Here is a 57,671-nt window from a genome sequence, read left to right as displayed (position 1 = left end):
ACCCACTACCCCAATTGGCTCATGGAAATGGTAAGCAACCGTATCATTATCAATTTGACTTAGCGCGCCTTCTTGTGCACGTAATGCACCAGCAAAATAACGGAAATGATCAATGGCTAAAGGGATATCTGCATTTAACGTTTCCCGTACTGCCTTACCGTTATCCCATGTTTCGGCAACAGCTAACTTTTCTAAGTTTTGTTCAATACGGTCCGCAATTTTAAGTAAAATGTTAGCACGCTCTGTAGCGGATGTTTGTCCCCATGCATCTTTTGCGGCATGTGCTGCATCAAGTGCAAGTTCAATATCCTCAGCAGAGGAACGTGCTGCTTGTGTAAAAACTTGTCCAGTAACAGGAGTGACATTATCGAAGTATTGACCTTTCACTGGGGGTGTCCATTCTCCACCAATGTAATTATCGTATCTTTCTTTGAATTGAACTACCGATCCTTCAGTGTTTGGAAATGCATAAACCATTTTACTTCTCCCCTTTACACAAAATAATAGAAAATATCTAGAAAAATCGTAATTATATATCGAAATAACGATATTTTCATAGAAACCTTCTTACCCACTATATTGTCAGAAATGCATGATTATTTCAACTTTTTAAATTAAAATTTTGTAATATTTATTTTTAGTAGAAAAGCTTCTAGAATTCACGCTATAAACAACGATAGGGTATACTTAAGCTACGATAAAATGTTTAGGAGAACTATATGAGAATTAACAAATATTTAAGTGAAGCGGGCATCGTGTCTCGTCGTGGTGCTGATAAATGGGTCGAAGAAGGTAAAGTAACAATTAATGGCGTACTTGCTACTGTGGGCAGCCAAGTAGAAGCGGGCGATATTGTTTGTGTGGATGGCAAAGAGGTAAAAAAAGAAGAGCAACTAGTTTATATTGCCTTAAACAAACCAGTTGGTATTACAAGTACAACAGAGCGTCATATCAAAGGAAATGTCGTTGATTTTATCAATCATCCTCTACGCATTTTCCATATTGGTCGACTGGATAAGGAATCTGAAGGATTATTATTATTGACCAATGATGGCGATATTGTAAATAAAATTCTACGTGCAGAAAACCACCATGAAAAAGAATACATCGTACAAGTTGATAAGCCGATAACAGAACAATTTATTAAAAAGATGGCTGCTGGCGTTGATATTTTAGATACAACGACATTACCTTGCTACGTTGAAAAAATTTCAGATAAAGTGTTTAAAATTATTTTAGAGCAAGGCTTAAATCGCCAAATACGCCGTATGTGTTCAGCATTAGGGTATTCCGTTAAACGATTACAGCGCATACGCATTATGAATATTAAGCTTGGCAATTTAAAGGTTGGTCAATGGCGCGATTTAACTGATAAAGAGCGAGCAGAATTATTTAAACTACTTAATTACACAGTAAAATAAAGCAATTGGGAGGATTGGAAAGATGCTTTCTATTCAAAGTACTGAACAACTTACGGGTGTACGAATAAGCGGTGACTTTTGGGATTTAGATGCCCTTATTCAAGCGATTTATCAAGTAACTGGAGATGAAAACAAATACTATGATTACCAAGGTGCGCGACTTCGCATTCTTGGTATTTGCCGTAATCTCCATCAAGCAATGCAAGGTGAGCATCAGCTTGAATTTGTCAGTAATGGACTGAACAAAAGTATACTTTCTCGACATGAAACGATTTTTCCAACTAAAAATGTCTACTACGGGACAGAGGTACTGTGGCCGGAGCTTCTTTTTACAGCGATTGCTTTAAATGATTTCATTCGCTTACATCAGGAATTGATTGATTCTTCCGATTGGAATGGTGATGTGGCAACGATTCGTAAATTCCAAGCAGCGGTTGCTGACTGTCTGGAGCAAGAGCTTACGGAAGATGAATTTTTAGTATTTTTAAGGATGATTCATTCTAAGAGCCCTTTAACCTTCCGCTATGCTACGCAGTATGTAGATGTACTAAATTTAGAATACATAGATTTAAATACGCAAACACGCAAAGCGCATTTAGCCTCCTTTGCACTTCGTTTAATGTTAGAGGATGAAGAATACGTTGCACTTAAATCGCAATTAATCGAAGTTGCCAGTACGACAAAAAAAGCACTACATGAAATTCCAATCAATGCAAGTTACCCTGAAGAAATTTTATGGTAATCTAGGACAAAAGAGAAAAGGTGTTAGATTGATGGCAGTCAATCTAACACCTTTTTTGCTCGCCGTTGTTGTTGGCTTCGACGGTACTTCCGCGGTCACACACGTAAGCCGCAACCCTCGCTAACGCGCGGAATGCCAGCGTCTTAACGATGTGTGCTGTCCTGCAGGAGTCACCTCCTCCGCTACCAACAACTAGTGAACCCTTCTAATGTTTTATTTATTGCAAAAGCAAGAATAGATAAGTTCTTCATAAAGCAAAAATGTATGAACACCTTTCCTCTGTTCCTTAAATTTTTTTAGTTATGTCCCAGCCACTAATTACTGTACAGTCGCTTTCTGCGGTATACCTAGTGCTCTTTGCTAAACTCTTTGTGACTATTTAATCGTCTCGTAAGCCATTTTACGAATAATCGCTTCATGTTGCGGATAATCAGCTAAAAGCTCATCTTGTGTAAATAGCTCAAAGTCCTCAAAATCAAAACCTGGTGCTACCATGCAGCCTACTAAACTAAATGTATTGGCATCCTCAACAGACGAACCGAAAATCGTATTTTTCGGCACCGCCACCTGTGGCACCTCACCCGCTTCTATATTTAAGCCTAATTTTTTTGCCTCATATGTACCATCAGGGAAAATCATATGAACCGTTAATGGGCTACCTGCATGATAATACCAAAGCTCATCTGACTTTAACCGATGTAAATGAGAGATATCTTGCGAACGTAATAAAAAATAAATGCTTGTATAAATCGGTCGTTCTACATCTCTTACAGCTATTTCCTCTGTCGATTTAAACGTAGAAATATAGTATCCGCCCTCAGGATGTTGTGCCAATGCTAATTTTTCTATAAAATATTGTGCTGAATAGTGCATGCTAACCTCACTCCTTTTTCCCACCTTACCAAAAAAGAAAGGTTTCGCGCTACTTCCATCTATTATCGTCGTTCTACAACATGAAAAAGGGTATCTCGAATCAATTCCGAGACACCCCTTCCAATTACATACCACCTAAATATGCCGCTTTTACTTGTTCACTTTCTTGTAGCTCTTTCGCTGTACCTGATAATACAATGCGTCCTGTTTCAAGTACATATGCGCGGTCAGCTACCGATAATGCCATATTGGCATTCTGCTCTACCAGCAATACCGTTGTACCTTCTTTATTCACTTGTTCAATAATATTGAAGATATTTTTTACCATAAGTGGTGCAAGCCCCATTGAAGGCTCATCCATTAACAACAACTTTGGTTTTGCCATTAATGCACGACCCATCGCCAACATTTGTTGCTCACCACCAGATAATGTGCCAGATTGCTGTTTACGACGCTCCAGTAGACGCGGGAATAACTCAAAGACATGATCCATATCTTTCTTTATGCCAGCCTTATCGTTACGCAAGTATGCGCCAAGCTCAAGGTTTTCCTCTACTGACATATTAGCGAATACACGGCGACCTTCAGGCACGTGTGAAATACCTGATTTTACAATGGTTTGCGCAGCTTTACCTGCAATCGAGAAACCCTCATATTCAAGGATGCCCCCTTTAGGTTTTAATAAGCCTGACAAGGTTTTTAACAATGTACTTTTACCAGCACCATTGGCACCGATTAATGTGACAATTTCCCCTTCGTTAACTTCTAAAGAGACGCCTTTTAATGCTTGAATATTTCCATAGAATACATCAATATTTTGTACTTTTAGCATTAGCTGATAACCTCCTCACCAAGGTACGCTTCAATGACCTTTGGATTGTTACGAATTTCTTCTGGTGTCCCATCAGCGATTAGTTGCCCGTGGTCGAGGACGTAAATTCGTTCACATATCCCCATTACTAAGCTCATATCGTGCTCAATTAGTAGAATCGTTAATCCAAACTCTTTACGAATAAACGCAATTAGTTCCATTAAGTCATGTGTTTCTTGTGGATTCATCCCTGCCGCTGGTTCATCGAGTAACAATAGCTTTGGATTTGCCGCTAATGCACGTGCAATCTCCAGACGACGTTGCATACCATACGGAAGGTTTTTTGCTAACTCATTCTTATAAATATCTAAGCCAAATATTTTTAAGAATTCCGTTGATTGCTGTTCCATTGCCGCTTCACCTTTAAAGTGACTTGGCAAACGGAAAATAGATGACCACATCGAATGTTTTGCTAGAGAATGGTTCGCTACTTTTACATTATCTAATACAGATAGTTCTTTAAAAAGACGAATATTTTGGAACGTACGGCTAATACCTTTTTGCGTTACTTGATAGGGTGCAAGACCATTTAACTTTAATCCGTTAAATGTAATCGTTCCTTCAGTCGGCGTATACACACCTGTTAGCATGTTAAAACTTGTTGTTTTACCTGCACCATTTGGCCCGATAAGCCCTACTAATTCACCTTGATTTAGGTACATATTAACGCCCTGTACCGCCTTTAAACCACCGAATTGAATACCCATGTTCTCTACTTTGATAAGAAGGTTTCCAGTCATTATTTTGTACCTCCTTTTTTACCAAACTTAAATAAGTGCGTAATTTCCTTTGTCCCCATTAAACCGGTTGGACGGTATAGCATAACAATGATTAATACTAAGCTGTAAATAATCATTCGTGTTTCTGGGAAGTTCGCTAAGTATGTTGAAATCAACGTTAAAAATACTGCTGCAATAACAGAACCTGATAGACTTCCTAAGCCCCCAAGAACAACGTAAATTAATATATCAAATGATTTTAAGAAACCGAACGTAGTCGGTTGAATAATGTAGAAGTTATGTGCAAAAATAGCCCCTGCAAGACCGGCAAAGAAAGAGCCAATCGCGAATGCTACAACTTTATAGTAAGTTGTATTAATACCCATGGCATCCGCAGCGATTTCATCTTCACGAATCGAAATACAAGCACGTCCATGGCGAGAATTTGTAAAGTTAGAAATAACTAAAATCGTCAATACCACTCCTACGAATGCATATGTCCAATTCGATAAATATTTCACTTGCATCCCCGCTGCCCCACCGACGTAATCCGTATTTAAAAAGACAATACGAATAATCTCAGCAAAGCCAAGTGTTGCAATGGCTAAATAATCCCCTTTTAAACGTAGTGTTGGAATACCTACGATTAAACCAGCTACTGCTGCTGCAAGCGCCCCTAGGAAAATAGCTAACGGGAACGGCAGCATTAGCTTTGTAGTAATAATAGCTGAAATATAAGCACCAACTGCAAGGAAACCGGCATGTCCAATAGAGAATTGCCCCGTAACCCCGATAACGATGTGCAAGCTGACAGCTAGCATGATGTTAATGCACATGGTGATTAACATATTTTTATAGTACAAGTCAATTACTTCTGTTGTAATTAGTGCCTGAACAACCACATAGATGACTAGCGCTAATACTGCATAGCCCCAGAAAACTTTAGACTTCTTCATCATTACCGCTCACCTACACTTTCTCGCGGGCGTTTTTACCGAAGATACCCGATGGTCTGAAAATCAAGATTAAAATTAAAATGACAAATGCTGCTGCATCGCGCCATAAAGAGAATCCAAGTGCACTTACAAATGATTCCACGACACCTAGTAGCATACCGCCAACCATTGCCCCTGGAATAATACCAATACCACCAAGAACCGCGGCGATGAACGCTTTAACCCCTGGAATAACACCCATTAACGGGTCAATTTTCGTATAATACACACCGAAGATTACACCCGCAGCTCCAGCTAATGCCGAACCTATAGCAAATGTTGCTGAAATGGTATTATCTACGTTAATTCCCATTAGGCGTGCCGCATCTGCATCATGTGAAACTGCGCGCATTGCCTTGCCAATTTTTGTTTTATGTACGATGAATTGTAAAAGAATCATCAGTACGATAGAGACAGATAAAATTAAAATAGATGTACTACTAATTTGAACCCCGAAGACATCAAATGTTGTATTTTTAATGACTTCAGGATATGCTGCAGGCTGTGCCCCTCTGAAGAAAATTGTCGTATATTCGATTAATAGCGACACCCCGATTGCTGTAATTAAAGCAGCAATACGCGTCGCATTTCGTAACCGTTTATATGCTATACGTTCTATTAACACACCAAAAATTGCGCAAACTGCCATCGCTAATAATAATGCTGGTAAGAAGCCCAGCTCCCATTTAGCAATTGCGTAAAAGCCAATAAATGCCCCAATCATGAAAACATCACCGTGGGCGAAGTTAATGAGCTTAATAATACCGTATACCATCGTATACCCTAACGCTATTAACGCGTAGATACTACCTAGTGAAATACCATTCACAAGCTGTTGTATCCATTCCATGAGCGTTCACTCCTTTATTATTTTTTAAAAGCATGCAAAAATGGGACCTATTTCTACATAGTGAAAGTGAATGCAGAAAAACTCGTGTCCCTCATAAAAAGTATTTCCGATTCCTTATGCTAGAATCTATGCTTTTTTTATTAGTCTAGTTGTCTATGAAAAAATAAAAGAGAAGGCAGGTTGCCCGCCTCCCCCTTGCTTAAAAATTAAGGATTTACTTTAGAGTTGAACACTTGTTTACCGTCTTTAAATTCAAGAACTGTTGCTGTTTTAATTGGGTTATGGTTTTCGTCAACTGAGAAAGTACCTGTTACTAAAGAAAGATCCTTTGTTTCAGCTAATGCCTTTTTAATTGCTTCACCGTCAGTAGACCCTGCACGTTTAATTGCATCTGCAATGTAATAAACCGTATCATAGCCAAGTGCGTTAAATGCATCTGGTGCTTTATCGCCATTGGCAGCTTTAAATGCTTTTACAAAGTCTTGAATTTTTTGATCTGGGTCTTCTGCAGAATAGTGGTTTGTGATGTACGTATTATTCAGTGCATCTGCGCCCGCTAACTCAACTAAAGTTGGAGAATCCCAACCATCTGCTCCCATAAGTGGCACTGTAATGCCCATTTCACGCGCTTGTTTAACAATTAGACCCACTTCTTCATAATATCCAGGGATAAAGATGAAGTCAGGATTTGATGATTTGATGTTTGTTAATTGCGTACGGAAATCTGTATCTTTCGCAACATAAGCTTCTTCTTTCACAACTTTTCCGCCATTTTCAGCAATCGTATCTTTAAATGACTTTGCTAATCCTTTTGCATAGTCAGAAGCGTTATCAGCAAAAATGGCTACGTTTTTCGCTTTCAGCTCACCCGTTGCAAAGTTTGCTGCGACAATCCCTTGGAATGGGTCAATAAAGCATGTACGGAACGCATATTCATTAACGCTACCGTCATCATTTACTGTTACGTTTGGTGCTGTAGCAGCTGCACCAACTAAAGGAATTTTGTTATCATTCGCAATTTGAACTGTTGCAATGGTGTTACCAGAAGTTGCTGGAGACATCATCGCTACTACTTTATCTTGCGTCGCTAGTTTAATAGCCGCTGCTGTTGCCTCTGAGTTTTCTGATTTGTTATCTACTTTAATAAGCTCAATTTTCTTGCCATCAATACCGCCTGCATCGTTAATTTCTTTAACAGCTAACTCTGCACCTAATCCGATTGAAGAACCGTAAGAAGCTACGTTACCTGAAAGTTCCAAGTTTGCACCGATTTTAATTGTATCGCCATCTTTTGAGCCGCCTGATGATGAGCCGCCTCCCGAACTTGTATCACTATCTCCAGCACCGCAACCTGCCAGTACGCCTGCAAGAAGTGAAGAAGCGACTAGAAGTGAGCCGAACTTTTTAAGCTTGTTGTTCTCTTTCATAATTTAATTCCCCCTGAAAATTCTCAAATGTTAGATATTTCTGATAATTATAAACAATCTACGGCTAATCCTCAATAGCAAAAATAATTATTTATAACTATCTAATTTTGAAGCTAGATAATATTCAATTAAGCCTTTTACATTGTAAAACATTCTTTATATTTAGTCTAGAGTGATTTTTCAGTATAATTAGTTATTTGTGAATTATCTATCAATTGTTGGTATAAATTAGCAGAAACCTCTTATCCTATTTTTTTCGACGTTAGAAAAATAATGTCCATTTTGCAAAAATTGCTTTCCTTTTATAGTTTAACTGCTTATCTTTTTTTCAAAAGAACCCCTACCAATACTCCATACAAAATATGGCCTGCAAGCCACCAACTAAATGCGTAGAAATCTGTAAAGTTAGGTGTTCGTGTTGAGAAGGTTGTTGTAGGAAACAACATACATCCTATAATCATTTGAAGTACGATACTATTTCTGATTAACGTACCATTATTCCACTTATACTTATTACGAAGGGTATATAATATGGCTGTTATGAACCACGAAATCACGAGATGAAAGGAAAATTCAATCACCTCTGGAAATCGATAATTTTTTAAAATCGGTATATAATCGACATTTAATAGTAATGTATAAACGCGGCTTCCTGTTAGATTTTCAACAACTTTAAAGAAAATACCAAATAAGCAACCCGCAACTAAGGATGCTATCATTACTTGACGATTGAATAGTGTTTTCATAATGTCCTCCTTGCTTTAATCCAACGACTTATTGTACTAACGTATATTTTTAAACTATAAAAGGATGATTCAAAATGAATAAAAAAATAATTGTACTATTTCGTAATGATTTACGACTAGATGATCACCCCGCGCTCTGGCATGCAGCTAAATCAGGGGTCATTTTACCGGTTTATATTCATAATGAGCAATTTTCAATGTGCAATACCGCTCAAAGTTTTTGGACGTACTATTCACTTCAGAATCTACAAGCGACACTTGATGACTATGACATGCAACTGATTTTACGAAAGGGTGAAGTCATTTCAGAAGTACTACAGTTAGCTGTAGATACTGAAGCGAACGCTGTATATTTTAACGAGCGTTTTCTTCCAACTGAACGAAATGAAGATGAGCAGCTAACCAATATATTACAGGCTAATAATATTGAAGTAAAAGCATTCTATGGTGATTCATTATTCAACTTATCGAACATTCAAAATCAACAAAACAAGCCTTATGCCATTTTTACATCATTTTATAAGCGTTGTTTGCAGGAGCCCGTACGTAAACCGCTTGGTCAACCTACTAATATTAGAGCTTTTCCAACGAAGGTATCATCTCTAGCCTTAGAGCAATTGCAATTACTGCATGGTAATTGGTATCACAAGTTTCACCATTATTGGAACCCTGGGATAGATGGGGCAATGGAGCAGTGGGAACTTTTCGTAGAACAAGGGTTATTTGACTACCAAGATAAGCGAGATTACCCTGCCAAAGAAACCATTTCTAAAATGTCACCATTTCTTGCAGTGGGTAACATTAGCATTCGCTTTCTTTGGGCAACATGCCAAGAGCTAATAGATGATGAGGACAACACAATATTTAGTCAGCAGATAGAAAGCTTTTTAAGACAACTTATATGGCGAGAGTTTTCGATTTATCAACTATTGAACTATCCTACATTTTCTACCGATTCATTACGCAGTAATTTTCAACATTTTGAGTGGGAGCCTCATTCCATTCGTCTTGAAGCATGGAAAACTGGACAAACTGGGTATCCTCTTGTTGATGCAGGGATGCGTGAGCTTTGGGAAACCGGCTATATGCATAACCGTGTAAGAATGGTTGTTGCATCTTTTCTAGTGAAACACTTATTACAACCTTGGCAAGAAGGTTATGCATGGTTTGAGCATACGCTTGTCGACTTTAATGCAGCAAATAATGCTATGGGTTGGCAATGGGTAAGCGGTACGGGTATCGACTCTGCTCCTTATTTTCGTATCTTCAACCCTTCGTTACAAGGAGAGAAATTTGATGCAGATGGTGCTTATATAAAAAAATGGGTGCCTGAATTAGCACTTCTCCCTGCAAAGTATATACACGCGCCACAAATAGCACCAACGGCCATCTTGGAACAAGCCGGAATCACATTAGGTGATACCTATCCATTGCCAATCGTAGATCATAAAACAGCACGAGCCCGTGCATTAGAACGATACAACGCTATAAAAAAAGCTTAGAGCTACCCGTGCTCTAAGCATCGAATTAGATTGAATAAAAATAAACAATAAACATATTTTTACTATACTAGGAGCAAACTTTGCTACCAGTGGGCTGTTCCAGTTGATTGGAGTGGAAAACGCGACATTCCTGTAGGAATAACACGAGCGAAAAAAAGCGTCCGCCACAAAAATTAGTTGGAGCCGTGCCTGTGGAAAGGGCGCTTCTTGCACGGAAATTACTTTATTGCAAACACGCAAAGGCGTTCATTTATATTTGTTTCATGTTCTAGATGCACCTCATGTATCAATTCAAAAGGGGTACCGTGATGTAAAAACTGCAAATAATCGTATGGTGGATAGTATAAAATAATATGGATTTCGCGCATCTGTTGCTCATAAGACTTCCATATATTATGAATAACCGTACGGAATATATTAATGGAAAATGGATTAAAAAAGAAAAAAACATTATCATGTGGCTGTATGTTATAGTTTTCCGCAATTGTATGAACAAAAGAAATGTTCGCTTGTGAGCCCTTTTTTCGAAAATAACTTTCCTTGTTATGCTCTGCCTCTCTATAAAAACCTGCGTCCATTTCAACTCCAATTGTCGGAATGTGAAATTTATGATGAATATAAATAGGAACCCTGCCTTTCCCACAGCCCATATCAATAAAAACTGGATTTTTCGGCATCTCATATTGGGAAAATAATTGTTCTAAGCCAGTATAGGGCGTTGGCTCGTAGCGATGGTAGTGAGCCAGTTTAGTAAATCCATATTGTTCACCGACCGTATTAATATGCAAAAATTTATCAAATTGTTGTTCATTCATCAGTTAGATACTCCTCGAAAAAAAGAATGCTTTATTTTAGCATGTAAAAAAGCAAACACGATATCCAAAAAATTTGGATATCGTGTTTTTTATCGCTTCATCTTCTACCACTAATATTTTTATCATCACTTTCTCACCTCGCCACTTGCTTGTTGATTTTTTATAATAGCATCTATTTATGTCAACAAAATGTCAGCACACGCTACAAAAGAACCCTATGTATGTATATTTGAAAACAAGATGGTAACGATAGTTATAGAATGCCTACAACTACTGGTTGAGATATAATAAAGAATAGAAGTCAATATCGTCATTTGAAATATCGTTTTCCTTTGCAATTTTGTTGACAATGACTTCCTAGGACACTTATCATTGATTGCGAATGATAATCATTGATAATTCATTCGATTTTGCTTTAATTTATCTTCAATAAAATGATTAGGGGGTATTAGTATGATTATTGTTACCAATCGTATTCAAGTAAAGCCTGGCTTTGCTGCGAAAATGGCTCCAAACTTTACGAAGCCAGGTCCACTGCAACAGTTTGAGGGCTTTCACAAAGTAGAAGTATTAATTTCTACAGACGATCCTACATATGACGAAATGAGCGTTAATATGTACTGGGAATCGAAAGAGCATTTCCAAGCGTGGCGTAATAGCGATGCTTTTGCGGCGGCGCATCACCGTCCTGAGCCTGGCTCTGAAGGCGCAAAACCTGAGAACAGCCCAATTATCGGCAGTAAAATTGTCGTTGCTGAGCTAGCTTCTTCTATCGAAGCACAACGTTAATAACAAATTGTAAACCTATTTAAATTATCTTCTGATTCTATCTAAAAAACCATGCATATTTCTAGAAAATATGCATGGTTTTTTCTTGGTGTCAGGCACTCAAACAATTCTCAAACAATTCTTAGTCATTGAAATACTACTACTAAGAAATAACCGACTATTGATAAACATACCGAACCAATCAGTCCTGCGATAAAGGCTTTAATGCCTAATTGCTTAAATGTTTTCATTTCTACATTCAATCCTAAGCCTGCCATCGCCATAGCAATTAAAATATATGCGCAATTTACGACTGTTTGTGCAAATGCTGGTGGTACTATTCCTAACGAATTAATAGCGCTCATAACTAAAAAACCTAGAATAAACCAAGGAATTATAGATAACGAAAATGCTTTGTTTCCTTGTTCTTTGTTTCTTCTTTGATACATAATTCCAATTACAATCGCTACTGGTACGAGCAAAGCGACACGCGTTAATTTTACAATGACCGCCATATCTACAGCCTCATCGCCACCCGTGGCCGCTGCTGCAATAACGTGAGCTATTTCATGCAATGTACCTCCTGCAAAAATGCCATATTGTGTCGGTGTTAAGCCAATAAGTGAATACACCACTGTATAAATAAGTGTAAATACTGTGCCAAGCAAGGCGACAATCGCTGCACCTACAGCAGTTTCCTTTTCATTCGCCTTAATTTGAGGGGCAATCGCCACAACAGCCGCAGCTCCACAAATAGCTGTTCCACAAGCCGTTAAAATGCCGAGCTTTTTATCGACATGAAATACCTTCGTTAACCAGTAAACAACAAAGAGAGCAAATACTAAATTGAGAAAGGCAATCAAAAAGACGCTCGCTCCTGCATGATAAATATCAGCTAAATTCAAGCGCATACCCAGCAAAATAATACCTAATCGCAATAGTTTTTTACTCGAAAAAGATACACCTGTTTGCCAGACATCAGGTACAGTAAATATTGCTCGCCATACCATCCCAAGTATGATTGCTATTACAAGCTGGCCCAATATTGAGAAAAAAGGAAATGTCGAAATATACTTAGCCACTAAGGCAAGACCTAATGTCAAGATAATCCCCTTCATAAATGGTGGCGCTAGTAAATTCTTTATCCCCTGTTGTTGATTCATGCTGTCCACTTCTTTCATTCTTGATGATTATACTTTATAAAAAAGTTAATCATCAGTAAAATACATATATATAATTACAATTATTAATTTTTCTAATAATAAGGGGTGATACGATGCAATACGATGCGTTAAAAACGTTCGTTACATTAGTTGAAGTCAATAACTTTACGAAGGCCTCAGAAATTCTCCATATTTCCCAACCTAGTGTCAGTCTGCATATTAAAAACCTTGAACAAGCGTTGCAAACTACTTTATTTATCCGCTCGCCAAAGTCTGTGCAAATAACACCCACTGGTGAGATTTTATATAAGCGTGCCAAACAAATTATGGCTATTGCTGAGGCAGCAAAGGAAGATATATTAGCTTATCATCATTCGATTCAAGGCACGCTCGTAATAGGGGCTAGCTTTACAATTGGAGAAAATATATTGCCTGTCATGTTATCGAAACTTCAGCACAAATTCCCTCAATTAGAGCTACAAGTTATTATTGGCAATACCGATGAAATTATTCGATTTACTAAACTATTACAAGTAGATATAGGGCTTATTGAAGGTCAGGCACATGACAACGAGCTTATTATTCATCCTTTTATGGAAGATGAGTTATTTATAGTTAGCGCAAACGACCACCCTCTTGTTCAACAATCTGCTATCACGATCCCACAATTACAACGGCAAAATTGGGTTGCACGTGAAGTTGGTTCAGGTACACGTAATTATTTAGATCATCTATTTAGAACAAACGGACTTCAAGTGCAATCACTCTTAACCATTAGTAGCAACCAAGGTGTGAAAGAAAGTGTGATTGAAGGACTAGGCCTATCTTTACTATCTGGCAGTGTAATTGAGCGCGACCTTCGAAATGGTGATCTTGCTATTTTGCCACTTGCTGAACAACGATTTATCCGGACATTTTCCTATCTACACTCTCCTACAATGAAAAACAAACGAAATGTTGATGCACTGATTGAATTGATTACAAAGAAAAGCGAAGCATAAAAAAAGGCTTAGCAGGCTATCATCTAGTCGCTAAGCTTATTTTAAAGTTCGGGGGTTTATCTGCTTCCGAGCTTGTTTACGTTCAATAATCTCGATAAATTTTGTAGCAGCACGGGACAATGGAACACTTTTTAAATAACACATCCCAATACTACGATTTGGAATGCTTTCTACAAGTGGCAATTCATAAAGTAGCCCTCGCTGTAAATAATCCTTTGAAAATTCCTTTGTTACACACGCGATTCCTAAATTACTACGTGCGAATTCAAGCACTAAATCATGTGAACCGAGCTCAAACTCCGGTGCAATTTGTATACCTTTTGACATTAAATAAGTTTCAACATAGTTTCTCGAGTTCGATTTCTTCTCAAGAAAAATAAGGGGGAACTTTAATAAATCCGCAAAACTTAAGCTCTTTGACTTGAGCGTTTTATATTTCTCTCCACAGACGAAAATATCTTGAACTTCCGTGCACGCGGTTAATTGTAAACTGACATCTTCTATCGGGAAATTGCAAAGCCCGACATCAGCCTCACCCGATTTTATAAAGTTACATATTTCCGAAGTAGTGCCATTTAACATTTGCAATTTTATATTTGGATACATCGTATGAAAAGATTCAAGATATGGCATTAAAAAGAAGCGGGAAATTGTATCTCCTACCCCTATTTTCAATTGGCCTGTCGTTAAATTTTTAAATTCTAGCAGCTTTTCTTCCCCTGCATCTAAAAGACCTAATGCCGAGTTAGTATATTCAAATAGCAACTTTCCTTCTGTCGTTAATGTGACGCCCTTTGGTGTTCGGTTGAAGAGTCTAGTGCCTAGCTCCCTTTCGAGCTGCATCATGGCTTGGCTAACGGCGGGTTGTGTCATAAATAAATCTTTAGCCGCCCTAGAAAAGCTACTATTTTTTGCAACTACACTAAAAACACGATATAAATCTAATTTCCCTATCATATAAGCTCTCCTTATAGCTATTATTTAAACTATTAATTTTACTTATATCATTAACTGAGCGTATAGTAAAATCATATTGGTTTTATTCATCTCATTAAAAATTAACATATAGCTATTTAATAAGGAGAGATTATTTTGGAACGTGTAGTTGGAACAGTGGTAAGAGGTCTTCGTGGTCCGATTATTAACGAAGGCGATAACATCGAACAAATCGTTGTCGATACAGTACTAAACGCTGCTAAAGTGGAAGGCTATTCAATTGAGGATCAAGATATTGTGACAGTAACAGAATCTGTTGTAGCCCGTGCACAAGGTAACTATGCATCAATCGATGACATTGCAACGGATGTAGCTGCTAAGTTTGGTGATGATACAGTTGGTGTGATCTTCCCAATTTTAAGCCGTAATCGCTTTGCAAACTGCTTACGTGGTATTGCGAAAGGGGTAAAAAAAGTCGTTTTAATGCTAAGCTACCCATCGGATGAAGTTGGCAACCACTTAGTTGATATCGACGAACTAGATGTTAAAGGTATTAATCCTTGGACTGATACCTTAACAGAAGCTGAGTTCCGCGAGCATTTCGGCTATAAAAAACACACATTTACAGGTGTAGATTATATTGAATACTACAAAGAATTAATCGAAGCTGAAGGTGCAGCTTGTGAAGTCATCTTCTCAAACAATCCAAAAACAATTTTAGCCTATACAAAAAGTGTACTAACTTGCGATATTCACACTCGCTTCCGTACAAAACGTATTTTAACAACGAATGGTGCTGAAAAGGTATTTTCGTTAGATAATATTTTAGCTGAATCTATTAATGGTTCTGGCTTTAATGCAGAATACGGTCTACTTGGCTCAAACAAAGCAACTGAGGAAAGTGTAAAACTATTCCCACATACTTGCCAACCAATCGTTGATGGCATCCAAGCAAAAATCAAAGAAGCTACTGGTAAAACAGTAGAGGTAATGGTTTATGGAGATGGTGCATTCAAAGATCCAGTGGGTAAAATTTGGGAGCTTGCTGACCCTGTTGTTTCACCTGCCTACACTGCAGGCTTAGACGGTACACCGAATGAAGTAAAATTAAAATACTTAGCAGATAATGATTTTGCTGATCTTCGCGGAGAAGAATTAAAAACAGCTATCTCTGAATATATTCAAAATAAAGACGAAGATTTAACTGGTCAAATGGCCGCTCAAGGTACAACACCTCGGAAATTAACAGACTTAATCGGTTCTCTTTCTGACCTAACTTCAGGCTCAGGCGATAAAGGAACACCAATGATTTATATTCAAGGTTATTTTGATAACTATACAAAATAATACGCGATAACAACGATAAACACCCGCCTGCATAAGGTGGGTGTTTATTGTTGTAGATAGTTACTGCCGTTGATTTCCGCGGGCGTCTCCATACGTCACTCCAATTAACTACTAGATACTTTACACCAATACACTCAAACACCCACCCACACTGGTGATGATTTTAAGGGCATAATGTCCGTGCGATTTTTTCAAAATAGCGAACACCATAAATCAAGGCATCCTCATCAATTTTAAAGCGAGGGTGATGCAAAGGATAGGCTTCACCAAAATCCTCATTATGCACCCCTATATACTGCATTGAAGAAGGAACAATCTCTGAAAAATCGGCAAAATCTTCTGTTCCAAACATTGGTGCAGGTAATTCCTGTACACCTTCTGCCCCTACAATATCCCCCGCTATTTGACGCGATAAAGCTGTAAGCTCCTTGTCATTGGTTACAGAAGGACAACCAAGTTCCCATTTAATATCTACTCTAGCCCCATGCATGGACGCTATACCATTGACAATCTTCTCTAAATGGTGACGAGCCTCCACACGTACTGTCGCATCAAGCGAACGAATTGTACCACCAAGCTCAGCCGTATCCGCAATAATATTTAAAGCTGTACCACAATGAAATTTAGCTACCGTTAAAACCGGAGCATGAATGCTTGGTACTTTACGCGACACAATAGTTTGCAATGCCACAACCATTTCTGACCCAATCAATAACGGATCAATTGCAACCTCTGGCGTCGAAGCATGTCCACCTCGACCGTAAATCTTAATCTCAAAATCATCTGCAGCTGCCGTAAACTTTCCATCCTTCATGGCAAATTGACCGACTTGATAATCCGGGCTTACATGTAATGCAAATGCATAATCTACATTATCCGCAACACCTAATGACACAAGTTGAGCAGCTCCCCCTGGCGTTACCTCCTCAGCATGCTGGAAAATAAAACGGATTTCACCATTGAAATCTGTACCCCGTTCAGCTAATACTTTCGCAGCACCTAATAACATCGCTGGGTGTGCATCATGCCCACAAGCATGCATCACCCCTGGATTTTTTGATTTAAATGGCAAATCGGTCTCTTCTTCAATTGGCAATGCATCAATATCTGCACGCAATAAAATCGTATGACCCTGCCCCTCCGTCTTCGTCCCTTTTAAACATGCATAAACACTCGTTTCTGTTAACCGTTTTACTTCTAAATGTGGAAATGTTATTAATTGCTCATAGATAAACTGTGCTGTTTGATGCTCTTGATGTGATAATTCAGGATACATATGTAAATGCTGTCTCCAAGCAATGACCTGTTGATGTAAATCTTTTGTTTTTATCATTTGTAAATCCTCCTATCATTCTCTAAATTAAAACGGGCCGTAATTCATAACGTGCGCAATAACTAATAAAATAATGGCTAACGTCGTTTGAATAACGAAGTATGGGAAAACCCATTTAAACCATTTGGAAAATGGAATACCTGCGATTGCTAAACCTGCTAACAAAACACCACTTGTAGGAATGACCATATTCGATATACCGTCTCCAAATTGGAAAGCCAATACGGCTGTCTGTCTTGTTACACCAATTAAATCAGCTAATGGTGTCATAATGGGCATTGTTAAAGCAGCTTGTCCACTACCTGATGGCACTAAGAAATTTAAACACAGTTGTAGCAAGAACATGCCTACTGCATTAATAGAAGCAGGTAGTACACTGACTGCATTCGCTACAAAATGTAAAATAGTATCAATTAAGCCACCCGATGTCGTAATAACGAGGATTGTTTGAGCAAAGCCAATAATTAAAGCACCCTCCACCATATCTCGCGCTCCTGAAATAAAGCCTTCAGCCATTTGATTTGGACTCATTTTACAAATTACCGACATAATAATGCTGCTTAATAAGAATACGCCACCAATTTCACTGATATACCATTGAAACTTAATAACCCCGACAATTAATGCAACAAAATTCGCTAACAACACCAGCAAAGCCAATAAATGACGACCGCTCATTTTAAAGTCTAAAGATAGTTCCACCGTTTCTTCTCTCTTAAACTTTCCGTAGATTCCTTTCGCTGGGTCTTCTTTCACTTTTTTTGCATGCCGAATAATATAAATTACTGTTAAAAGATAGAACACAACAAATACAATAATGCGATAAGACATACCTGAATACATTGGCAATTCAGCTATCGTTTGAGCAACGCCGATGTTAAATGGATTGGTAATGCCAGATGTAAAACCAGTTGCTAATGTCCCTAGCATGACAATTGCAAAGCCTGTAATGGCATCCATTCCTAGAGCCATCGTTAATGGAATAATGATGGCAATATACACAAGTGTATCCTCTGCTGAACCGATTAATGTTCCTAAACTACCAAAGATTAATATCAGAATTGGAATTAACACGTACTCCTTCTGACCAAATTTAGAAGCCATTACTTTAATAAATGAATCGATCGCTCCCGTTTTTTGCATAATACCAAGCGCTCCCCCAAATAAGAAAACAAATAAAATAATGGAAGCACCTTCTAGCATCCCTAAATGGACACTATTGAATATTTCAAGGAAACCGACTGGACTCGAATCTATATAGTGAAATGATTCAGGGTCTACAACCATACGCCCGTTTATTTCAACTCGATCATACTGACCAGCTGGAATAATATACGTAAGGACACTCATAACTAAAATAATAATAAACATTAAAACAAACGCATTAATCCCCTTGATTTTCGGCTCTTCAACATTATGATTCTCTTGTAGATTTGCCATCCTCTCTCCCCTTTGCATTCGTAGTACAAAACCTTAAAGTAGCAACTTGCTACATAAGACAAAAAATCCACCATATACATTTCCACTATACGGAAATTAATTCCGATAAACGGAAATATATTAGTAAAAATATAAAAAAAGAAAACTTAAATGTCAATATTTTTTGATAATTCTGTTTAATAAAAAATTGAAAGATGCTCCCTTCATATAGCCAAAATCCCACGCTCCTTTCAGCAACAAAAAAGACTGTTCCATTTACCAGAACAGTCTCTTTAAAGATAAATCTCAGTACTTTACCTTTTTAGCCAATATTTTAAGTAGATTGATATGATGAATAAACTAATAAAAAAAGAATCGATTATTCTTACAACAAGAATGCCATAATTTAATAATGGAACATGGTCAATGACATACCAACTAATTACTACTGAACATGTCATTATGAATAAGGATGACCAATAAATAATTTTATGTGTAACACCAACGGTAGCATTTCTATGTCTCTGAGATAATGCTCTGAAATACATATAACCAAATATCAAAAGGAATCCCAGTAATGTACTACCATGTTGCAAAAACTTATACAAAGGTAAATCAAAACCATAAATACGATAGATTTTAGTAAATACTGTAGGGAAAGTAAGCACCATATAACCATTTATATGTGTAAAGGAATCCCATACAACATGAGTAAGCATGCCAAACAAGGCAGAATAAATAAACACGACTAATTTCAACAATTTATTGGAATCTACTCTATTTGTAGAAGTATCTTGTAGTATATTAGGCAAATAATGAACAAAGGTTTGGTGTATAAAGAAATGGTAGATAAAGTAGATGAAAGCTACTAACGGTAGATTGAACGTAATAAACCCCATAAAAGTATGACCTATTTCACCCTTAGGTTGGCCTCTTAGAAAATACTCAAAGTCTGGCGCCATACTACCGATAACCATGGCAGAAAAATGAATATACTTACTTTTTCTTGAGAACGGTAATACGGCAGCGGGATGTGCAAAAGTAAGTGGCATTGTTGTAAACCCCTTTTTGAAAATTTAGCTTTTACTGTAAGTTCTCAAAAACTTTCCGAATAAAACTGTTGCTCAACTCCTTGTTATGCCTACAAGAATTGAACCTTTTTTCAAGTAAAAGTATAAATTCTATAGGACGCAATGACAAATAAAAACGTAAATCATCGGTCCGAAGAAAGATATTACAACAACTAGAGCTACATCCCTGCAACTAATAACGTTTCACTAGTTCCAATGAAAACCTTAAATATAAAATGTATAATCCTCTGGTATCACACGCTTTAAAAACTTTTTCGTCCGTTCTTCTTTCGGGCTAACGAATATATCATGTGGGCTTCCTTCTTCGACAACAACCCCACCATCCATAAAAATAACGCGGTTAGCTACATCCTTTGCAAAGCCCATCTCATGCGTTACAACAAGCATTGTCGTGCCCTCTTTCGCAATGTTCTTCATAACCGTCAATACTTCTCCCACTAGTTCTGGGTCAAGGGCAGAAGTCGGCTCGTCAAATAAAATAATATCTGGGTTCAAGGCCACTGCACGGGCAATACCAACACGCTGCTGTTGACCGCCAGATAACTGACTTGGATAAGCATCATATTTTTCAGACAGCCCTACTTTACCAAGCGCTTTTTTACCGATTTCAATCGCTTCAGCCTTTGCTATTTTTCGGCCAATAACAAGTCCTTCTGTCACATTTTCTAAAGCTGTTTTATTCGTAAAAAGATTATAATTTTGGAATACAAACGCTACACGTTGACGAATAGCATGGACGTCCTTCTTTTTGACATTTTGAAAATCCACATCGATTGTACCGAATGTCGCATGCCCTTGGTCTGCCTTTTCTAAAAAGTTAATGCAACGCAATAAAGTCGTTTTACCTGAGCCACTCGGGCCTAAAATAACAACTACATCACCTTTATCAATCGATAAATCTACACCTTTTAAAATTTCATTATCGCCAAATGATTTATGAATATTTTTGATTGTTAACATAAAGATTCACCCCTTAGGCATTTGCCACTTTGTATTTGCTCAAATGTTGCTCGTATCGCTTAAACAAGTATTCAACCGTACTGCATAAAATTAAATACACGATGAATATATCAAGATATGCTTCCACATAATTGTAGCCCACATTTGCAGCAACTTTTGCCTTCAATGTAATTTCTGGTAAGGACATCGCATATCCCAATGACGTCGCTTTTATTAGGTTTACTGTTGCTGTACAAATATTCGGCATCGCCACTACTAATGCTTGTGGAATAATAATTCGGCGATAAGCTTGAAATGTCGTTAAACCCACTGCATGTGCCGCCTCTAGCTGACCCTTTTCAATGGTACCAAGTGCCGAACGGAATACCTCTATTAAAATAGCTGTTGTACTAAAAGCAAACACGATAAATGCATACCAAATTGGATTGATTTTATAAATGTCATAGGTAATATGATATTTTTCAAAAACCATTTTTAATATGAGTGGAATACTACTATAAATAATAAAAATCTGAATAATAATGGGCGTACCTCGAACAAAGGATACATAAATTTTTGCTAGATGATGTATAACCGGAATTTTATTAATGCGTGTCAGTGCTAATAAAAAGCCAAGTGGAAGAGCAACGAGTAATGCAACAACCGTTACAAGGAGTGCGATCGGTACACCCGATAATGCTACAAAAAAGGTTTCAACTAAAAATTGGTAGTTCATCATTACGCCCCCTTACGTTGTTTCTAACGTTCTTTTTCCCTTGCCAAAAAACTTTTCTAACATAGCAAAGAATTTTTCAATCACAATCGATAGTACCCAATAAACAATCGCAAGTGCGATATAGATTTCTAATGCATGGGCATTAATATTACTTGCAATAATTAAATTAGCCTTACCAACAATATCAATTAGCCCAATTGTGTATGCCAATGCTCCTTCTTGTAATAACGCAATCATGGCATTTCCGAAGTTTGGTAATGCGATTACAAGCGCTTGAGGGAAAATAATGCGACGATAAGCTTGGAACGGTGTTAACCCTACACTAACAGCAGCTTCAAACTGTCCCTTATTAATAGCCAAATAGGAAGACCTAATCACCTCAGACATAATTGCAGCAAACTGCAATGTAAATGTCACGACGACGAAGAAGGCTGTCTCTATCGCATGAAGATTTAAACCGATGTTTTCTGCTAATGCAGGTACCCCATAATAAACAAGGAATAATAGAACAATGGATGGCGTACAACGCATAATAGTTGTATATAAATTCGCCATTTTTTGTAATACCTTCATTGAACTTAACTTTGCAGCGGCTAATAATAAGCCGAAGAATATACCTAGTACAATGGAAGACCCTGCAACTAAAAAGGTTACTTTTAAAAACGGCAATAATAAGGGAATAGCGTTCCAAATGTACGATGCATCAAAATACTTCTCCATTTCCTCACCAACTTTATCAATGTCTTCACTAAAGGCAGCTAAATTTCAACGCCTTCGCTCTCCGTTTATTAAGAAAGACTGCTGAGTAACTTGACTCAGGCAGCCTTTTAAAAATTATCGATTTACGTTTTCTAACACTTCAAATAAATCACGGCCATAAAACTCTTTACTTAATTCACTTGTTTTCTTTTGTTCTTTAATTTGGGCAATCGCTTTATCATAAGCATCCGCAAATTCTTGTTCTTTTTTATTGAACAGTGGCCATGTTTTAATCACTGCAAATTCGTTATAAACAACCTCATCCTTCAAATTATGATAAGCGCCATCGTCCGCTAATACTTGCTGCTTAAATGGACCTTCAATCATGACACCACCATCAACGCGCCCTTCATTTACCCATTGCACAACATCGACAGTAAAGGCATCACCTGCTTGTAATTTTACTTTGTTGTTAGGATTTGCTTTGTTGTACTCATCGATAATTGTATACTGGGCATTGTTAGCAGCAATCGGCGCTAATGAATATCCTTTTGACGCAAAATCCGCTAATGTTTTAATCCCTTCATCTTCTTTGCGTAGCACTAAACCTGCACTACTTAATCCTAAAAATTCTTTAGGGAAGATGAATTTCTCTGTACGTTCCTGCGTGAAGAATGCATTTTTCACACCGACTTGGTACTTTCCTTGCTCTACACCGATTAATAAATCATCACTTGTAGTTCCAACATATTCGAACTTATATTCAGGTAATAGTTCATCTACTAGCTTCATTACTTCCACGTCGTAGCCTGTTGGATTACCTTTATCGTCAATATAGCTAATCGGCTTAGAAGCTTGATCGTATGCTACCTTCACAGTACGTACTTTAACCCCATCTTCTGTTTCATTTTTAGAAGCTTCGCCCGAACTGCATCCTGCTAAAATAGCAAGAGAGGCCAACCCGACTGCTGCAATTTGAAATAATTTTTTCTTTTGTTTAAACATATGTCATTTCTCCTTCATCTCAAGTGATTATATGATTACTGTTCAGATAATTTTTGTTGCTCAATGGCAGCTGTCGCTAATTTTAGTATCGTCATATCATCCATTGGTGGATTATGTAATCCTGCACGAACATTACGATAATAGCGTTGTAACGGGTTCGTAAGCTGTAAACTTTTTGCTCCAACAACGCGCATCGCCTTATCCACGACATCAATCGCAATATTCGTCACCGTATGCTTGGCAACCGCCATTTCATTCGTTAAAGTATGTCGTCTTGTTGGATCATCATAAGCCTCTGCCACGCCATAAAGGACAAAACGTGCCTGATGTAGCTTTAATTCAATGTCTCCTAATAACTGCTGTACATTTGGTAATGTGCTAATCGGGGCATTTAAACTGTTTGGTTGATGATGATTAGCGAAATGTAACGCATAGTCTCTCGCTGCCTGTGCAATCCCTAAGTAAGTTGCAGGGATGTGCAAAATCCAGCCATTAATCTTGCCACCACTTGGATGACTCGGCAATTCTACTAAATGATTAGTAGGAACCACTACGTTCTGTAATACTAAATCATGACTACTTGTGCCACGCATCGCTGACATTTGCCAATTTTCTTCAATTGATAGCCCTGCTACATCTTTATGAATGAGGAAAAAGCCAATTTGCCCTTTTTCTTCAATCCAAGCAGACGTTAAGAAATAATCGAGTACGGGCGATGCAGTCGTAAATATTTTACGGCCATTTAATAACCAGCCATCCGCTGTCGATACGGCATTTGTTCCTGGACGGCCACCTCGCGTTGGACTACCAGTTGCTAATTCACTGACAGCTCGATTGATAATGGCACCTTGTTGTACTTTCTGTGCGAATTTTTGGAGTAAATCCTCAGCCCATAGCTTTTTGTCATATATTTCGCCAACAACACCTAATGTCCATCCGAGTGAAAGAGAGGCGTTTTCATCGCAACTAGCTAATGTTTCTTGAACGAGAATCATATCGTAAACAGATAATCCTTCTCCTCCATATTGTTTCGGTAAAGTTAGTTTTGGATAGCCGATTTGTAATAGTAGCTTATATGCCTCAAATGGAAACCGGGACTGTTCGTCGACTTCTACAGCCTCCGATTTGATTGGCTCTGCAATTGAAGCCAACTGCTCTAGCCAGTAACGCTGACGCTCCGTTTTAATAAATAACTCTTTCACAAAAATCTCCTTCTTCCCAAATTATATAAAACATATATATTTACTAAGAATTAACGGTTTAAAAAAAATCTCTACCTACATTAAGTAGTGAGATAACTTGTGGTACTGAATTTTCTGATTCATTGACATTATGATACTTTCAACATGGTTAATTGTCAATGGGCTAATCACAAGTTTTTTAGTAAGTATTATAGGATTTATTCCCCTCTTTTATTTCACAACTTATTTTATGCACCAAGCTGTATTCAAAACATATGCTAACACTAAGAAAGAGGTGTATAAATGAACAATAATTTAAATCCATCTCCAAGTACTATCAGCATGACCCAAATGGCTCCTCAAATTATTCAAACAAAATTTGGAGATATTAACGGTGATGGTTTTTTTGAAACTGTATTTTTAATGGGTACTAAAACACCCGATAGCCCGCTCTGGAAAAACATTACACTTGTCATCTTTTACGGGCAGACACGGCAATTCGAACAAATTGGGCTGAAAGAAAACGTTGGCTATAGTCCTACCATTTTTCTCGGAGATTTTACTGGAGATCATATAGAAGATATTATGGTGATTTCTGATACTGGTGGTAGTGGAGGAATTATTAACGGTGAAATTTTTTCATCTATAAACGGCAAAGTACGTTCAATATTTGATACCGAGTCATTTAATAGTAAACTAACTTACTCAGTCAACTACTTAAATAACTATAAAGCATCCGTGCGGAGTTTTAATCCTAAAAAGCAATATATTCTTGATTTACAATATAAAGGACCCGAGTACTTAGCGGAAATTTATAATCAAGATGGCACATTAAAGCAACCGATTGAAGGTTGGGTTGACCCTATCAGTGGATTATACCCTGTTGATTTTGATCGTGATGGCACATATGAAATATTAGCTTATCAAGAAATTGCGGGAAGATATCATGCGGATGGATTAGGATATGTTGAAAACATTTTAAAATGGAATGGTCGGGAGTTTGCCGTTGATCGACAATCTGTAGCCATTTATGGTGAGGATTTAACATAAACGCTCATTAAGACAGGTAGCCCTCTGGAAATAGAACTATTTTGGTGTTTATAAAAAAAAATCCGTAGACAGCCCTACGGATTTTTAGTAATGAGGGGTTTAAAGCCCCCTTTTTTTATTTTTCCACTAAAGCGAAGTAATTGTTTTCAGGATCTGCAAAGTTAAAAACTCTACCGATTGGCATCATGACTAAATCCCCTACTTTAATTCCTTTCGTTTGGAAATCTTGATACATGTCAGTTATGTTATCAGCGTAAAACATAATAGAAGGTGTCCCTAAATTTAATTCCGGTTGCATTTTCGCAATTACTTCTTTATTGTGCAGTACGAATGACGTTTGGGCATCCTTTGTAGGAGCAATTTCAATCCAACGCATCCCTGCTTCCTTATTATCAGCTACTACTACAAATCCTATTTTTTCAGTCCAAAACGCGACAGCTGCATCTTGATCATTTACATATAACATTACTTGTCCAATTTGTTGAATCATTACAAATTCCCTCCTCTTCTGAGCAATAGTATACATCAAATAGAACATTTCTATGTCTATCAACAAAGAATGTTTTTCAAGTTTTGAGATATTTTTTCGATACGATCAATTATCTAAAAATAAAAACCGATAAGGGCTTAACTTTTATTGTATATTTGTTAAAATTAGCTAGTCGTCTATTATTTACCTTCTTGGGGAAAAGTATAGAACAATAACAATAAAACATTTTTAGTGAGGATTATACAATTGACAAAACTAAGTTTACGGAAAAAGCTCATTTTTTCATTCTTAGCAATGCTTCTCATCCCAACTTTATTAATCGGTATCATTTCTTATCAAAGTGCAGAGAAGCAAATTTCTAAGGAACAACAAGCAAGTACAAACGAAAGTATTCGTATGCTTAATACGAATATTACTAGTACAATTAAGCCAAAGATTGAGGACATTCAATATTTTACTAAGAAACTTAATCAATCTTACTTACAAGAAAGTAAAGTGCCGGAGCTTAAGTCACTATTTAAAGAATACGTAAATATGCATACAGAGATTGAACTTGTCTATTTTGGGACAAGTGAGGGCAAAATTCTCGATGAGCCCGCTCAGCAATATCAAAGTGACTTTGACCCACGAAAAAGACCCTGGTATACACAAGCAGTAAACAACAAAGGGCAGGTAACGATTACAGAACCCTATATTTCACAAGCTTCTGGTGACATGGTTATTACAATTACACAAGCATTGCCAGATAATTCTGGAGTCATCGGATTAGATCTCAATATATCTACATTAAGTGCCCTTACGAATGATATTCGTATTGGAAAAACAGGCTTTGCCTCACTATTAGATAACAACAAACTATATATTTCTCAACGTGATAAAGAAAGTGGTTCCAAGGCTACTGAAAGTTATATCGCTAAAATTTATGAACAGGATAGTGGCACAATTTTAGAAGCTGATCGACAGCTACAATTTATCACAAATGAACTAACGGGTTGGAAACTTGTTGGTACAATGTTCACTGCTGAAGCGACAAAGGCGGCCGCTACAACGTTTAATATGAACTTAATCATTATTGCGGTGTCCATTGTTGTGGGTGTAATGTTTATGCTGATTATGATTCGTTCTGTCGTAAATCCAATTAATCGACTAAAACATAGTGCTTTAAAAATTAGTGAAGGCGATTTAACGGAATTTATCGAAATTCACTCTAAGGATGAAATTGGCTTACTTAGTGAAGCATTTATTTCAATGAAAGTGAACTTGAAAAACCTGATTCGCAATGTTGACCGTAGCGTCCAACATGTACAAGAATCCGCACAAGGATTATCTGCCCACGCAGAGCAAAATATTGCTTCTTCTGAGCAGGTTTCACAAGCGATGCAACAAGTAGCGATTAGTGCAGAAAGACAGACAACAGGTATCGACCAAAATGCTATCTCTATCGAAGAAATTGCACAAGGAATCGTTGAAGTAGCAGATAGCGCAATGCAAGTGACAGACCTTTCTAACCATGCGATTGTGCAAGCCGAGGAAGGTGGTCAATCCGTTGAACGCACTGTAAATCAAATGGTATCAATTAATGAATCCGTAACACAATCAGACAGAATGATTAAGTCGCTTTATGATCGGACAAAAGAAATTGGTTCAATATTAGAAATCATTAGTGCGATTTCCGACCAAACAAATTTACTAGCATTAAATGCTGCGATTGAGGCTGCTAGAGCAGGCGAGCACGGTAAAGGATTTGCTGTCGTAGCTGATGAAGTAAGAAAATTAGCCGAGCAATCACATCAATCTGCTGAGCAAATTTCTTCCCTTATTACAGGGATTCAACAAGATACGGCTAAATCGGTGGAAACGATGATCAAAGCTTCTTCTGATGTACATGAAGGTTTACAGCTATCAGAAGATACAAGTAAAAAATTCGCGAGCATTACTGAAAGTTTACGTAATATTGCACCGAAAATGGAAGGTATCTCTGCATCTGCTCAAGAAATATCAGCTGTAGTGGAAGAAGTTACTGCAACGGCAATCGAGCTAACTGATCATGCAAAAATGAATGCAGCAGCCTCTGAAGAAGTTGCCGCTTCAACTGAACAAACATTGTCCTCTATGCAGGAGATGACATCCGCAGCTAAAGCTTTACTCGATATGGCGGACGAGTTACAAAGCTTTGTAGGTCGTTTTAAATATTAAGAGGCTGGGACATAACTAAAAAATTTAAGGAACAGAGAAAAGATGTTCATAAATTTTTGCTATTTATGTAAAACTTAGCTCTTCTTGCTTTTGCAATAAAGAGAAGTGTTCAAGCGGAGACGGTGACTCCCGCAGGAACAGCACACCATGTAAGACGCGGGCATTCCGCGCGTTAGCAAGGGTTGCGGCTTACGGTGCTGAGCGGAAAGCATCGTCGTAGCGGACAACAACGACATAGCAAAAAAGTGTTAGATTGATTAGGTTCAATCTAACACTTTTTCTCTTTTGTCCCAGCCTATTTCAATTTTCCTATTTAGCTTTTTCCTCATGGCTAAACTGCCACTCGATACCAAACTTATCTGTAAGTGAACCGTAACATTTACTCCAAAATGTTTCTTGAAGTTCCATCGTCACTTTGCCACCCTCTTTCAGTTTTTCAAACGCTTGTCGTAACTGCGCTTCATCATCTGTTACAACAGCTAATGTGACATTGTTACCAATGGTAAACGGTGAACCTGGGAATGTATCCGAAAACATTACCGTACTGCCTAAAATGGATAAGCGTGTATGCATAACGAGATTTTTCGCTTCCTCTGGTAATGGATAGCTTGGATCACTTGGTGAATCTCCAAATGTCATAATTTCAGCCTTGTCCGTATTAAAAACTTGCTCATAAAATGTTACAGCCTCTCGACAATTGCCATTGAAAATTAAATACACCTCTACTGCCATGCTCACCACTCCTCTGTCATTTATGAAACAACTCTATTGTACTTAGATAGCGAACGATAAGCTAGTCTTACCATTAGGAAATCCTCCATAGTTTTACTTCTAACATTCATATTATACTGTCAAAAAAGGATATGCTTTTCTATGTTTTAGTACCTTTCTTGTCTCCAACTGTCTATTTTTTATTTATTTTGATAAAATCTTTGACTTTTCATTGAAAATCATGTAAATTACCAAATGGCGAACAATTTAAAATAAACATCGAAAAATATTCGTATTTTAGGAGTGTATATAATGGATAATGTATTTGATTATGAAGATATTCAACTAATTCCCGCAAAATGTATTGTAAACAGTCGATCAGAATGTGATACATCTGTTACATTAGGCGGACACAAATTTAAATTACCTGTAGTCCCTGCAAATATGCAGACTATTATTGATGAAAGTATTGCCGCTAAGCTTGCTGAAAACGGTTACTTTTATATTATGCACCGTTTCAACCCTGAAACGCGTATTAGCTTTATTAAAGATATGCAAAGCCGTGGCTTAATTGCTTCCATTAGTGTCGGTGTAAAAGATGAGGAATATACATTTGTAGAAGAATTAGCAAGTGCTGGCTTAGTTCCGGAATTTATTACAATTGATATTGCACATGGTCATTCAAACGCTGTCATTCGTATGATTCAACATATTAAACAACATTTACCAAATAGCTTTGTTATTGCTGGTAATGTTGGTACACCTGAAGCAGTACGTGAGCTTGAAAACGCTGGTGCAGATGCTACAAAAGTTGGTATTGGGCCAGGTAAAGTATGTATTACAAAAATTAAAACAGGTTTTGGCACAGGTGGTTGGCAATTAGCAGCACTACGTTGGTGTGCAAAAGCTGCAACGAAACCAATTATTGCGGATGGTGGTATCCGCACAAATGGTGATATTGCGAAATCTGTACGTTTCGGTGCTTCAATGGTCATGATCGGTTCTTTATTTGCAGGCCACGAGGAATCGCCAGGTGAAACGATTGAAATCGATGGCAAATTAGTAAAAGAATACTTCGGCTCTGCATCAGAATTCCAAAAAGGTGAGAAGAAAAATGTCGAAGGTAAAAAAATGTTTGTAGAACATAAAGGTAGCCTAAAAGATACGTTAATTGAAATGCAACAAGACCTTCAATCATCTATTTCTTATGCTGGTGGCACGAAGCTAGAGGCTATTCGCAACGTAGATTACGTTATTGTAAAAAATTCAATTTTTAATGGCGATAAAGTTTACTAAGCACTATTAGCTTAACGTAAAGTACCCTATAGGATAGACAACAATCTATCTTATAGGGTACTTTTCACTTTTCATACGATTATGGCGAAAGTTGATAACTCTACACAATGCACTTGAAATATCCCATAGACAAAGAAACAAGCCCCCAAAGGAGCTTGCCTGTTTGAAGTACATCTTTATGCTTTGCTAATCGCCTTTAAAGATTAGATATTACAGCTTGTTGATTACAGCATGTAAAGTTTCTTGTAATTCTGCATCATGATCAGAAAGGTCTACAAGGTTACCTAAACGCTCACGTAATACAGGACGTTCAATGACTAATTTCTCGTCAAGAACTTGAACTAATAACTCAATAATAAGACGGTCACGAACATTTAACGCCTCTTCTAAACGCTCTGGTGTAATTTTTGCATCAGATTTTGCTGATTTTGCCATTTAAAAAAACCCCTTTTATTTTATATTCATGCAACTCTATTTTATCATACAGCCTAAATTTTTTAAAAACTTTCTTTTACAATACTATACAGTTATTTACAGTATTACGCATCTTCTGTTTACGTTATCATGTTATATTCATTAAAAGTAAGAAAATACACCAAATAACTCAAATTTTTGTGAAATTGCTATTCTCTTTTCGACGTTTTATTCATATTCTATAAGATAAATATTATGTTTAAATAAGAAGATGGAGGAATTACATGAATCACAAGCATAATACGTATCAACAACTTGTAAAAGCTGTCCCAAAATCTTTACAATTATTTCTCAACGTCTGCCTTGTATTATTAGCACTTATACTGTCCTTCCTGCTTATGAAAGAGCTCATTGAGTTTCTAAACATCTTATTAAAAGGCGGTACTAGTGACTACAAACTTTTCCTAGCAAATATTCTTATTTTCTTTTTGTATTTTGAATTTATTACAATGATTATTAAGTACTTTAAAGAGGATTACCATTTCCCGCTACGATACTTTATCTATATAGGGATTACAGCGATGATTCGCTTAATCATTGTCGAACACGATCATGCCATTAACACATTAATCTATGCCCTTATTATTTTAATATTAATTATTAGCTATTTTATTATTAATATTACACCTTTAGAAAGACCCGTCCGTTCATCCATCCTAATGAAAAAGGATTAACACGAAAAAATTTTAACGTCTTTCTTCTATTAGAATGCTGTTACACACGTTGGTTTATTCAAAACAAAGAAGAACTTGTGCAATTCCTGTAAAAACTGTTCATCACTAACCTTTAGCATGCCGAGCATAAATAATTCTTGAACCGTCACCACGCCCATCACTAGCGAAGAAAGCTCCGCAATATCAATTATCATTTCTACATCATAGTGTGCGTTTTCTAACATCTCCAGAGCGCCATCTACCGCTCTTATTATAAGAGGCTTATTATTTTCTTCTAACAACGAATCATAAACAGTAAGCTTAAACGTTATATTGCTATTATTAAAATGATGTCGCTTGAGTTCCTGAAAGAAACCTCTTACATTGATTATCCGATACATTAAACCAATCCCTACAATAGCATTGGCATGGTATACACTCGGAATTAAATGATTGGATTCATTACGGACATCCCCTAAAAAGAAATGAATATTGTCATCCTGTGTATGCCATTCAATTCGATTTACTTGATCTGCCTGACTATTTAAAAACGTACTAAGCTCCAGTAAAGCCTCGGGTGTTTCATATAAAAATTCTTTTATAACCATATTATTCAGCAAAAAATTCGACTCACTTTGCTTTTTAAACGAAAATACGATATAGCCTTCTATATGGTCACCTTTGTCGACTGCAATAATATAGTTTTGCGAACTTTGAAAAATGCTATCCAACTCATTTTTTGTTTTTAAAAACATACCATGCTTTTTCAGTGCTATTCTGTTATAACATTCTTCCAACAATTGCTGATCCTGTTGATGTAAATATTTAAGATGCTGTTTGGTGGACCCTTTCGGAAAGCTTGATGGTTGGACTGAATATTGGTACATTTTCGGTCCATAGCCAAAGCCCATTTTTTTATAAAAATCCGGTCTAAATGGATATAAGGCAACGATGTGCACATCCTTCTCTAAAAAAATTTGAAAGAAATGATCGATTAGTTCTTTAGCAACTCGCTCTTTTTTATGCAGTAAGTCTACTGCAACTTGACCAACACCACCAATTGGAATGATATTCGAAAATAAGTTCATTTTAAAATCATGGATACGCATACCACCCAATAAATTGTGGTTTTCCCATAGTCCATAATAATTTATAGTGGGTTCATTGCTCATGTTATGCTTAAAAATGGATACTAATCGCTCCTTTGTTTGTGGAGAAGTTTGCACGACTCCCGGATAAGCACCAATAACAATATCTACATATTTTAAAACTTCTTCTTCTTGAATTTTCTTTACAATTCGCATATACACCCTCCTATTATTATAAAAATATTTGGCTTAATGCCATTTGCTTTCACATTAATTCCCGCCCCTATTAATAACATATATTACCACATACTATTCATTACTGTATGATAACTGTAGAGAAGCTAAAAAATGTGTGTCGATAAAAATGTGCCTTCGAAGGAACGGGGCTGTTAGCTTCCCCCAATATCAACATGTTCGCTGGGAAATGCAAAACAGAGAGCGTAGTAGTTGCCTCAAATATGATGTGTTGAAACGCTATTTCTTTTGCTTCTAACAACGTTGTTAGAGCTATATACATTACTATAAGGAGGATGACAAAGTTGGATTTGATTGATGCCTATATTTATGAAGTGATTCGAAGGATTCCTAAAAATAAAAGGGACGCGATTGGAGTTGAATTAAAATCTACAATTGAAGATATGTTACCCGAGGATTTTTCAGAATTAGAGGTAAAAGAAGCTCTTTTAAAACTTGGAGACCCAGCAAAACTTGCTGCGAGCTATCAACAGCAACCGAAATATTTAATTGGTCCTGAACTGTACAGCACTTACATGCAGACAATCAAAGTAGTGCTTCCTTGGGCAATCCTTATTACAATAATTGTACTTCTTGTAAAAAGTATTTTTTCCTTCCCAGCGGATGGATTGCTGTTGTCTGCTATTATTCAAGCCATATCTATAACGATTGCCACTATGATCGAAGTAGTCTTACAAGTACTGTTTTGGATTACCATTGCCTTTATCATAACGGAACGCTATGGTAACACGAAAAATCTACTATTCTTTATGAAAAGCAACAAAGAATGGACACCGGAAGATTTAAAGAAAACAAAAATTATCGACAAAGACAATTATATACCGCTTACTGATATTATCTTTAGCATATTAGGAATAGCCATTTTTACATTTGTTTATTTGAATGCCGCTCATCTGATTGGAATTTACTCTTCGGATGAAAGAAGTGGCTTAAAATTTGTTATGCCTATTTTCAACCAAGATACCCTCTTGTCTTATAGACCGATTATTTTATTTTGCATCGTTTTAAGTATGGCTTTAACCATATATAAATGGAAGGTTAGACAATGGACCATGCCGATTGCCATTATAAGTGCCGTTCTTCAATGTATGAGTACAATTGTGTTGATTGTCATGGCAAATCAGCCTGATATTATTCATAGTGCGGCAATACCCTATATGGCGGCTATTATGGAAACCACTTCTACAAAGATTTTGTTTACGCTAGATCGCATACTACTTGTCGTAATTACTCTGACGATTCTAGCAAGTGCATTTGATATTTATAGTGGCTTTAAAAAGGCTAAAAAGCGCTAAAATTCTTTATGAAAAATAGTTTAAATCACCAAACAGAAAGGGTAATAAATTAATATTGATTTTTTTTCATATTTTTTCACTACTCGTTGTGACTTTCACCTATAGTTAACAGAGGTTTAGCAATAAAAAACAAACTTATTTCCTAGTAAAATATACCTTAAATTCATTAAAATACCGTTATTCTCTAATATTTTGTATAATAATGATGTTAAGAGTATTTTTAATACAATTTATAATCTGCACTTCATCAATGGTTCAAGCAGAATAAGGGGAAAAAACTATGACAATTCTTCTTGTAGATGACAATTCAGTCAATCTATTCGTAATCGAAAAAATTTTAAAAAATGCAGGTTATGATAACTGTGTATCTCTTTCATCAGCTTATGAGCTTTTCGACTATCTTCAGTTAGATGCAAAAAATCCCGCAGGTACTTCTGTCGAGCTGATTTTATTAGACATTATGATGCCTGAAATAGATGGTATTGAAGCTTGCAAACGGATAAAACAAAATGAAAAATTCAAAGATATTCAAATTATTTTCGTTACAGCATTAGAAGATAAAAACAAGCTTGCGGAAGCACTCGATATTGGAGGGGTCGATTATATTACAAAGCCCATCAATAAGACGGAACTTCTTGCAAGAATTCGTGTTGCTCTAAGATTAAAGGCTGAATTAGATTGGCATATGAAACAAGAAATGAAAATCAAGTATGAATTAGATTTAGCCACACGTGTACAACGCAGTTTACTAAGTGCACCTTTAACTGAAGATCATATTCAAATCGAGGTATCCTACCTCCCCTCTTCAAATTTAGCAGGGGATATGTACTATTGGTATAAAATTAACGATCACCGTTACGCGGTTATTTTACTCGATATGATGGGTCACGGTATACCAGCAGCGCTCGTTTGTATGTTTATCTCTTCTGTACTAAGGGAAGCTGTCAAACAGTTGGTGGAACCCGAGCTCGTTATTAAGGAACTAAATCGTTATATGACGCTTCTGCAAAATGCAAAGGAAGAAAATATTCATTACTTTACAGCTATTTACATAGTGATTGATACGGAACAAAAAACAATTGAATACGTTAACGCGGGCCATCCTGCTGGATACGCACTTGTTGATGAAACTACACTAGTTCCTTTAAACCAAGGAAGCTGTGCTGTTGGCTTTTTTGAAGAAATAAAGGTACAAAAACAAACAATACAATATCAAAAGGATGTTCAAATTGTTTTATATACGGATGGGGTTTTAGAGGCGATGGGACCATGCGAAATAGAATCTGAAAAACTTTTACAAAAACTAACCTCAAAAAAATGGAATTATACACAATGTCTGATTGATAATTTACTACCTAAAGAAAAGCAAAAAAACCAACCGGACGATATGTGTGTATTAATGATTCAAGCACAAGCAATGTAAATTTATGAGTCAATAATTTCAAAAATCCGCATACATTTCTGCTGCTGACAAGCGTAAACGCAATGTCTGCAACAGAATGTATAGCGGATTTTTTCTATGACTACCTTCTATTTTTTTTGATAAATTTTTTCAATGGCAACAGTTTCTTTATATTTTGAAATGATCCCGTCACAACGTAGCGTTTCTTTATCACCTAAACATAAAAAGCCATCTCGGCTTAGACTATCGTAAAATAAATGATGTACTTGGCTTTGTAGAGCAGGAGAAAAATAAATTAAAACATTGCGGCAGACAATCACATGAAATTCATTAAAGGATTGATCTGTTACTAAATTATGCTGTGCAAAAATAATATTTTTTAAAAGTTCCGGATGGAAATAGGCGTATTGATAGTCAGTTTTATAGTATTCCGAAAAAGCATGATTCCCCCCCGCAAGCATATAATTCGTTGTATATGCTTGCATTTTTTTTATTGAGAAGGCGCCCTTTTTTGCCTTTTCTAACACATGCTCATTCATATCCGTAGCGTAAATCACAGACCTATCTATTAGTCCTTCTTCCTGTAATAATATAGCCATTGAGTACACCTCTTCGCCTGTAGCACATCCTGCATGCCATATACGAATTTCTGGGTACTGTCTTAAATAGGGCACAACTTCTTTACGGAACGCTTTAAAAAAGCTAGGATTACGAAACATTTCTGTGACATTGATAGAAAAATCATTCAAAAGCTGCTCCAAAAAACTTTCTTCATGTATCGCTTTTTCTTGTACCCGGGAAATAGTCGGTATATTACTCACCCTCATCCGATTATAAATCCGACGAGAAATAGATGAGCGATTATATTGTCGAAAATCAAAACCGGATAAACGATAGATAGCTTCGAGTAGTAACTCAATTTCCATATCCGCATGCTTATTCATTTGTTGCTTTAGCTCAAAATTTTGGAATTGATTATCCATGCTTATTTTTTAACTCCCTTTAGAAACTAGCCATACGCGTAAGACCGATACTAATTGATCTAGATTTAACGGCTTACTAATATAATCAGATGCACCTGCTTCTAGAGATTTATCACGATCTGTACTCATTGCTTTTGCTGTTAAAGCGATAATTGGCAAATCAGTAAGCTTCATTTTCGTACGAATAATAGACATTGTTTCATATCCATCCATATTCGGCATCATAATATCCATCAGAATAAGATCTATTTTATTATTCGTCTCCATAATCTCTAAACATTCTAATCCATCTTTCGCAACGAGAATATTCATGCCTCTTTTTTCAAGCGCTGCTTTCAATGCATAGATATTGCGATTATCATCATCTACGATTAAAATATTTTTCCCTTGGAAAACTTCTACTTCTTGTGGAGAAACCTGATAGCTTTCCTCTACTTGCTCTTCCACTTCTTCAACAATGTCATCTGCTTCTAGTGTAGCGACCACTTCAACATAAGCGGAATCTAAGGCTGTCGTATTTAAGCCGTTAGGTAAACTTGGAATAGTGAGCGTAAAGCTACTGCCTTTCCCTTCTTCACTTTGTAATGCAACCCAACCTCCAAGTAATTTTGCAAATTCCTTACAAATGGATAAACCAAGACCTGTTCCACCATATTTACGTACAGTAGCCCCATCTGCTTGTTGGAAGGATTCAAAGATTAGCTGATGCTTGTCCTTTGGAATACCTATTCCCGTATCAGATACCGTAATTTCAAGCCATTCTGTGCTTACTTCTTGCATATTAGATGTTAGTTGTTGATGATCAAGCTGCTTAATATTTAAATGTACATAACCCTGTTCCGTAAATTTCAATGCATTTGATAATAAATTTTTTAAAATTTGTTGGAATCTCTTTTCGTCTGTATAGAAAATATCGACTACGTTTGGTGCTTTCGAAATATGCAATTCTAAATTCTTTTTCTTAGCTACTGGCGCAAAGATTTGCTCTATTTGCATTGGCAATTCACTCATATTTACTTCATCAAAAATAATTTCAATTTTACCAGCCTCAACCTTTGATATATCTAAAATATCATTGATTAATGCAAGTAGATCCTCACCAGAAGAATGAATGACTCTTGCAAATTCCATCTCTTCTTCCGTTAAATTATCGTTGCCATTCTCTGATAACATTTCAGACAAAATTAAAATGCTATTTAATGGTGTCCGTAATTCGTGGGACATGTTGGCTAAAAACTGAGATTTGTAATTAGAATTTAATACAAGTTGCTCCGCACTATCTTCTAAATCTTTTTTGGCGCTCTCTAATTCTTTCGTTTTCATTTCAGCTTCTTTTGTTCTTTCCTCAAGCTGTTCATTAATCATCGTGAGCTCTTCTGTTTGCATTTGTAACTCTTCCGATTGCGTTTGTAGCTCTTCAGATTGTACTTGTAATTCCTCTGTCATGGCTCTTGATTCATTTAAGAGTCGTACAATTTCCATACGTCCTAAAATGCTATTGACCGTTAATCCAAATGTTTCGATTACTTGGTTCACCAATTCCTGCTGTAACGCTGTATAACTCTTCATCGTCGCAAGTTCTACGACTGCTATAACCTCATCTTCGAATATAATGGGGAAAATAAAAATGCTCTTTGGCGGTGCTTCACCTAAGCCTGTTCCAATTAAACGATAATCTTGCGAAACATCGTGATTAATGAAAACCCGTTTTTCAAGCGCACATTGACCAATTAAACCTTGTCCAATTTTAAATTGGTCAATACCAACCTTGTCTCCCACGTCAGCAAAGGACGCTTTCTTCACAAAGCAGACTTCGTTATTGTGCATTTCTCGCACATAAAATGCACCGAAGGATGATTGTGTTTTTTGCGCCATTTCTGAAAGAAAAGTTTCAGCCAATTTCGTGATAGCAGAAATACCTTGATATTTTGTAACGATTTCAGCGATATTAGCTTGCAGCCATTCTCTTCGCTCAAGTGTATCTAACAGCTCATTTGTCGCATCTGCCAGCGCATTAATTTCATCATTCGTTTTAACGTGAATCCTTGTTCGATGATTACCTTTTGAAGCGGCAATTTCTTTAATTGTTTGTGTGACCTCTGTTATTGTTTTGACGATTGAACGTGAAATCCCACTAGCTATAACAATCGCAATAAAAGATACAAGCACTAAGATACCAAATAATGCCGTAGTTAAATTACTATTTGTTTTGTCTAATTGTTTTGCTTTAGTTTGCGTAAATGCGTTCTCATCTGCACGGAAAGCGTCAAATTGCTTTCGCATCGTGTCCATATCTTTGCGTCCAACATCTACTTTAAAAAATTCTTGCAATGCTACCGTATTCTTTTCTTTTTTTAAATGTATTGTCGGTTCACCAGATGTCGCAATCCAATGTTCTATCGTAGCCTTAATAGTTTCTAACTTCTTTTGCTGATTGCCCCTATTTTCTAATAACTGATAGAGTTCATCATAGTCAATCTTCCAATTTTCTTCGGCATTTTCGTATGGCTCTAAATAGCTCGAATCACCCGTAATAATATAGCCTCGTTGGCTCGTTTCCATATCTAAAATATATTTTTCAATACGATTTGTAAGTGTTTGTACTTGAGAATCATATTTAATAATAAAATTCCTTTCCTTTTGTAGGGAAGTAATTTGATTGTTTAATATAATCACTGACGCAAGTAAACAAAGAATAATAACTACATAACCGAGGGTAATCTTAGTCCGAATACCCATTTTCATTTTTTTATCCATTGTATTCCCTACCTTTACCTGTCCTACTAACATATTAACAGTATAATGATGGAATTAAAAATTACAGATGCACTTCACCTTTTATCCATTTTACTAAAATTGCATATTTATAAATTTAGGCATTTCTTTCTCCCTACTTATTTCCCGCTTCAAAGCCATTTAATCTTATCCTTTCAAAAATACCCCCAAAAAATAATGAAAATTTGTCTATTTATACATATCTATTTATATTCATTCTTTTGTCGACAAATTAAAGAAAGTCTTTTGTATTGTTTCGTGATTTTGTTAATAAGCATCTTATAATTTCATATACATCTTATATTGAATGATTTTGAAATAAGGGGAGAAAAATGTGGATATATTGATTAGGCCTGGTGATTCACTGTGGTATTTCAGCGATTTGTTTAAAATACCCCTTCAACTACTCTTGGACTCCAATCGAAACATCAACCCTCAACACCTTCAAGTAGGACAACGTATTCAAATACCTGGTTATGTAACAACTAGTTATACCATTATCCAAGGCGACTCTTTGTGGCAAATCGCCCAAAACAAAAATCTTCCGCTCAATGCCATTTTACTTGTCAATCCAGAAATCCAACCCAGTCGACTACACATTGGGCAGACAATACAAGTTCCTCAAAGACTAACTTGGCGGCTCGTAAACGGCCAGCAAAATTATGATTACAGCATGATGATGAATGATATAAAAAAACTACAAACCGCCTATCCATTTCTTCAAAGCACATCCATTGGCAACTCCGTTTTAGCACAACCAATTCCTGAGATTTTAATTGGAAACGGCTCAAAACGCATACATTATAACGGTTCCTTTCATGCAAATGAATGGATTACTACACCGACCATCATGACTTTTCTAAACGACTATTTACTCGCACTAACAAATCAAACGACCATAAGAGGGCTCTCGATGGGACCACTTTATAACCAAACAACGCTATCACTAGTTCCGATGGTTAACCCCGATGGCGTCAATTTAGTTATCAACGGTCCTCCAGCTAACGAAGCATTAAAAAATAAACTAATTGCTTGGAATCATAACAGTCAAAACTTTTCTGGATGGAAGGCGAACATTAATGGTGTTGATTTAAACGACCAATTTCCTGCAAAGTGGGAGCTTGAAAATGCTCGCAATCCACAAACACCAGGACCACGTGATTATGGAGGGGAAGCTCCGTTGACCCAGCCAGAAGCTATTGCTATGGCTGATTTAACAAGGAACAGCCATTTTGCTTGGGTTTTAGCATTTCATACGCAGGGCAGAGTCATTTATTGGGGATTTGAAAATCTTGAACCACCTGAATCACAAACAATGGTAGAAGAATTTAGCAGAGTAAGTGGTTATGAGCCCATTCAATCTGCAAATAGCTATGCTGGTTATAAAGATTGGTTTATTCAAGATTGGCGCAGACCAGGCTTCACAGTAGAGCTAGGTAGCGGTACAAACCCGCTGCCAATTAGCCAGTTCGATACTATATACCAAGAAGCGTTAGGTATTTTTTTAGCTGGATTGTATTTATAACAACCAATTTTACTTTTTAAACTTAACGAAGCCGACCATTCAGGATACTTGTCCTACTTGGTCGGCTTTTATTTTTTAACTTTTTCTATAAAGTACCAATTATTACTTTGACAGATAGAGTAATCTTTGCTAATATTACTCCATCAGATAGAGCAATAATTTTAAGTAGGTGACGTATGGTTCGAAGTGACATTATCCGTGGACACTTGGATTCAATTATTTTGCGGCTAATTTTAGAGAAGGATCGCTATGGTTACGAAATTTCCCAAGAAATAAGCAACCGGACAAAAAATCGTTTTCAAATTAAAGAAGCAACTCTATACGCCGTATTTCAACGTTTAGAAAAAAAAGAAGTAATTGAAGCCTATTATGGCGATGTATCGCACGGAGGCAAAAGAAAATATTATCGCATTACCTCATTAGGCAAGGCTTATTTAAGCGAGCTTGTAAAAGAATGGGCAGAAGTGAAGGAAATTATCGACTTATTTATGGAGGGCTTAGAATGAAAAAAATTAAACATCATATTGATGAGCTATTTAAAGACATGCCACGCAATACTGAAACAGAAATGGTGAAACAGGAAATCATCGAAAACCTTGAAGAAAAAGTATTTTATTTAATGGAGCAAGGGAAGGAAGAAGAGGATGCCATCAATAAAGCAATCGTTGAATTTGGCGATATTGAAGATTTAAAAAAGGAATTGGGTGTAAAAGAGCCTGAAAAGAAAAGTATGGCTAAGTTAAATTTAGAATTTTCGCTATGGGGAAGTGGATTAATAGCAGCGTTCTTTATTTTTATCAATCTTTATTACACACCCAATACAATTTGGGCGATTTATCCAATTTTCGCAATACTATGGTGGCCCCTTTCGATGTACTTCGTCTGGTCACGTAAGAAATGGAGTGAGTAAATATGAAACATTTTATTAGTTTTTCGGTTGTTGGCAGTTTGATGACTATGCTATTTTTAGGAATTGTCAATTATACAACAACTCCTCAAACAATATGGTTTATTTACCCTTGTATATTGCTGTTGCTATGGCCAATCACTTTATATTTCATGTCCAAAAAACTATATAAACAATACGCCGTCATTTGTAGCGCCATGGTTATTGCTTTTCTCATTATTGAAAATCTATTGTATTCACCGCAGCATTTATGGTTTATCTATGCTATTTATCCGATAGTATGGTGGCCCATTCTTATGTATTTAGAGGAAAAAGCGAAATCATTGAATATTGCACTGATTGGCTGTGCAAGCACCATCTTCTATTATTCATTCATCAATTTCATCATGTCCCCACAATATCCTTGGGCGATTTACCCGGCATTTTTAGTGATATGGTGGCCATTAGCTCTATATCATGCCCAAAAAAGAACGTTCGTTGCCTTCTCGGTTTATGCTAGCTTACACATCAGTATTCTTTTTATTATCGTCAACATTGTTTCTTCACCAAGCGTAATTTGGGCGATCTACCCAATATTCTTAGTACTTTGGTGGCCATTAAGTATGTATTTTTATGTTTATAAAAGAAGACTTTATCAAAGTTCTACCATGACCAAAGATTTTTAAACGACTACAATACAGCTAAAGGAATCATACTTTATGTATAAACAACAATCAGCTATTGGGAAAATTATCGTCATCTTCCTGCTCATACTATTCACTATCAATGGTGTTGTATTTGCCACTAGCGATCCTGTCATAGATAAAGATAAAACCTTAGATATTTCTGCTATTGACGCATTTATGACAAAAGAAATTGACCGATTGCACATCCCAGGGGCTTCACTCGCTATCGTTAAGGAAAACCAAGTTGAATATTTGCAAGGTTATGGTGTTTCAAAACCAGATGGGACAAAAATGACACCACAAACACCTATCGTCATCGGCTCCGTCAGTAAATCGTTTACTGCTCTTGCCATCATGCAGCTTGTAGAACAAGGGAAACTCCATTTAGATGATACAGTGTCCTCCATACTACCAACGTTTCAACTTGCTAATAAAGAAGAAGCTAAAAAAATAACCATTCTACACTTGTTAAACCATACAAGCGGTCTCTCTACTTATGATGGCCAATTAGCAATATCCAACGGTGATCAAACATTACAAGAACATGTAAAAACCTTAGCCACTATAAAGTTGGCATCACCTGTAGGTAGCCAATATGAATATTCAAATTTGAATTATAACTTATTAGGTGCAGTCATAGAGGAAGTTACAAATACATCCTATAAAGAATATGTAGAGGAACATATTTTTAAGCCGCTGGCAATGCATAATAGTTATGCAGATCCAAAAGATGATCGCAACAATACTAGCGCTACGGGTTATCAAACTGTATTTGGATTTAAGATGCCTACAAAACAGTTAATCCATCGTGGCACTGTTTCTTCAGGATATCTTCTTTCTAGTGCAGAAGATATGGCAAATTACATGATAGCGCAATTGAATAATGGTCACTTTAACGGGAAAAACATACTATCACCAAACGCAATGAACAAATTACACCACCCTTTTGCATTTATCGGGGATAGTACTTATTATGCCATGGGTTGGGAAGTAAAAAATGCGATTATCTCCCATAATGGCTGGACAGAAAACACCTATTCAAAAGTGTTATTGGACAAGGAATACGGTATTAGTCTCCAAATCAATGCCATGGATTATTTTAATTTAAATGAATATGATGCCATCGTAAATGGACTTCATCAACTTGTCCATCAAGAACAACCCTCATTATCGAATAGTAAGCCCTTTCTAAAATATATACTATTCGATTTACTATTAGCGATCATTATTGCGCTTATTGTTCGGTCTATTTATCGATTGTTTAACCGTAAAAAACCTAAAGTAACAACTTTTCAGCTGGCGTTTCAGTGGTTCTCACTAGCGGTCTTTAACTTGCTACTACCTTCATTTGTTTTAATTGCTTTCCCACAATTATTTGGTCCATTATCTACTGTAACTTTATTTGCTCCTGGAATAGGACATTTGTTATTTATAATACCTGTATCGCTTTTAATAATAGGGCTCATCACGTTAGTTCAATACCTACTGAAGAAACCTATATTCGCTTCAAGGTTACCTGGAAATAATTAATGGTTCACTTCACATAAATTATATATTTACTATATAATTTAATAAGTAAATATTTTAGTGGGCTGTGATCATATGTCAAAAAATAATCCAATGCACGAAGTTGAAAGCATCATGCGCGAAATGCTTGAAATACAGCAAAAATCTATGATGTTTGTGAATCTGCTGTCAGAAGGCGAAACATTATCTCAAAACCAGCTTATCCTTCTTCTTCAGCTAAAAATCAACGGTGGTATGAAGGCAACAGAAATTGCTGATTTCTTTAGTGTAACCCCCGGGGCTGTTACATCCATGTGCGATAAATTGGAGAAGCTTAATTTTGTTCAACGCGTTAGAGAAAGTGAAGATCGACGTGTCGTAAATATGAAGTTAACGACAGAAGGAGAACAAAAAGTACAAGAAATATTTTTAAAACTTCCACAAGAAAAACTAACAGAAATAGCAAATGTATTAACGGATGTAAATCAGTTAATGCAAAAAATTTTTTAAGGATTTCAAACATTGAAATCCTTTTTTTATTGCCCTCATAACGGTATTTATTTTTCACCTATAGACTAGGCAGTTTTTTGTTCTTGACAAAATAGAGCAGCATATAATTTAATTAATATATATTTTAATAATTAAAACATATATTAATTAAATTAAAAGAGGTGATAATTAGCATGACAAATGAACGCATACAAAAACAGCATAGTATTACGCTTACTAGTGGCAAAATTTATGATTTAATGCCCGACTGCGAACAGTTGAATATTCGCGGGGCGGTTGGTGTCCATCAAAAAGTGAACTTAAAGATTATATCCACACATGGACATAGTGTATTTCATTCCCGTGTTATTGCTCGCACTTTAAAAAATACAGGCTCTTGTAATATGAAAGATTATTGTGAAATAGGAGAGTTGACGAATGCGGGGAATGTAACAATCCGCTCTGGGGAAGTTTCGACTATTACGAGTACAGGAAAACTGACAATTGCACAATCCTTACATGCACAGCAGTTTCAGGCAATCGGCTTTGTGAAAGCTCAAGAAATACAGGCATCACATTTTCACTTAAAATTATCTGGTCCAAGTAGCATTACCCAACTCGTTGCAGATGACATCATCATAGAAAAAGATAAGTTCTCACTTTCTCTTCTCAGTAAAAAACTGCATTGTCATTCGATAAAGGGCAAAAATTTACACCTTGCTTACACAATTGCAGAGTTTGTAGACGGTACCGTTATTGAAGTTGGGGACCATTGTACAATACAGAAACTTTATTACACCGAAAGTTATACCATTTCCCCCCTTGCGAAAGTACATCACATCATTAGGAGGGAACAAGGATGAAAATGATTCGTGGATTTTTTTGTTTCTTAGCCCTTATTGTGTTAACCATTCTATACGTAGGACTGGTTGTAAGCGCCATAATATCCATACTTGCTGGTATTTTACGAACTGTAGGCATTGATGAAATCAAAATGAGCATTTGGCAAGGCATTGAACTTCCGATTGCTTTCAGTATCCCTTTTGCACTCGTTATATCTTGCTTGCTGTTCTTTTGCTCGCTTTACATCAAACGTTCGATCACATTTTGTTTTTCAAAACTAAAGTTTTAAAATGGTGCGTTGTGCTCTTAGCAAAGAGGTTCACATCTTTATATCACTACTTGAACCTCTTTTCATTTATTGGAAATGAAATTGGTTTCTAGGCCAATCACCTGTTAACTTACCACAACGTACATATAATAATGGGAGATAGGAGTAATGGAAAAAGGAGCAATTTTATAATGAAAATAAACAAGCTTAAATCCGTTAACAGGGTATTATGGTAAGCGTCTTATGTTGTTTTCTATCAGATGAAAACGGGCGTGAACTGGACCCGTATTTGCCAAAGAGTATAAGCTGTACAGAGTTAACTACTGCAAACGCACGTCCTAAACAATGGTCCGTCTTGCCAAATGGAACAACTATTGACCTTCAACGAGTAGATATTCTTATCACTGGTTATGTAACGATTGTGCTCGATAATGGCCTTAGACATATAGAACCTTTTTCTGTAACAAAACAAATTTTATTATGTGCACCCGAGGGGACGCAAATAACCTGTAGACTGACTGATTTTCACTGTTCCTCTCAGGCAGTTAATGCAAATGGTATGTTCCAAGGTTTATTAATAGCCATCGACCTATGTTTATCAGTTCAGTCTATCCATGACATTGTAGTCACAATGGAAAGTCAGTTTTGTAAACCTCGAAAAGACATATTACTATCAAAATGTTTTTTACCAGATCAACAACCGTCCATTCCATTTAAGCCAAATCTAGAAAAAACAACACAACTGTTTGAAAAGCTCTGCTTGAAAGTCCCACAAGTATATGATTGGGTCATTACACCGATTAGCATTCCACAAATCAATGTTCCCTTTTCCTGTGTATATGAGGTAATGTATGTGGCGGGAAATTGTAATGGTATTAGTATTGGAGATTACATTTGTAAAACATGTACGGGCATATGTGAGGAGACTTTCATTTGTTCTAACCAAAGTTGTACATTATTATTAAGTCTTACTTCATCGAACTGCACATTTTGCCCTGCCGGAGGGCGTTCACTTTCACCTGATTTTGTTTGTACGCCACCTGCAGGGCGTATACTTAACATTAATCAGGGAATCTATTATAACGATTTACAACCAGCAATTGATGGGGCCAATGCTGGGGATAGTCTTATTGTTTTCCCAGGAAATTTTATTGAAACAGCTGATATCACTGTCAATAAACCATTAACAATTTCTGGCCTTTCTGCACAGAATACAGTGATTGAGTTTCCAAATCCACCGGTGGCACAATCAAATCTCAATATTGCCGCAAATAATGTGACAATTAACAATCTTCATTTTCTCAGTCCGACCATTACAAATGCAGATGATGTGTCATTATTGAGAATTGACCATGCTCCTGGCAACACTTTATATGATAATTTAACGTTAAATAATCTTATTATAGAAGGAGGACCAAAGCGTCTTGCAATTATCAATGCCTCCAATATAGCCATCCTCAATTCAACATTTATTCATACTGGTAATCGACATGCCATAGAGCTCAGAAGCGGGACAGGAACAATGAATATTTCCGGCAACACATTTTCAGGTGGACCCGATAGCAGAAACGCTATTATTTTCCAAGTAGATACACCTACAGACACTTTTATTAACGCTTCATTTATTATATTAAATAATACTGTGACCCGTTTTTCACACTTTGTATTATTTAACCTTGCAGCTAACGACACTGTTTCTATTCATGTTTCAAACAATGTTATTGACCAACAAGACCGACCAGGGCCGACCATTACGTTTATTCCTCCTACACAGCCGTACAATTTTTCAACGATTGCACCAATATTGATTGAAAACAATCAAATCACAAATCCTAATCCACCTATTGAAAGTCCAGATCCATTTTCTGTATCAAGTAACCTTTCTGTTTATGTAGACTATACTTATACACTCGGGCTTCCAACATCCATTCCAGCCAATGGCCAAATACAAGTCTATAACAATATATTTAATGTGGCCTTACCTTGGGGATTAGTAGTACCACCAAATATTTATGACGTCGTTTTTCCGAATGATCCAGTTGGCTATAATATGACTGATGCCCCAGGAACGATGTCATTAAATGCTTTTGCTTTAATGGGCAATGTGTCAACGCCAATTCCATAACCGCTATGACAAAGAAGGACCTTTCACTATAGTTGATGGGTCCTACCGTTATTTCGCAGTCTATAATAAATATAGTCAATTTGTTTTTTTGATTTGCAGTGCCTGCTTATTTGTTGCAATATGGATAGCCATGTATATAGCAAATACCAGACCAATTGCACCAAAAATAACAGCTACAAGCTGTAGAGAAAACCAATCTGCCATTACGCCTAAACTAAATGTAAGTACTATTTGAATAACACTTTGAACAAGGCTGACAGCGCTACCGAATCTCCCCATTAAATGTGGTGGAATGTTTTTTTGGTAGACCGTATCATATCCCGTATTGCTAAATGCCATAAAAACACCTAACGTGATAAAGCAACCTGTTGCAAACCAAATATTGCTGGACGCATAGAACAAGGTATAGGATAACATCGTACATGTTAGTCCAACTCCTATATAGGTAGTGATTGAAAATTTCTGTACTAAAGCCATTGCCAATAAACCACCAACAATAGCCCCTACCCCTGCAACACTGACAAGTACACCATACAAACTATCAGAAGCTGATAAAACTTTTTTGATAAACGTCATTTCTTGCGAGTCTAATGCAAAAGCAACCATGAGTGCAATTTGATAGGCAATAAAAAATTTTAAAAATTGCCTTTGTTGTTGTATAAAAGTCCAAACGATTTTAAAGTCAGTTATCATTACTCGAATTGTAAGGACTCCCCGCTTCTCTTTCACTTCCTCCTCTAAGTTCGGTAAACGGGCAATCACCCATGCACAAACAAAAAATGTCACACTGTTTACCCACATCGCAATATTAATATCAAAAGAGGCAATAAGCACACCCGCGATGGCCGGGCCTAACATAAAAGAACCTGAATTGAATGTACCTAACAGGGCATTAAAACGTTGCTTATCTGCATCGTGCACGTATTTGGCAATATAATATGTACTGCTTGGTCCAAAGAAACTACTAGCGACATTCGCTAAAAATAATAAGCCGTAGACAAGCCAGATGGATGTCATAAAGGGCATTAAGAAAACAATTAGTCCACGTAAAACATCCATCGCAATCATAATGTTTCTTTTATTTGACCGATCAATAATGGAACCTGCCACAAAATTTGTAAGGATGCGGGCAATAGGACCAACAATAAAGATACCTGCTACTGCTGTTGCTGAATACGTTAAATGCCAAACCATTAAGTTTAAAGCAACGAGATAAATCCAATTTCCTAAATAAGAAAAGCCAAATCCCCCTAATAATAAGCCATAGCTTCGAAAAATCTTCATAGCAACCCCTCCCCCTACCTTATTTTACCAAAAACTTGAAAAATAATAGTGTATTCGTTTAATACCTTCTTACCCTAAACGCACAAAATTCACTAACTTTACACACTTAATGTTTTTACAAGATGATTTCTAAGAGTTTCATAAAATCATTCTATGTTGCTTTGCATTCACTTTTCTTACTATAAAACTATACAAGAAAGGTGGTGCTTCGATCATGGACGGACAGCTTTTATTCAGTACTGTTTTTATTGCGGGAATTCTTTCTTTCCTCTCCCCCTGCATTGTCCCTTTACTACCGGTTTATTTTTCAGTTTTGTCAACGAATGAAAGTGGAACTGCTATGCAACATGGCTTCTCTATCGGTAAATGGCATGTAAATACACATTTACTATTTAAAACGATTATTTTTGTTGTCGGTCTTTCAACAAGCTTTGTGATTTTAGGATTTGGCGCCGGTTTTCTTGGTTCGGTCATTAATACAGACTGGTTTATCGTCGTCTGTGGGGCAGTAGTCGTTTTGCTCGGTCTACATCAAATTGGCTTCATTAAATTAGCCGTGCTTCATAAAGAAACAAAAGTACAACTAACACGGAGTAATAAACGTGACTTACTCGGCACCTATCTTTTGGGTCTAACATTTAGTATGGGTTGGACACCTTGTATCGGACCAATTTTAGGAGCAGTGTTAGGCTTATCAGCAAGTGAGGGGCAAGCTACTTATGGGGCGCTGATGATGTTTTTCTATGCACTTGGATTACTAATTCCCTTTTTAGTTCTTGCACTTTTTTCCGATTTCCTTTTACGTCATGTTACAAAAATCAATAAGCATACAAAGAAAATTAAAATTGCCGGTGGTATCATGATTATTTTCATGGGAATTGTTTTAATGACAAATAATTTAAACCTATTATTAACATTCATTCCACAATAGAAAGGAGATTTAGTATGAATCATTTAAAACATCTTGTTATTTTGTTCGTAGCAGTCCTTTTTTTAGGGGCATGTTCTGCAGATTCCAAAAATACAGCTACTACTGCAGCGGCTAGTAACGAGGGCATTGTGGCCCCCTCCTTTAACTTAGTTGATGTTAAAGGTGATCGTTATAATCTTGCTGACTACAAGGGTAAAAAAGTGTACGTAAAGTTTTGGGCTTCTTGGTGCTCTATTTGTTTAGCTGGCTTAGAAGAACTAAATACATTGGCTGGTGAGGAACAGGATTTTGTTGTCTTAAGCATCGTTTCGCCGAACTTTAATAATGAAAAAGACAGTGATGCATTTATTAAATGGTTTAATGGGGTTGAAAACACTCCAAATATTAAAGTGCTATTAGATGAAGATGGCGCCATTGCAAAACAATACAATGTGCGAGCATATCCAACGTCTTCCTATATTGGATCTGATGGCAAACTAATTCAAACGCTCCCCGGCCATGTAGGCAATCCACAAATTATTGAGAAATTTAAAAGTATCCAATAATAAAGGGAGGAATCTCTAATGAAGATAAAATTATTTGGCGTATTAGTAAGTATCTTACTACTTTTATCTGCATGCTCAGCGGACACTTCTCTGTTAGCAAGTAATGCAAGTACAGCACAAGCACAATCTAAATATCCACCAAACCCTAACGTCAATGTCAGTTTTGATACAAATAATTTAAAAGATATTTGGCTTGCAGGTGGTTGCTTCTGGGGTGTAGAACATTATATGGCGCGTGTTTATGGTGTCTATGATGCCGTATCTGGTTATGCAAATGGCAACACAGAAAACCCAACCTACGAAGACGTCATTTGGAAAAATACTGGCCATGCAGAAACAGTTCATGTGCGCTATGACCCTGAACGTGTTAATTTAGAAAAACTATTAGCACATTTCTTTCAAATAATTGACCCAACTTTACTCAATCAGCAAGGAAATGACCGTGGTACCCAATATCGTACAGGTATTTATTATAAAGATGAAGCCGATAAAGCGATTATTGACAAAGTAATAGCAAAAGAACAAGAACGCTATGATAAGCCTATTGTTACCGAGGTGGAACCACTTGTTAACTTTACAATTGCAGAAGAGTACCACCAAGATTATCTTGAAAAAAATCCAGATGGCTATTGTCATGTAAAGTTTGATTCTTTGGAAAATCAAGAAATACCATCACTCATTGATCCTGCACGATATCCAAAGCCAAGCGACGATGAAATTAAAAAAATATTAACAAAAGAACAATATCGAGTAACACAAGGCAATGGTACAGAAATGGCTTACTCCAATGAATACTGGGATAATTATGATCCAGGCATTTATGTTGATATTGTTACGGGGGAGCCCCTTTTTTCATCAGCGGACAAATATGATTCGATGTGCGGTTGGCCAAGCTTTACAAAACCAATTGACCCAGCAGTAGTGCTTGAATATGAAGATACAAGTTATAATATGATTAGAACTGAAGTGAGAAGTCGCAGTGGTGATAGCCACTTAGGGCATGTATTTAATGACGGGCCTAAAGATCGTGGCGGCTTACGTTATTGCATCAATAGTGCTGCCATTAAGTTTATTCCACAAGCCGAAATGGAAGCAGCAGGTTACGGATACTTAGTACATCTCACAAAATAATGACGGTGCCAGTCACTCAAACAATTCTGAAACAATTTATGTCGATCCACTAAAATTTACGCAGACTCCTTTTAGCAATGTACAGAACATAAGCCGCAACAGGCTCGCGCGGTTAGCGACGAATGTTGCGGCTTCCGACGTGCCCGCAGAAAGTACAGTGGATTTTGCGCATAAGCAGTGCCATTTGCATCTATGCTTGTTTAGTTGTCAATGAAGGAATAGCTCCTATTTTATGAATGTTTTTAAAGAGGTGATGTCATGTATACATTATTGGTCGTCGATGACGAAGCTATTATCATTAAAGGAATTCGCTCATTTGTTAATTTCGAGGAGCTTTCTATTTCAACGGTATTCGAAGCTTCAAATGGTGAAACCGCACTTGAAATTTTCAAAAAACATAGCCCTGACCTTATACTAGCTGACATCAATATGCCGAAAATGAACGGTCTTGATTTTGCCACTGCGGCAAAGGCACTAAAACCAGATGTCAAAATTGCTATTATTACAGGCTATGACTATTTTGATTATGCTGTAACAGCATTAAAGGCTGGCATTGATGACTATGTTCTAAAACCAGTCTCTAAAAAAGACATTCAAGAAACATTAAAAAATCTGATTGAAAAACTGCAAGCAACACAAAGCCAGCATGAAATATCGAAGCTTGTCGAAGGAATATTAAACGATACAAAAGTACATGATGATACTGGTTATAAAGCAAAAATCCAAAAGGAAATTGACCGCAATATTGCCAATGTCAATTTTTCTTTAAGCTACTTAGCAAAACAACTGGCACTAAGTAATTCTTATTTGAGTAGCTTGTTTAAAAGCCTGTACGGCAAAAACTTTCAAGATTATATGCTCTCTACTCGCTTAGACCGAGCGAAAATTTTTTTACTTAGCACTGATATGAAAGTATATGAAGTAGCAGCAGCTGTCGGCTTTGACGACCCTAATTATTTCAGTGCCACATTTAAAAGGAAATTTGATGTTTCTCCGAATCAGTTTAGAGAAAAAATGAGGGAATAGTAAATGAAGAAGTCCAATATGCTGAAAACTTTACGCATGCAAATTGCCCTTCACTATTTAAAAGCAAGTGGTGTTATTTTGTTATTAATGGGCGGCATTTTATATTATAGTATTTCCTCCGTTGTATTGAGTGAAGCAACCTCTAGTACGAAAACAGCAGTAGAAAAGAGCGGTATGTATATTGACCTTTATATTGAGCGTCTAAAAGCGGTCTCTGCTTTACTTGCTGAAAACCCTCAGCTTGTATCCTATTTTTCAACTACAGAGCGTGATCCCGCTATGAAGCAAAATTTACTGTCGATGATTCGGACAACGATGACAACCGATCCATTTATTCAATCGGTCGTTATTGTGAGCAAAGATGGGCAAGTACTTTCCAATGAAAAAGGTTTAATTATGAGTATGTCGAGCAATATGATGAAGGAACAATGGTATATGGCGGCTGTTAATAACGGTAGCAAACCCGTTTTAACCTCTGCACGGATGCAGCACTTTTCAATGGATAAAGACAACTGGGTTATTTCGATTAGTCGCGAAATAAAAAATAATGAAGGTCAAAATATTGGCGTATTGCTTATCGATATCCAGTATAAAGTGATTGAGGACTTTTTAGCTAATTTAGATTTAGGGAAGAATGGCTTTTCTTTCATTATCAATAATCAAGGCGAAGTCGTTTATCACAGGGATACAGCGTATTTTGCAGACTCCATGAAACAACAACAATTACAGCAAATAATCGCCAATCAAGCAGGCTATGATAAAGAAAAAAATACGTTAACGCACACCTATAAGTTAATGAATGCAGACTGGACGTTTGTTGGTGTCTCTTCGCAAGATGGATTGTTAATGATTAAAAGGCAATTGCTCGAAATCTTTCTGTTAGTAGGAACTGTTCTCTTTATTATTGCTGCTGTTAGTGTTGCATTATTCGCTGGACGCATTACGAAACCATTCCAACGTTTAGAAAAAGCTATGCAAACTATCGAATACGGCTTAAAAGAGGTGCCTATTGATGCAAAAGGATGCTATGAGGCACAAAGTTTAGCAAAACATTTCAATAGTATGATTGTCCAAATTGAAAAATTAATGCAAGAAATTACTGAAAAAGAGAAGCACTTAAGAGCCACAGAAATTAGTGCGCTCCACAGTCAAATTAATCCGCATTTCTTATACAATACATTAGATACAATTGTTTGGATGGCTGAGTTTAATGATAGTGAGAAAGTGATAGAAATGACAAAAGCACTCGCTCAATTTTTCCGACTTTCACTAAGTGGTGGAAATGAACTGACAACCGTAGAAAATGAATTAGATCATGTTCGTCAATATTTATTTATTCAAAAAGAACGGTATGGGGAGAAGTTAAATTACACGATTGTCTGTGAACCAGCCATACGCAATGTACAAATGCCTAAAATTCTTTTACAGCCCATCGTAGAAAATGCTTTATATCATGGAATTCGAAGTTCTTCTCATATTGGTCATATTCATATTAGTGCAAAACTCACTGGTAGTGATGTAGAACTTAGTGTCCAAGACAACGGACAAGGCTTCGACGTTAATCAATTAAACAAGGAGCCAACTGAAAAGCGCACAAAACTAGGAGGCGTTGGCATTAAAAATGTTGATCAGCGCATTAAACTCTATTATGGCACTGACTATGGCATAACGATTGATTCGAGTATCGGCATAGGAACAACCATCTCTATTAAAATTCCATCAACAATAAAATCATGAACGCATTCTTTTAAAAAGGACTAAGGCATTGACGCCTTAGTCCTTTAACTCAATGTATTGAATAGTTGTCAAATACAAACTAGTGCCATGCAGTCCGCTCGCTTACGGGTTGTCGAGCGGCATTTTTCCCTTGTGCTTCAGGAAAGTTATTTGCTTGTGCTACAGCCCCATCAAAATCAAATTCAGAGCCAAACTCTCCTTGATAGAGCTTTTTACCATTTTGATTAACTTCTTGTTTTTTCGCACTAAACTTGTCCTTAGCTTTTGCATTGTTACGATTTGTGTTTATATTTGACATAGCCATCCTCCATTGATTTTTATTGAAAAGGAATCGAACTACGCGATTACTTTTCATCTTAAAGTTTGGCCAGTCTGATGGACTTTTATTTATACATGAATTCATTTATGCAAAAAAGCACAGTCTGTACTTTTGCTTGTCTAGACGTTTAATAAAACTTGTATTTACAACAAGTTAGCTAAAAAGTCTTGAACAGTTTTAGGTAACATTTGAAAGAATAGTCCTTCATATTTAATATCGAGCAGACCCGCAATAATAATAAGAATAACGATGAATGCTAAAAAGGGTTTCTTATTTTTAGAAATCCAATTCAAAAGGCTCCCCTCCTTAGAAAAATTACGTTTTAGTTCTAGATAAGTATATAGTGATTTAAGTAAAAAATATATTATTGCTTTGTATTAAAAATAAAGCTACATATTTTTAGTCACCCCAAATAGGCTTGTTACATAGATTACAATGACCCTGTACGAAGGGATGTTGAATTGAATGCAGGGCGTGAAGTTGTCTTCAGTAATTGCTTACACTTTTTTAAGAAAGGAATGGCTATGGTCAATTTTAAATTTTTTCAAGGAATCGTTTCACAAATAAATGATTTTGCTGTCGGACAGAATGGGGGAAGTGAAGGTTGTTATACTTTAATGACTGTAGAAGACGGTGCTGGTGGCATCGTTAATTTTGTTATTTCACCTTCTACTTACTTTGTAAATCAAGAAGTTGTGAGCCGTGGGGATCGCATTGTTGGGTATTATGATGGGAATGCACCTGCCCCAATGATTTATCCTCCACAATACCAAGCACTAATCGTTGCCAAAGAAAACAGCTATCAAAATGTAAAAGTCGACTTTTTTAATTCGCAATTGTTGAGTAGTGATGGGCAATTACAATTAAATGTTGCTCCCTACACGCCCATTTTACTTAAAAATGGGCAACCTTTTTCAAAAAGCCCTGCAAATCGCACCCTTATTGTTGTCTATGGCCCTACGACAAGAAGCATTCCCGCCCAAACGACACCGCATGAAATAATTGTTTGGTGTTAAGCTATTACACAGCAAATTGAATAATGATGAAATCCCCTATTCCATAAAAATCCACGCCCTTTCCGCAGGCACAACGTAAGCCGCAACTTACAATTGTTGCGGCTTACATCCTGTGCGTCTTGCAAGGCAAATTGTTTGAGTGACTGGCACCTCAATTTTCCTGTATAGCATTGCGTAAAAGTGGGCTCGGTTCCCCTACGCTATATAGTTGCAAATAATGCATAGCTCTCGTGCAGGCAGTGTAGAAAACTCTACGTAAACTGTCATCACCATATATGTGCTCAGATGCATCGTAGATGATAACCGCTTCAAATTCGATTCCTTTGGATAAATAAGATGGAATAATGACAACACCTTGTTCGTACTCCGGTGAGCCATATTTTATAAGCTTCACATCCTCAATATCGGACAAAGCTTCAAATGCATGTTTGCTTTCCTCAGCAGTTTTGCAGATAATGGCAATACTGTTATAACCGTCTTGTCGCAAAGCTGCGACTTTCGTTGTAATAGCACGATGTAAAGCTGCACGATCCGATAATTGCGTTAGCACAGGTAATGCGCCATCTCGTTCAAACGGCATAATGCGTTCGCCATTCGGCACTAGTTTACGTGTAAACTCGATAATCGGTTTTGTCGAGCGATAACTACGCGTCATCGTAATAACTTCTGTTTCATCAGGTCCATATAGGCTACTCAGCATATTAAAATCAATTATTTCGCTAGCATGTGCAAAGATAGCCTGATTAAAATCACCTAGCACCGTCATCCTCGCAAAAGGAAATAAGCGTTTTAAAAACTCGAATTGAAATGGCGAATAGTCCTGCGCCTCATCCACAAGAATATGCTTGATTGCGCTATTCGTTTGAAAACCTTGAATCAATTCTTTCATCAATAAAAAAGGAGTAGCATCTTCGTAATATAATTTATCTTCATCTAACATCTCTCGCGTTGCTTGGCAAATAGCCTCCCACTCTACTGGTGTTTCACCATCTACCCACTGTGTTATTTGCTCAGGTTCAATAAACAACTGCTTGTAGATTTCCTTAATGTCGATAAATTGTAACGCACGAATTCGTTTCCGCAATGTCTTCAGCTTCTTAGATACAATCAATCGCGCAAGTTTATGAGGCTCCATCTCATAATCGGCTATCGTCTCTCTGGCAAAGCCTTGCTTTTTAGCTAAATAAACGCGTGCCTTATGGTATTCTTCATTACTAAGCAATTCAATTTCTTCTTGCACCCACTCCTTTTTCCATTCAACTTTTTCGGTTTCTTTCACTTTCTTTAAAATCCATTCTGTTAATTTTTCCAGTCGATTATGGAAATTAAGTGACGTGTCGTTACGATAAAATTGTTCACCAATTTGTTGTGCGGTAAGTATCGGTTGTCCTCTGAAGTGAATGTCTTTGAATATCATACCGTTAAACTCCAGCGACTTTCTGTATGCTTTAATAACTTCAAAAAAGCGAGTAGATGCTTTGAAGCGGATGTTCGCTACTCTTATACTATGAGCAGGCGTATGGGCTTCAGTTAAGACATATTCCAATTGTTCATACGGATTTTCAACCTCGAACTCTTTACTTAGTCGGTGATGTAGGTACTCCTGAAACGTTACTTGCTGCATATTTTCTTCGCCCAGTTCAGGCAATACATTAGAGACATAGCTGTTAAACATAGCATTAGGTGAAAATAATATAATTTGATCGGCATTCAGTCTGTCGCGGTATTTATAAAGCAAATAAGCAATGCGTTGTAAAGCTGCTGAAGTTTTCCCACTGCCAGCTGCTCCATGTACAATAAGCAACCTGCCTTGATCATGGCGGATAATTCGGTTTTGCTCCTGTTGAATCGTTGCTACTATACTTTGCATATGCTTGTTTGTACCTTGCCCTAGCACTTGCTGTAAAATTTCATCCCCAATTGTCAAACTTGTATCAAACATGGATTGAAGTACCCCTTCACGAATTAGGTATTGCCACTTTTTCTCTAATTCCCCGTAAATAATGCCTTCCGGTGTCGTGTACTGGGCAGGGCCTGGCATGTAATCATAGTAAACACTCGAAATAGGTGATCTCCAATCGTAAATAAGGAAATCCTCCCCGCTTTT

General features: G+C 36.8%; 56 protein-coding genes (2 of these 56 cut by a window edge). 27 read left to right on the top strand and 29 right to left on the bottom strand.

The annotated features are described in order from the left end of the window. Nucleotides 1–477 carry the beginning of an aldehyde dehydrogenase gene (adh, locus tag FC748_RS19710; RefSeq protein ID WP_024364412.1) on the bottom strand. 1,044 nt of this gene lie to the left of the window's left edge, so the window shows 477 of its 1,521 coding nt (coding positions 1–477); the start codon lies at nt 475–477; its stop codon lies off the left edge, out of view. A gap of 242 nt (nt 478–719) precedes the next feature. Here adh and rluF point away from each other — a divergent pair, with 242 nt between their 5' ends. After that, nucleotides 720–1,421 (top strand): 23S rRNA pseudouridine(2604) synthase RluF, encoded by a 702-nt coding sequence (gene rluF / locus FC748_RS19705; RefSeq protein ID WP_108031063.1) that lies wholly within the window; start codon nt 720–722, stop codon nt 1,419–1,421. A gap of 22 nt (nt 1,422–1,443) precedes the next feature. Beyond that, on the top strand, nt 1,444–2,163 hold the full coding sequence (locus tag FC748_RS19700; protein ID WP_025220855.1) for a DUF6904 family protein: 720 nt from the start codon (nt 1,444–1,446) through the stop codon (nt 2,161–2,163). 375 nt (nt 2,164–2,538) lie between these two features. On the opposite strand, the gene FC748_RS19695 is transcribed toward FC748_RS19700, so the two are convergent. From FC748_RS19695 to FC748_RS19665, 7 genes are all read right to left on the bottom strand, one after another. Then, nucleotides 2,539–3,036 (bottom strand): cupin domain-containing protein, encoded by a 498-nt coding sequence (locus FC748_RS19695; protein WP_024364415.1) that lies wholly within the window; start codon nt 3,034–3,036, stop codon nt 2,539–2,541. Nucleotides 3,037–3,160: 124 nt separating this feature from the next. Then, entirely contained in the window at nt 3,161–3,868 is a 708-nt protein-coding gene (locus tag FC748_RS19690; RefSeq protein ID WP_024364416.1) for an ABC transporter ATP-binding protein, read from the bottom strand. Then, nucleotides 3,868–4,647 (bottom strand): ABC transporter ATP-binding protein, encoded by a 780-nt coding sequence (locus FC748_RS19685; RefSeq protein ID WP_024364417.1) that lies wholly within the window; start codon nt 4,645–4,647, stop codon nt 3,868–3,870. The genes FC748_RS19690 and FC748_RS19685 overlap by 1 nt, the downstream gene beginning before the upstream one ends. Beyond that, complete coding sequence (locus tag FC748_RS19680; RefSeq protein ID WP_024364418.1) at nt 4,647–5,582, bottom strand: branched-chain amino acid ABC transporter permease; 936 nt, start codon at nt 5,580–5,582, stop codon at nt 4,647–4,649. Before FC748_RS19680 ends, FC748_RS19685 begins: the two co-directional genes overlap by 1 nt. A gap of 13 nt (nt 5,583–5,595) precedes the next feature. Continuing rightward, nucleotides 5,596–6,471 carry a branched-chain amino acid ABC transporter permease gene (locus tag FC748_RS19675; RefSeq protein ID WP_024364419.1) on the bottom strand — a complete coding sequence of 292 codons (876 nt, stop codon included), beginning with the start codon at nt 6,469–6,471 and terminating at the stop codon, nt 5,596–5,598. Nucleotides 6,472–6,677: 206 nt separating this feature from the next. Next, complete coding sequence (locus FC748_RS19670) at nt 6,678–7,898, bottom strand: ABC transporter substrate-binding protein (protein ID WP_024364420.1); 1,221 nt, start codon at nt 7,896–7,898, stop codon at nt 6,678–6,680. Nucleotides 7,899–8,215: 317 nt separating this feature from the next. Further along, nucleotides 8,216–8,644: a hypothetical protein gene (locus tag FC748_RS19665; RefSeq protein WP_024364421.1), complete on the bottom strand. Its 429-nt coding sequence runs from the start codon at nt 8,642–8,644 to the stop codon at nt 8,216–8,218. Nucleotides 8,645–8,718: 74 nt separating this feature from the next. Between FC748_RS19665 and FC748_RS19660 the strand changes: the two genes are divergently transcribed. Beyond that, nucleotides 8,719–10,146, top strand: coding sequence for a cryptochrome/photolyase family protein (locus tag FC748_RS19660; RefSeq protein WP_108031064.1), 1,428 nt, complete (start codon nt 8,719–8,721; stop codon nt 10,144–10,146). A 218-nt stretch (nt 10,147–10,364) separates the two neighbouring features. Here FC748_RS19660 and FC748_RS19655 read toward each other — a convergent pair whose 3' ends face one another. Further along, nucleotides 10,365–10,961 carry a class I SAM-dependent methyltransferase gene (locus FC748_RS19655; RefSeq protein ID WP_108031065.1) on the bottom strand — a complete coding sequence of 199 codons (597 nt, stop codon included), beginning with the start codon at nt 10,959–10,961 and terminating at the stop codon, nt 10,365–10,367. Between the two features lie 453 nt (nt 10,962–11,414). Here FC748_RS19655 and FC748_RS19650 point away from each other — a divergent pair, with 453 nt between their 5' ends. Then, the gene (locus FC748_RS19650; protein ID WP_024364429.1) at nt 11,415–11,750 is read left to right on the top strand and encodes a heme oxygenase; all 336 of its coding nucleotides are present in this window, start codon (nt 11,415–11,417) and stop codon (nt 11,748–11,750) included. Between the two features lie 125 nt (nt 11,751–11,875). On the opposite strand, the gene FC748_RS19645 is transcribed toward FC748_RS19650, so the two are convergent. Continuing rightward, nucleotides 11,876–12,892, bottom strand: a complete 1,017-nt coding sequence (locus FC748_RS19645) for a YeiH family protein (RefSeq protein WP_108031066.1) — start codon at nt 12,890–12,892, stop codon at nt 11,876–11,878. A gap of 113 nt (nt 12,893–13,005) precedes the next feature. Here FC748_RS19645 and FC748_RS19640 point away from each other — a divergent pair, with 113 nt between their 5' ends. Continuing rightward, nucleotides 13,006–13,893 (top strand): LysR family transcriptional regulator, encoded by an 888-nt coding sequence (locus FC748_RS19640; protein WP_024364431.1) that lies wholly within the window; start codon nt 13,006–13,008, stop codon nt 13,891–13,893. 36 nt (nt 13,894–13,929) lie between these two features. Here FC748_RS19640 and FC748_RS19635 read toward each other — a convergent pair whose 3' ends face one another. Next, on the bottom strand, nt 13,930–14,850 hold the full coding sequence (locus tag FC748_RS19635; protein ID WP_029747416.1) for a LysR family transcriptional regulator: 921 nt from the start codon (nt 14,848–14,850) through the stop codon (nt 13,930–13,932). 135 nt (nt 14,851–14,985) lie between these two features. Between FC748_RS19635 and FC748_RS19630 the strand changes: the two genes are divergently transcribed. Continuing rightward, on the top strand, nt 14,986–16,176 hold the full coding sequence (locus FC748_RS19630) for a coenzyme F420-0:L-glutamate ligase (RefSeq protein WP_024364432.1): 1,191 nt from the start codon (nt 14,986–14,988) through the stop codon (nt 16,174–16,176). Between the two features lie 163 nt (nt 16,177–16,339). Here FC748_RS19630 and FC748_RS19625 read toward each other — a convergent pair whose 3' ends face one another. From FC748_RS19625 to FC748_RS19590, 8 genes are all read right to left on the bottom strand, one after another. After that, nucleotides 16,340–17,509, bottom strand: coding sequence for a M20 metallopeptidase family protein (locus tag FC748_RS19625; RefSeq protein ID WP_025220870.1), 1,170 nt, complete (start codon nt 17,507–17,509; stop codon nt 16,340–16,342). Nucleotides 17,510–17,536: 27 nt separating this feature from the next. Further along, nucleotides 17,537–18,949 carry a YfcC family protein gene (locus FC748_RS19620; protein ID WP_024364434.1) on the bottom strand — a complete coding sequence of 471 codons (1,413 nt, stop codon included), beginning with the start codon at nt 18,947–18,949 and terminating at the stop codon, nt 17,537–17,539. 293 nt (nt 18,950–19,242) lie between these two features. Then, entirely contained in the window at nt 19,243–19,980 is a 738-nt protein-coding gene (locus FC748_RS19615; protein WP_108031067.1) for a DUF4184 family protein, read from the bottom strand. A gap of 243 nt (nt 19,981–20,223) precedes the next feature. Beyond that, a complete protein-coding gene (locus FC748_RS19610; RefSeq protein WP_108031068.1) occupies nt 20,224–20,979 on the bottom strand; it encodes an amino acid ABC transporter ATP-binding protein in 756 nt (251 codons plus the stop codon). Nucleotides 20,980–20,992: 13 nt separating this feature from the next. After that, nucleotides 20,993–21,694, bottom strand: a complete 702-nt coding sequence (locus tag FC748_RS19605) for an amino acid ABC transporter permease (protein WP_024364437.1) — start codon at nt 21,692–21,694, stop codon at nt 20,993–20,995. A gap of 12 nt (nt 21,695–21,706) precedes the next feature. Continuing rightward, nucleotides 21,707–22,414, bottom strand: a complete 708-nt coding sequence (locus FC748_RS19600; RefSeq protein WP_025220872.1) for an amino acid ABC transporter permease — start codon at nt 22,412–22,414, stop codon at nt 21,707–21,709. Between the two features lie 114 nt (nt 22,415–22,528). Continuing rightward, complete coding sequence (locus FC748_RS19595) at nt 22,529–23,398, bottom strand: transporter substrate-binding domain-containing protein (protein ID WP_024364439.1); 870 nt, start codon at nt 23,396–23,398, stop codon at nt 22,529–22,531. A 35-nt stretch (nt 23,399–23,433) separates the two neighbouring features. Beyond that, on the bottom strand, nt 23,434–24,600 hold the full coding sequence (locus FC748_RS19590; protein WP_108031069.1) for an acyl-CoA dehydrogenase family protein: 1,167 nt from the start codon (nt 24,598–24,600) through the stop codon (nt 23,434–23,436). 282 nt (nt 24,601–24,882) lie between these two features. Here FC748_RS19590 and FC748_RS19585 point away from each other — a divergent pair, with 282 nt between their 5' ends. Then, on the top strand, nt 24,883–25,629 hold the full coding sequence (locus tag FC748_RS19585; protein WP_108031070.1) for a YybI family spore inner coat protein: 747 nt from the start codon (nt 24,883–24,885) through the stop codon (nt 25,627–25,629). A gap of 115 nt (nt 25,630–25,744) precedes the next feature. On the opposite strand, the gene FC748_RS19580 is transcribed toward FC748_RS19585, so the two are convergent. Further along, a complete protein-coding gene (locus tag FC748_RS19580) occupies nt 25,745–26,119 on the bottom strand; it encodes a VOC family protein (protein WP_024364442.1) in 375 nt (124 codons plus the stop codon). Nucleotides 26,120–26,365: 246 nt separating this feature from the next. On the opposite strand from FC748_RS19580, the gene FC748_RS19575 reads away from it, so the two are divergent. Next, nucleotides 26,366–28,315: a methyl-accepting chemotaxis protein gene (locus tag FC748_RS19575; protein ID WP_108031071.1), complete on the top strand. Its 1,950-nt coding sequence runs from the start codon at nt 26,366–26,368 to the stop codon at nt 28,313–28,315. Nucleotides 28,316–28,624: 309 nt separating this feature from the next. Here the strand turns inward: FC748_RS19575 and FC748_RS19570 are convergent, their stop codons facing one another. Then, complete coding sequence (locus FC748_RS19570; protein ID WP_025220876.1) at nt 28,625–29,047, bottom strand: VOC family protein; 423 nt, start codon at nt 29,045–29,047, stop codon at nt 28,625–28,627. A gap of 291 nt (nt 29,048–29,338) precedes the next feature. On the opposite strand from FC748_RS19570, the gene guaC reads away from it, so the two are divergent. Further along, the gene (gene guaC, locus FC748_RS19565) at nt 29,339–30,322 is read left to right on the top strand and encodes a GMP reductase (protein ID WP_029747417.1); all 984 of its coding nucleotides are present in this window, start codon (nt 29,339–29,341) and stop codon (nt 30,320–30,322) included. A 210-nt stretch (nt 30,323–30,532) separates the two neighbouring features. Here guaC and FC748_RS19560 read toward each other — a convergent pair whose 3' ends face one another. Then, nucleotides 30,533–30,757 (bottom strand): hypothetical protein, encoded by a 225-nt coding sequence (locus FC748_RS19560; RefSeq protein WP_024364446.1) that lies wholly within the window; start codon nt 30,755–30,757, stop codon nt 30,533–30,535. 263 nt (nt 30,758–31,020) lie between these two features. Between FC748_RS19560 and psiE the strand changes: the two genes are divergently transcribed. Then, nucleotides 31,021–31,470, top strand: a complete 450-nt coding sequence (gene psiE, locus FC748_RS19555; protein WP_024364447.1) for a phosphate-starvation-inducible protein PsiE — start codon at nt 31,021–31,023, stop codon at nt 31,468–31,470. A gap of 29 nt (nt 31,471–31,499) precedes the next feature. On the opposite strand, the gene FC748_RS19550 is transcribed toward psiE, so the two are convergent. Further along, nucleotides 31,500–32,753, bottom strand: coding sequence for a GNAT family N-acetyltransferase (locus FC748_RS19550; protein ID WP_108031072.1), 1,254 nt, complete (start codon nt 32,751–32,753; stop codon nt 31,500–31,502). 323 nt (nt 32,754–33,076) lie between these two features. On the opposite strand from FC748_RS19550, the gene FC748_RS19545 reads away from it, so the two are divergent. Both FC748_RS19545 and FC748_RS19540 read left to right on the top strand, forming a co-directional pair. Next, nucleotides 33,077–34,087, top strand: a complete 1,011-nt coding sequence (locus FC748_RS19545; protein WP_108031073.1) for a hypothetical protein — start codon at nt 33,077–33,079, stop codon at nt 34,085–34,087. A gap of 280 nt (nt 34,088–34,367) precedes the next feature. Further along, the gene (locus tag FC748_RS19540; RefSeq protein WP_025220879.1) at nt 34,368–35,510 is read left to right on the top strand and encodes a SpoIIE family protein phosphatase; all 1,143 of its coding nucleotides are present in this window, start codon (nt 34,368–34,370) and stop codon (nt 35,508–35,510) included. A 107-nt stretch (nt 35,511–35,617) separates the two neighbouring features. On the opposite strand, the gene FC748_RS19535 is transcribed toward FC748_RS19540, so the two are convergent. Together FC748_RS19535 and FC748_RS19530 are read right to left on the bottom strand one after the other, a co-directional pair. Next, the gene (locus tag FC748_RS19535) at nt 35,618–36,472 is read right to left on the bottom strand and encodes a CheR family methyltransferase (protein WP_024364451.1); all 855 of its coding nucleotides are present in this window, start codon (nt 36,470–36,472) and stop codon (nt 35,618–35,620) included. A 9-nt stretch (nt 36,473–36,481) separates the two neighbouring features. Further along, nucleotides 36,482–39,229 (bottom strand): CHASE3 domain-containing protein, encoded by a 2,748-nt coding sequence (locus tag FC748_RS19530; protein WP_108031074.1) that lies wholly within the window; start codon nt 39,227–39,229, stop codon nt 36,482–36,484. Nucleotides 39,230–39,581: 352 nt separating this feature from the next. Here FC748_RS19530 and FC748_RS19525 point away from each other — a divergent pair, with 352 nt between their 5' ends. From FC748_RS19525 to FC748_RS19485, 9 genes are all read left to right on the top strand, one after another. Continuing rightward, nucleotides 39,582–40,772: a M14 family metallopeptidase gene (locus tag FC748_RS19525; protein ID WP_108031075.1), complete on the top strand. Its 1,191-nt coding sequence runs from the start codon at nt 39,582–39,584 to the stop codon at nt 40,770–40,772. 176 nt (nt 40,773–40,948) lie between these two features. Further along, nucleotides 40,949–41,278 (top strand): PadR family transcriptional regulator, encoded by a 330-nt coding sequence (locus FC748_RS19520; protein ID WP_024364300.1) that lies wholly within the window; start codon nt 40,949–40,951, stop codon nt 41,276–41,278. Continuing rightward, on the top strand, nt 41,275–41,682 hold the full coding sequence (locus tag FC748_RS19515; protein ID WP_024364301.1) for a permease prefix domain 1-containing protein: 408 nt from the start codon (nt 41,275–41,277) through the stop codon (nt 41,680–41,682). Before FC748_RS19520 ends, FC748_RS19515 begins: the two co-directional genes overlap by 4 nt. 2 nt (nt 41,683–41,684) lie before the next feature. Further along, nucleotides 41,685–42,344 carry a hypothetical protein gene (locus FC748_RS19510; protein WP_108031076.1) on the top strand — a complete coding sequence of 220 codons (660 nt, stop codon included), beginning with the start codon at nt 41,685–41,687 and terminating at the stop codon, nt 42,342–42,344. Nucleotides 42,345–42,377: 33 nt separating this feature from the next. Further along, nucleotides 42,378–43,874, top strand: a complete 1,497-nt coding sequence (locus FC748_RS19505) for a serine hydrolase domain-containing protein (protein ID WP_108031077.1) — start codon at nt 42,378–42,380, stop codon at nt 43,872–43,874. Nucleotides 43,875–43,946: 72 nt separating this feature from the next. Then, nucleotides 43,947–44,360 carry a MarR family winged helix-turn-helix transcriptional regulator gene (locus FC748_RS19500; RefSeq protein WP_024364304.1) on the top strand — a complete coding sequence of 138 codons (414 nt, stop codon included), beginning with the start codon at nt 43,947–43,949 and terminating at the stop codon, nt 44,358–44,360. Between the two features lie 173 nt (nt 44,361–44,533). Beyond that, nucleotides 44,534–45,202 carry a hypothetical protein gene (locus tag FC748_RS19495; protein ID WP_108031078.1) on the top strand — a complete coding sequence of 223 codons (669 nt, stop codon included), beginning with the start codon at nt 44,534–44,536 and terminating at the stop codon, nt 45,200–45,202. After that, the gene (locus FC748_RS19490; RefSeq protein WP_108031079.1) at nt 45,199–45,471 is read left to right on the top strand and encodes a hypothetical protein; all 273 of its coding nucleotides are present in this window, start codon (nt 45,199–45,201) and stop codon (nt 45,469–45,471) included. The genes FC748_RS19495 and FC748_RS19490 overlap by 4 nt, the downstream gene beginning before the upstream one ends. 208 nt (nt 45,472–45,679) lie before the next feature. Further along, nucleotides 45,680–47,575, top strand: a complete 1,896-nt coding sequence (locus FC748_RS19485) for a BMQ_0737 family morphogenetic spore coat protein (protein ID WP_108031080.1) — start codon at nt 45,680–45,682, stop codon at nt 47,573–47,575. Nucleotides 47,576–47,650: 75 nt separating this feature from the next. On the opposite strand, the gene FC748_RS19480 is transcribed toward FC748_RS19485, so the two are convergent. Next, complete coding sequence (locus FC748_RS19480) at nt 47,651–48,859, bottom strand: MFS transporter (protein ID WP_108031081.1); 1,209 nt, start codon at nt 48,857–48,859, stop codon at nt 47,651–47,653. 214 nt (nt 48,860–49,073) lie between these two features. Here FC748_RS19480 and FC748_RS19475 point away from each other — a divergent pair, with 214 nt between their 5' ends. The 5 genes from FC748_RS19475 (at nt 49,074) to FC748_RS19455 (ending at nt 54,229) form a co-directional block, all read left to right on the top strand. Further along, a complete protein-coding gene (locus tag FC748_RS19475; protein ID WP_108031082.1) occupies nt 49,074–49,790 on the top strand; it encodes a cytochrome c biogenesis CcdA family protein in 717 nt (238 codons plus the stop codon). Between the two features lie 14 nt (nt 49,791–49,804). Next, nucleotides 49,805–50,335 carry a redoxin family protein gene (locus tag FC748_RS19470; protein ID WP_108031083.1) on the top strand — a complete coding sequence of 177 codons (531 nt, stop codon included), beginning with the start codon at nt 49,805–49,807 and terminating at the stop codon, nt 50,333–50,335. 18 nt (nt 50,336–50,353) lie between these two features. Further along, nucleotides 50,354–51,466: a bifunctional peptide-methionine (S)-S-oxide reductase MsrA/peptide-methionine (R)-S-oxide reductase MsrB gene (gene msrAB / locus FC748_RS19465; protein WP_024364311.1), complete on the top strand. Its 1,113-nt coding sequence runs from the start codon at nt 50,354–50,356 to the stop codon at nt 51,464–51,466. Between the two features lie 258 nt (nt 51,467–51,724). Continuing rightward, nucleotides 51,725–52,492: a response regulator transcription factor gene (locus FC748_RS19460; RefSeq protein ID WP_108031084.1), complete on the top strand. Its 768-nt coding sequence runs from the start codon at nt 51,725–51,727 to the stop codon at nt 52,490–52,492. A 3-nt stretch (nt 52,493–52,495) separates the two neighbouring features. Then, nucleotides 52,496–54,229, top strand: a complete 1,734-nt coding sequence (locus FC748_RS19455; RefSeq protein WP_108031085.1) for a sensor histidine kinase — start codon at nt 52,496–52,498, stop codon at nt 54,227–54,229. A 79-nt stretch (nt 54,230–54,308) separates the two neighbouring features. On the opposite strand, the gene FC748_RS19450 is transcribed toward FC748_RS19455, so the two are convergent. Next, nucleotides 54,309–54,527, bottom strand: a complete 219-nt coding sequence (locus FC748_RS19450) for a hypothetical protein (protein ID WP_024364314.1) — start codon at nt 54,525–54,527, stop codon at nt 54,309–54,311. Between the two features lie 164 nt (nt 54,528–54,691). After that, nucleotides 54,692–54,841 (bottom strand): hypothetical protein, encoded by a 150-nt coding sequence (locus tag FC748_RS19445; protein WP_227665392.1) that lies wholly within the window; start codon nt 54,839–54,841, stop codon nt 54,692–54,694. A 231-nt stretch (nt 54,842–55,072) separates the two neighbouring features. Between FC748_RS19445 and FC748_RS19440 the strand changes: the two genes are divergently transcribed. Beyond that, nucleotides 55,073–55,564 carry a hypothetical protein gene (locus FC748_RS19440; protein ID WP_024364315.1) on the top strand — a complete coding sequence of 164 codons (492 nt, stop codon included), beginning with the start codon at nt 55,073–55,075 and terminating at the stop codon, nt 55,562–55,564. A gap of 151 nt (nt 55,565–55,715) precedes the next feature. On the opposite strand, the gene helD is transcribed toward FC748_RS19440, so the two are convergent. Continuing rightward, nucleotides 55,716–57,671: the 3' portion of an RNA polymerase recycling motor HelD gene (gene helD / locus FC748_RS19435; protein WP_108031086.1), read on the bottom strand. The gene runs 369 nt beyond the window's last position; the window shows 1,956 of its 2,325 coding nt (coding positions 370–2,325); its start codon lies beyond the right edge, outside the window; it ends in the stop codon at nt 55,716–55,718.

The organism is Lysinibacillus sphaericus, from assembly GCF_005217585.1.
GTDB lineage: Bacteria > Bacillota > Bacilli > Bacillales_A > Planococcaceae > Lysinibacillus > Lysinibacillus sphaericus.
This window is presented reverse-complemented; position numbering and strand designations above follow the sequence as displayed.

What these genes read in the sequence shown, in the direction of transcription:
- FC748_RS19675 (WP_024364419.1), bottom strand. Translation starts at nt 6,471, where the DNA reads ATGGAATGGATACAACAGCTTGTGAATGGTATTTCACTAGGTAGTATC.
- FC748_RS19500 (WP_024364304.1), top strand. Translation starts at nt 43,947, where the DNA reads ATGTCAAAAAATAATCCAATGCACGAAGTTGAAAGCATCATGCGCGAA.
- FC748_RS19625 (WP_025220870.1), bottom strand. Translation starts at nt 17,509, where the DNA reads ATGATAAAAACAAAAGATTTACATCAACAGGTCATTGCTTGGAGACAG.
- rluF (WP_108031063.1), top strand. Translation starts at nt 720, where the DNA reads ATGAGAATTAACAAATATTTAAGTGAAGCGGGCATCGTGTCTCGTCGT.
- FC748_RS19570 (WP_025220876.1), bottom strand. Translation starts at nt 29,047, where the DNA reads ATGGCAGTAGAGGTGTATTTAATTTTCAATGGCAATTGTCGAGAGGCT.
- FC748_RS19635 (WP_029747416.1), bottom strand. Translation starts at nt 14,850, where the DNA reads ATGATAGGGAAATTAGATTTATATCGTGTTTTTAGTGTAGTTGCAAAA.
- FC748_RS19515 (WP_024364301.1), top strand. Translation starts at nt 41,275, where the DNA reads ATGAAAAAAATTAAACATCATATTGATGAGCTATTTAAAGACATGCCA.
- FC748_RS19595 (WP_024364439.1), bottom strand. Translation starts at nt 23,398, where the DNA reads ATGTTTAAACAAAAGAAAAAATTATTTCAAATTGCAGCAGTCGGGTTG.
- FC748_RS19585 (WP_108031070.1), top strand. Translation starts at nt 24,883, where the DNA reads ATGAACAATAATTTAAATCCATCTCCAAGTACTATCAGCATGACCCAA.
- FC748_RS19645 (WP_108031066.1), bottom strand. Translation starts at nt 12,892, where the DNA reads ATGAATCAACAACAGGGGATAAAGAATTTACTAGCGCCACCATTTATG.
- FC748_RS19650 (WP_024364429.1), top strand. Translation starts at nt 11,415, where the DNA reads ATGATTATTGTTACCAATCGTATTCAAGTAAAGCCTGGCTTTGCTGCG.
- FC748_RS19485 (WP_108031080.1), top strand. Translation starts at nt 45,680, where the DNA reads ATGGTAAGCGTCTTATGTTGTTTTCTATCAGATGAAAACGGGCGTGAA.
- FC748_RS19615 (WP_108031067.1), bottom strand. Translation starts at nt 19,980, where the DNA reads ATGCCACTTACTTTTGCACATCCCGCTGCCGTATTACCGTTCTCAAGA.
- FC748_RS19670 (WP_024364420.1), bottom strand. Translation starts at nt 7,898, where the DNA reads ATGAAAGAGAACAACAAGCTTAAAAAGTTCGGCTCACTTCTAGTCGCT.
- psiE (WP_024364447.1), top strand. Translation starts at nt 31,021, where the DNA reads ATGAATCACAAGCATAATACGTATCAACAACTTGTAAAAGCTGTCCCA.
- FC748_RS19655 (WP_108031065.1), bottom strand. Translation starts at nt 10,961, where the DNA reads ATGAATGAACAACAATTTGATAAATTTTTGCATATTAATACGGTCGGT.
- FC748_RS19535 (WP_024364451.1), bottom strand. Translation starts at nt 36,472, where the DNA reads ATGGATAATCAATTCCAAAATTTTGAGCTAAAGCAACAAATGAATAAG.
- guaC (WP_029747417.1), top strand. Translation starts at nt 29,339, where the DNA reads ATGGATAATGTATTTGATTATGAAGATATTCAACTAATTCCCGCAAAA.
- FC748_RS19610 (WP_108031068.1), bottom strand. Translation starts at nt 20,979, where the DNA reads ATGTTAACAATCAAAAATATTCATAAATCATTTGGCGATAATGAAATT.
- FC748_RS19495 (WP_108031078.1), top strand. Translation starts at nt 44,534, where the DNA reads ATGACAAATGAACGCATACAAAAACAGCATAGTATTACGCTTACTAGT.
- FC748_RS19695 (WP_024364415.1), bottom strand. Translation starts at nt 3,036, where the DNA reads ATGCACTATTCAGCACAATATTTTATAGAAAAATTAGCATTGGCACAA.
- FC748_RS19640 (WP_024364431.1), top strand. Translation starts at nt 13,006, where the DNA reads ATGCAATACGATGCGTTAAAAACGTTCGTTACATTAGTTGAAGTCAAT.
- FC748_RS19700 (WP_025220855.1), top strand. Translation starts at nt 1,444, where the DNA reads ATGCTTTCTATTCAAAGTACTGAACAACTTACGGGTGTACGAATAAGC.
- FC748_RS19680 (WP_024364418.1), bottom strand. Translation starts at nt 5,582, where the DNA reads ATGAAGAAGTCTAAAGTTTTCTGGGGCTATGCAGTATTAGCGCTAGTC.
- FC748_RS19470 (WP_108031083.1), top strand. Translation starts at nt 49,805, where the DNA reads ATGAATCATTTAAAACATCTTGTTATTTTGTTCGTAGCAGTCCTTTTT.
- FC748_RS19685 (WP_024364417.1), bottom strand. Translation starts at nt 4,647, where the DNA reads ATGACTGGAAACCTTCTTATCAAAGTAGAGAACATGGGTATTCAATTC.
- FC748_RS19605 (WP_024364437.1), bottom strand. Translation starts at nt 21,694, where the DNA reads ATGAACTACCAATTTTTAGTTGAAACCTTTTTTGTAGCATTATCGGGT.
- FC748_RS19600 (WP_025220872.1), bottom strand. Translation starts at nt 22,414, where the DNA reads ATGGAGAAGTATTTTGATGCATCGTACATTTGGAACGCTATTCCCTTA.
- FC748_RS19550 (WP_108031072.1), bottom strand. Translation starts at nt 32,753, where the DNA reads ATGCGAATTGTAAAGAAAATTCAAGAAGAAGAAGTTTTAAAATATGTA.
- FC748_RS19455 (WP_108031085.1), top strand. Translation starts at nt 52,496, where the DNA reads ATGAAGAAGTCCAATATGCTGAAAACTTTACGCATGCAAATTGCCCTT.
- FC748_RS19460 (WP_108031084.1), top strand. Translation starts at nt 51,725, where the DNA reads ATGTATACATTATTGGTCGTCGATGACGAAGCTATTATCATTAAAGGA.
- FC748_RS19540 (WP_025220879.1), top strand. Translation starts at nt 34,368, where the DNA reads ATGACAATTCTTCTTGTAGATGACAATTCAGTCAATCTATTCGTAATC.
- FC748_RS19475 (WP_108031082.1), top strand. Translation starts at nt 49,074, where the DNA reads ATGGACGGACAGCTTTTATTCAGTACTGTTTTTATTGCGGGAATTCTT.
- FC748_RS19490 (WP_108031079.1), top strand. Translation starts at nt 45,199, where the DNA reads ATGAAAATGATTCGTGGATTTTTTTGTTTCTTAGCCCTTATTGTGTTA.
- FC748_RS19480 (WP_108031081.1), bottom strand. Translation starts at nt 48,859, where the DNA reads ATGAAGATTTTTCGAAGCTATGGCTTATTATTAGGGGGATTTGGCTTT.
- FC748_RS19660 (WP_108031064.1), top strand. Translation starts at nt 8,719, where the DNA reads ATGAATAAAAAAATAATTGTACTATTTCGTAATGATTTACGACTAGAT.
- FC748_RS19440 (WP_024364315.1), top strand. Translation starts at nt 55,073, where the DNA reads ATGGTCAATTTTAAATTTTTTCAAGGAATCGTTTCACAAATAAATGAT.
- FC748_RS19450 (WP_024364314.1), bottom strand. Translation starts at nt 54,527, where the DNA reads ATGTCAAATATAAACACAAATCGTAACAATGCAAAAGCTAAGGACAAG.
- FC748_RS19665 (WP_024364421.1), bottom strand. Translation starts at nt 8,644, where the DNA reads ATGAAAACACTATTCAATCGTCAAGTAATGATAGCATCCTTAGTTGCG.
- FC748_RS19560 (WP_024364446.1), bottom strand. Translation starts at nt 30,757, where the DNA reads ATGGCAAAATCAGCAAAATCTGATGCAAAAATTACACCAGAGCGTTTA.
- FC748_RS19505 (WP_108031077.1), top strand. Translation starts at nt 42,378, where the DNA reads ATGTATAAACAACAATCAGCTATTGGGAAAATTATCGTCATCTTCCTG.
- FC748_RS19520 (WP_024364300.1), top strand. Translation starts at nt 40,949, where the DNA reads ATGGTTCGAAGTGACATTATCCGTGGACACTTGGATTCAATTATTTTG.
- FC748_RS19510 (WP_108031076.1), top strand. Translation starts at nt 41,685, where the DNA reads ATGAAACATTTTATTAGTTTTTCGGTTGTTGGCAGTTTGATGACTATG.
- FC748_RS19580 (WP_024364442.1), bottom strand. Translation starts at nt 26,119, where the DNA reads ATGATTCAACAAATTGGACAAGTAATGTTATATGTAAATGATCAAGAT.
- msrAB (WP_024364311.1), top strand. Translation starts at nt 50,354, where the DNA reads ATGAAGATAAAATTATTTGGCGTATTAGTAAGTATCTTACTACTTTTA.
- FC748_RS19530 (WP_108031074.1), bottom strand. Translation starts at nt 39,229, where the DNA reads ATGGATAAAAAAATGAAAATGGGTATTCGGACTAAGATTACCCTCGGT.
- FC748_RS19690 (WP_024364416.1), bottom strand. Translation starts at nt 3,868, where the DNA reads ATGCTAAAAGTACAAAATATTGATGTATTCTATGGAAATATTCAAGCA.
- FC748_RS19620 (WP_024364434.1), bottom strand. Translation starts at nt 18,949, where the DNA reads ATGGCAAATCTACAAGAGAATCATAATGTTGAAGAGCCGAAAATCAAG.